The sequence below is a fragment of the Profundibacter sp. genome (assembly GCF_056498605.1).
Genome location: NZ_JBSMEZ010000085.1, coordinates 1 through 43515, shown reverse-complemented (window position 1 = coordinate 43515; position 43515 = coordinate 1). Strand labels below are relative to the sequence as shown.

The 43515-nt window shown below is 52.2% G+C and carries 45 protein-coding genes; 28 read left to right on the top strand and 17 right to left on the bottom strand.

Annotation, left to right across the window (positions count from 1 at the left end; all coding sequences use genetic code 11):
• Positions 1-176 precede the first annotated feature (176 nt).
• On the top strand, positions 177-1541 hold the full coding sequence (gene pbfA / locus ACWB12_RS08685) for a (R)-1-hydroxy-2-aminoethylphosphonate ammonia-lyase (RefSeq protein WP_479529680.1): 1365 nt from the start codon (positions 177-179) through the stop codon (positions 1539-1541).
• Here pbfA and ACWB12_RS08680 read toward each other — a convergent pair.
• Entirely contained in the window at positions 1531-1839 is a 309-nt protein-coding gene (locus ACWB12_RS08680) for a hypothetical protein (protein WP_479529679.1), read from the bottom strand. The two genes, pbfA and ACWB12_RS08680, sit on opposite strands and share 11 nt — an antisense overlap.
• Before the next feature lie 177 nt (positions 1840-2016).
• Here ACWB12_RS08680 and ACWB12_RS08675 point away from each other — a divergent pair, with 177 nt between their 5' ends.
• The gene (locus ACWB12_RS08675; RefSeq protein WP_479529678.1) at positions 2017-2610 is read left to right on the top strand and encodes an HD domain-containing protein; all 594 of its coding nucleotides are present in this window, start codon (positions 2017-2019) and stop codon (positions 2608-2610) included.
• On the opposite strand, the gene ACWB12_RS08670 is transcribed toward ACWB12_RS08675, so the two are convergent.
• Positions 2611-2766, bottom strand: a complete 156-nt coding sequence (locus ACWB12_RS08670; protein WP_479529677.1) for a hypothetical protein — start codon at positions 2764-2766, stop codon at positions 2611-2613.
• 105 nt (positions 2767-2871) lie between these two features.
• On the opposite strand from ACWB12_RS08670, the gene ACWB12_RS08665 reads away from it, so the two are divergent.
• Positions 2872-3741, top strand: a complete 870-nt coding sequence (locus ACWB12_RS08665) for a LysR family transcriptional regulator (RefSeq protein ID WP_479529676.1) — start codon at positions 2872-2874, stop codon at positions 3739-3741.
• A 5-nt stretch (positions 3742-3746) separates the two neighbouring features.
• A complete protein-coding gene (locus tag ACWB12_RS08660; RefSeq protein ID WP_479529675.1) occupies positions 3747-4235 on the top strand; it encodes an N-acetyltransferase family protein in 489 nt (162 codons plus the stop codon).
• Here the strand turns inward: ACWB12_RS08660 and ACWB12_RS08655 are convergent.
• The 3 genes from ACWB12_RS08655 to ACWB12_RS08645 form a co-directional block, all read right to left on the bottom strand.
• Positions 4232-4594 (bottom strand): hypothetical protein, encoded by a 363-nt coding sequence (locus ACWB12_RS08655; protein ID WP_479529674.1) that lies wholly within the window; start codon positions 4592-4594, stop codon positions 4232-4234. The genes ACWB12_RS08660 and ACWB12_RS08655 overlap by 4 nt on opposite strands.
• Positions 4591-5145 (bottom strand): ActR/PrrA/RegA family redox response regulator transcription factor, encoded by a 555-nt coding sequence (locus ACWB12_RS08650; RefSeq protein ID WP_456388516.1) that lies wholly within the window; start codon positions 5143-5145, stop codon positions 4591-4593. The genes ACWB12_RS08655 and ACWB12_RS08650 overlap by 4 nt, the downstream gene beginning before the upstream one ends.
• A gap of 107 nt (positions 5146-5252) precedes the next feature.
• Positions 5253-5876 (bottom strand): SCO family protein, encoded by a 624-nt coding sequence (locus ACWB12_RS08645; RefSeq protein ID WP_479529673.1) that lies wholly within the window; start codon positions 5874-5876, stop codon positions 5253-5255.
• Between the two features lie 99 nt (positions 5877-5975).
• Here ACWB12_RS08645 and regB point away from each other — a divergent pair, with 99 nt between their 5' ends.
• From regB to ACWB12_RS08580, 13 genes are all read left to right on the top strand, one after another.
• Positions 5976-7373: a sensor histidine kinase RegB gene (gene regB, locus ACWB12_RS08640; protein WP_479529672.1), complete on the top strand. Its 1398-nt coding sequence runs from the start codon at positions 5976-5978 to the stop codon at positions 7371-7373.
• 82 nt (positions 7374-7455) lie between these two features.
• Positions 7456-9048: a PAS-domain containing protein gene (locus ACWB12_RS08635; RefSeq protein WP_479529671.1), complete on the top strand. Its 1593-nt coding sequence runs from the start codon at positions 7456-7458 to the stop codon at positions 9046-9048.
• A gap of 40 nt (positions 9049-9088) precedes the next feature.
• Positions 9089-9562: a tRNA (adenosine(37)-N6)-threonylcarbamoyltransferase complex ATPase subunit type 1 TsaE gene (gene tsaE, locus ACWB12_RS08630; protein ID WP_479529670.1), complete on the top strand. Its 474-nt coding sequence runs from the start codon at positions 9089-9091 to the stop codon at positions 9560-9562.
• Positions 9555-10568: an aminoglycoside phosphotransferase family protein gene (locus ACWB12_RS08625; RefSeq protein WP_479529669.1), complete on the top strand. Its 1014-nt coding sequence runs from the start codon at positions 9555-9557 to the stop codon at positions 10566-10568. The genes tsaE and ACWB12_RS08625 overlap by 8 nt, the downstream gene beginning before the upstream one ends.
• Entirely contained in the window at positions 10544-11233 is a 690-nt protein-coding gene (locus ACWB12_RS08620; protein ID WP_479529668.1) for a nucleotidyltransferase family protein, read from the top strand. The genes ACWB12_RS08625 and ACWB12_RS08620 overlap by 25 nt, the downstream gene beginning before the upstream one ends.
• Positions 11226-14171: a double-strand break repair protein AddB gene (gene addB, locus ACWB12_RS08615; RefSeq protein WP_479529667.1), complete on the top strand. Its 2946-nt coding sequence runs from the start codon at positions 11226-11228 to the stop codon at positions 14169-14171. The genes ACWB12_RS08620 and addB overlap by 8 nt, the downstream gene beginning before the upstream one ends.
• On the top strand, positions 14168-17554 hold the full coding sequence (gene addA / locus ACWB12_RS08610) for a double-strand break repair helicase AddA (RefSeq protein WP_479529666.1): 3387 nt from the start codon (positions 14168-14170) through the stop codon (positions 17552-17554). Before addB ends, addA begins: the two co-directional genes overlap by 4 nt.
• Before the next feature lie 57 nt (positions 17555-17611).
• Positions 17612-17932 carry a thioredoxin gene (trxA, locus tag ACWB12_RS08605; protein WP_479529665.1) on the top strand — a complete coding sequence of 107 codons (321 nt, stop codon included), beginning with the start codon at positions 17612-17614 and terminating at the stop codon, positions 17930-17932.
• A 112-nt stretch (positions 17933-18044) separates the two neighbouring features.
• Positions 18045-18602 (top strand): ATP-dependent protease subunit HslV, encoded by a 558-nt coding sequence (gene hslV / locus ACWB12_RS08600; RefSeq protein ID WP_479529664.1) that lies wholly within the window; start codon positions 18045-18047, stop codon positions 18600-18602.
• A gap of 6 nt (positions 18603-18608) precedes the next feature.
• Positions 18609-19685: a hypothetical protein gene (locus tag ACWB12_RS08595; RefSeq protein WP_479529663.1), complete on the top strand. Its 1077-nt coding sequence runs from the start codon at positions 18609-18611 to the stop codon at positions 19683-19685.
• The gene (hslU, locus tag ACWB12_RS08590; protein WP_479529662.1) at positions 19678-20985 is read left to right on the top strand and encodes an ATP-dependent protease ATPase subunit HslU; all 1308 of its coding nucleotides are present in this window, start codon (positions 19678-19680) and stop codon (positions 20983-20985) included. Before ACWB12_RS08595 ends, hslU begins: the two co-directional genes overlap by 8 nt.
• Before the next feature lie 3 nt (positions 20986-20988).
• Positions 20989-22098 carry an alpha/beta hydrolase gene (locus ACWB12_RS08585; RefSeq protein WP_479529661.1) on the top strand — a complete coding sequence of 370 codons (1110 nt, stop codon included), beginning with the start codon at positions 20989-20991 and terminating at the stop codon, positions 22096-22098.
• 4 nt (positions 22099-22102) lie between these two features.
• Positions 22103-23326, top strand: a complete 1224-nt coding sequence (locus ACWB12_RS08580; RefSeq protein WP_479529660.1) for an MFS transporter — start codon at positions 22103-22105, stop codon at positions 23324-23326.
• Here ACWB12_RS08580 and ACWB12_RS08575 read toward each other — a convergent pair.
• From ACWB12_RS08575 to ACWB12_RS08565, 3 genes are read right to left on the bottom strand one after another with little or no spacing between them, the layout of a single operon-like run.
• Complete coding sequence (locus tag ACWB12_RS08575; RefSeq protein WP_479529659.1) at positions 23309-23896, bottom strand: Smr/MutS family protein; 588 nt, start codon at positions 23894-23896, stop codon at positions 23309-23311. The genes ACWB12_RS08580 and ACWB12_RS08575 overlap by 18 nt on opposite strands.
• The gene (gene mltA, locus ACWB12_RS08570; RefSeq protein ID WP_479529658.1) at positions 23893-24933 is read right to left on the bottom strand and encodes a murein transglycosylase A; all 1041 of its coding nucleotides are present in this window, start codon (positions 24931-24933) and stop codon (positions 23893-23895) included. The genes ACWB12_RS08575 and mltA overlap by 4 nt, the downstream gene beginning before the upstream one ends.
• The gene (locus ACWB12_RS08565) at positions 24930-25595 is read right to left on the bottom strand and encodes a Tim44/TimA family putative adaptor protein (RefSeq protein WP_479529657.1); all 666 of its coding nucleotides are present in this window, start codon (positions 25593-25595) and stop codon (positions 24930-24932) included. The genes mltA and ACWB12_RS08565 overlap by 4 nt, the downstream gene beginning before the upstream one ends.
• 108 nt (positions 25596-25703) lie before the next feature.
• Here ACWB12_RS08565 and ACWB12_RS08560 point away from each other — a divergent pair, with 108 nt between their 5' ends.
• Together ACWB12_RS08560 and secB are read left to right on the top strand one after the other, a co-directional pair.
• Positions 25704-26183, top strand: a complete 480-nt coding sequence (locus tag ACWB12_RS08560) for an FxsA family protein (RefSeq protein WP_479529656.1) — start codon at positions 25704-25706, stop codon at positions 26181-26183.
• A gap of 57 nt (positions 26184-26240) precedes the next feature.
• Entirely contained in the window at positions 26241-26723 is a 483-nt protein-coding gene (gene secB / locus ACWB12_RS08555) for a protein-export chaperone SecB (RefSeq protein ID WP_479529655.1), read from the top strand.
• Here secB and dnaQ read toward each other — a convergent pair.
• From dnaQ to ACWB12_RS08535, 4 genes are read right to left on the bottom strand one after another with little or no spacing between them, the layout of a single operon-like run.
• Positions 26720-27406 (bottom strand): DNA polymerase III subunit epsilon, encoded by a 687-nt coding sequence (dnaQ, locus tag ACWB12_RS08550; protein ID WP_479529654.1) that lies wholly within the window; start codon positions 27404-27406, stop codon positions 26720-26722. The two genes, secB and dnaQ, sit on opposite strands and share 4 nt — an antisense overlap.
• A complete protein-coding gene (gene coaE, locus ACWB12_RS08545) occupies positions 27399-27998 on the bottom strand; it encodes a dephospho-CoA kinase (RefSeq protein ID WP_479529653.1) in 600 nt (199 codons plus the stop codon). The genes dnaQ and coaE overlap by 8 nt, the downstream gene beginning before the upstream one ends.
• Complete coding sequence (locus ACWB12_RS08540) at positions 27995-28831, bottom strand: shikimate dehydrogenase (protein WP_479529652.1); 837 nt, start codon at positions 28829-28831, stop codon at positions 27995-27997. Before ACWB12_RS08540 ends, coaE begins: the two co-directional genes overlap by 4 nt.
• Positions 28828-29427 carry a Maf family protein gene (locus tag ACWB12_RS08535; protein ID WP_479529651.1) on the bottom strand — a complete coding sequence of 200 codons (600 nt, stop codon included), beginning with the start codon at positions 29425-29427 and terminating at the stop codon, positions 28828-28830. The genes ACWB12_RS08540 and ACWB12_RS08535 overlap by 4 nt, the downstream gene beginning before the upstream one ends.
• A 385-nt stretch (positions 29428-29812) precedes the next feature.
• Between ACWB12_RS08535 and hemJ the strand changes: the two genes are divergently transcribed.
• The 7 genes from hemJ (at position 29813) to ACWB12_RS08500 (ending at position 37227) form a co-directional block, all read left to right on the top strand.
• Positions 29813-30274, top strand: coding sequence for a protoporphyrinogen oxidase HemJ (gene hemJ / locus ACWB12_RS08530; protein WP_479529650.1), 462 nt, complete (start codon positions 29813-29815; stop codon positions 30272-30274).
• A 121-nt stretch (positions 30275-30395) separates the two neighbouring features.
• Positions 30396-31667, top strand: a complete 1272-nt coding sequence (gene rho / locus ACWB12_RS08525) for a transcription termination factor Rho (protein ID WP_479529649.1) — start codon at positions 30396-30398, stop codon at positions 31665-31667.
• 33 nt (positions 31668-31700) lie between these two features.
• On the top strand, positions 31701-32990 hold the full coding sequence (gene mnmE, locus ACWB12_RS08520) for a tRNA uridine-5-carboxymethylaminomethyl(34) synthesis GTPase MnmE (RefSeq protein ID WP_479529648.1): 1290 nt from the start codon (positions 31701-31703) through the stop codon (positions 32988-32990).
• Between the two features lie 12 nt (positions 32991-33002).
• Positions 33003-34871 (top strand): tRNA uridine-5-carboxymethylaminomethyl(34) synthesis enzyme MnmG, encoded by a 1869-nt coding sequence (gene mnmG, locus ACWB12_RS08515; protein ID WP_479529647.1) that lies wholly within the window; start codon positions 33003-33005, stop codon positions 34869-34871.
• Positions 34871-35500 carry a 16S rRNA (guanine(527)-N(7))-methyltransferase RsmG gene (gene rsmG, locus ACWB12_RS08510; protein ID WP_479529646.1) on the top strand — a complete coding sequence of 210 codons (630 nt, stop codon included), beginning with the start codon at positions 34871-34873 and terminating at the stop codon, positions 35498-35500. Before mnmG ends, rsmG begins: the two co-directional genes overlap by 1 nt.
• Positions 35493-36314 (top strand): ParA family protein, encoded by an 822-nt coding sequence (locus ACWB12_RS08505; RefSeq protein ID WP_479529645.1) that lies wholly within the window; start codon positions 35493-35495, stop codon positions 36312-36314. The genes rsmG and ACWB12_RS08505 overlap by 8 nt, the downstream gene beginning before the upstream one ends.
• A gap of 1 nt (position 36315) precedes the next feature.
• The gene (locus ACWB12_RS08500) at positions 36316-37227 is read left to right on the top strand and encodes a ParB/RepB/Spo0J family partition protein (protein WP_479529644.1); all 912 of its coding nucleotides are present in this window, start codon (positions 36316-36318) and stop codon (positions 37225-37227) included.
• Here ACWB12_RS08500 and ACWB12_RS08495 read toward each other — a convergent pair.
• From ACWB12_RS08495 to rph, 4 genes are read right to left on the bottom strand one after another with little or no spacing between them, the layout of a single operon-like run.
• On the bottom strand, positions 37202-37555 hold the full coding sequence (locus tag ACWB12_RS08495; RefSeq protein WP_479529643.1) for a YbaN family protein: 354 nt from the start codon (positions 37553-37555) through the stop codon (positions 37202-37204). The two genes, ACWB12_RS08500 and ACWB12_RS08495, sit on opposite strands and share 26 nt — an antisense overlap.
• 3 nt (positions 37556-37558) lie before the next feature.
• Entirely contained in the window at positions 37559-38749 is a 1191-nt protein-coding gene (gene hemW, locus ACWB12_RS08490; RefSeq protein ID WP_479529642.1) for a radical SAM family heme chaperone HemW, read from the bottom strand.
• Positions 38712-39320 (bottom strand): RdgB/HAM1 family non-canonical purine NTP pyrophosphatase, encoded by a 609-nt coding sequence (rdgB, locus tag ACWB12_RS08485; RefSeq protein ID WP_479529641.1) that lies wholly within the window; start codon positions 39318-39320, stop codon positions 38712-38714. The genes hemW and rdgB overlap by 38 nt, the downstream gene beginning before the upstream one ends.
• Positions 39320-40030, bottom strand: coding sequence for a ribonuclease PH (gene rph, locus ACWB12_RS08480; RefSeq protein ID WP_479529640.1), 711 nt, complete (start codon positions 40028-40030; stop codon positions 39320-39322). Before rph ends, rdgB begins: the two co-directional genes overlap by 1 nt.
• A gap of 72 nt (positions 40031-40102) precedes the next feature.
• On the opposite strand from rph, the gene hrcA reads away from it, so the two are divergent.
• Together hrcA and ACWB12_RS08470 are read left to right on the top strand one after the other, a co-directional pair.
• A complete protein-coding gene (gene hrcA / locus ACWB12_RS08475) occupies positions 40103-41167 on the top strand; it encodes a heat-inducible transcriptional repressor HrcA (RefSeq protein ID WP_479529639.1) in 1065 nt (354 codons plus the stop codon).
• Between the two features lie 10 nt (positions 41168-41177).
• A complete protein-coding gene (locus tag ACWB12_RS08470; protein ID WP_479529638.1) occupies positions 41178-41741 on the top strand; it encodes a nucleotide exchange factor GrpE in 564 nt (187 codons plus the stop codon).
• Here the strand turns inward: ACWB12_RS08470 and mutS are convergent.
• The coding region (mutS, locus tag ACWB12_RS08465; protein ID WP_479529637.1) for a DNA mismatch repair protein MutS at positions 41738-43515 on the bottom strand (1778 nt) is incomplete at its 5' end. The genes ACWB12_RS08470 and mutS overlap by 4 nt on opposite strands.

Below are 43515 nucleotides of genomic sequence, written 5' to 3'. Positions count from 1 at the left end.
GCTTCCTTGCGCTACTCGTCGTTGTTAGGGGGCAGATATCACTCGTTAACCGTAACGGCAACACCAAGAGATTCGTGATTTTTCCCATGGTTTATCTACCTTCCGAAAATTAACAATTCCCCTTTTCAATTCTTGGGCTAAGCTGGTGCATATACACGGGCGAAAGGCTGGCATGAATGGGACGTAAAATTACCCACACCGAAGGCGAATCGAACACATCCGACGCACGGCAACACTGGGCGGAAGCCTCGATCGGGCCAAAGGCAGCGCCGTTGCTAAAACGCGATGCGGACGTGTTTTTACATCAATCCCTGTCCAGCCCCTGTGTCAGCACTATTGCTGCGGCAAGCGGGATATGGATCACTGATAAGGATGGCCGCCGGTACATGGATTTTCATGGCAATTCGGTGCATCATATCGGCTATGGCCACCCGAAACTGGTCGCTGCAATCAAGGCGCAACTGGATGACCTGCCATTTGCCCCACGCCGGTTCACCTGTGATCCTGCGGTTGAATTGGCCGAAAAGCTGTCCGAAATTGCTCCCGCCGATCTGGGCAAGGTTCTGTTTACCACCGGCGGGTCCGATGCAAACGAGGTAGCGTTGAAAATCGCCCGCGCCGCCACTGGCCGATTCAAAACCATCTCATTTTGGGATTCGTTTCATGGGGCTGGCATGGGGGCGGCCAGCGTTGGCGGCGAGGCCACGTTTCGCTCTCATATCGCGGGGCCATTAATGACGGGTTGCGAACATGTGGCGCCCTTTGCCTGTTATCGCTGCCCGTATAACCACACCAGCCCCGATACCTGCGGGCTGGCCTGTGCCAAAATGGTTGACTATGTGCTGGAGCGCGAAGGCGATGTCGCCGCTGTTATTGCCGAACCGATGCGTGCCGTGCCCTATGTGCCGCCACCCGGTTTCTGGAAAATGGTGCGCGAGGCCTGCAACCGCCACGGGGCGCTGTTGATTATGGATGAAATCCCAACCGGCCTAGGGAAAACCGGCCGCATGTTCGCCTTTGAGCATGATGATATTGTCCCCGATATCGTGACCCTTGGCAAAGCGTTGGGTGGTGGCATCCTGCCTATCGCCGCCTGTATCGCCCGCAATGATCTGGATGTTTGCGGCGATTTTGCCATCGGCCACTACACCCATGAAAAGAACCCAGTCACCTGCCGCGCCGCCCTGACCACAATCGAGATTATCGAGGAGGAAGGGTTGATTGATCGCGCTGCCGAGTTGGGCGATTATGCAATGGCGCGGTTACACACAAACCTGACCGATTGCCCCATCGTCGGTGACATTCGCGGCCGTGGTTTGATGTTCGGGGTCGAAATCGTTACTGACCGCACTGAGAAAACCGCAGGCAATGCGCTGGCCGAACAGATATATTACGCTTGTCTCGCTGCGGGGCTAAGCTTCAAGATCAGCCATGGTTGCGTTCTAACCTTGTCGCCACCAATGACCATATCACGTGATGACCTAGATATGGCACTCACAATTGTCGAGACCGCAATTCTGGGCGCGACCGCTATCCGGTAATACCGGCGATTTCTGCTTTGGTCATATCAAACTGCCAGTTCATACCTGTCGCAATCACACAGCTTGTTCCATCGGCTTGTGACAGCAAGATCGTCCAGCTGCCGGTTTCATCCGAACTCCAGATCTCAATCAGGCTTGTCGTGCTTTGCAGGCCGGCACCCTGATAGGATTCATGAAATCCGCTTTTGAGCCGCTCGGTGATAACACCCCTATCGGCACATACGCTTTGTGCATAGGTTGGGGGCGCAAGCGCCAATGTGCCAAAGACAAGGGCTGCGGTGACAATACGTTTATACATAACAAGTCTCCTTATTTATGGACTTGGTCAGTTTACGCTGCTCGACCAAGGCCGATTGCTGGCGGATCAACTTCCGCCTGAAATATAAATAGGGGTGTTTGGTGAAATTTGCGAATGACTGTCAGACACAAATGCGTCACTGTCCGCGAGTGAACATTAGATCAAGGAGCAACCAAAATGGCCGCACAACCCCGCGCATGGCAACGCATGCTTTCTGGTCGCCGCCTTGACCTGCTGGACCCGACCCCGATTGATATTGAAATCGAGGACATCGCGCATGGCCTTGCGTTTGTGGCGCGCTGGAACGGGCAGACCATCGGGGATTACGCCTATTCGGTGGCGGAACATTCATTGCTGGTTGAACAGATTTATTCTCTAATCCAACCCAAAGCGCCAATAAAATGGCAATTGGCAGCACTATTGCACGATGCGCCGGAATATGTGATCGGGGATATGATTTCACCGGTTAAGGCCGCTGTTGGCCCAGGGTATGGGGAATTGGACGAGCGCCTGACCGCCGCTATTCACATCCGCTTTGGCCTACCTGCGACCATCCCCGTCGCGGTCAAAAAGCAGATCAAAACTGCCGATAAAATCAGCGCATGGCTCGAGGCGACCCAGATTGCGGGCTTTACCGTGACAGAGGCGGACAAACTGTTCGGCAAGCCCGCCCCTGATATTATCAAAGGTCTGCGCATTCATCTGCGCCCACCTTTGGCCGTGCGTCAGGATTTCACCGCACGCCATAATGAACTACTACGCAGTCTTTAATCACCAGCGGCTGCCTGATGCATTCAACCACCGCCGATAATATTCTTCGTCCCTGCGCCGGTTTTCCTGTTTTGCCTCATAACGCCGTTTGGCAGCATCATGTTTGGATTCTGTCCGGCTGGCTACATGCATTGCATCTGAAATAATAGATAACATATCGTTTCCTTTCGTTTCTTTGATGCACCATATTTAGCGCTATTGCTTTGACATATCGAATCTGAAAGAATTCCAATATGTAAGTTGAACTATCATGGTGATGTTATGGACTGGCGAAACATACCCTCGCTCGCAGGCCTGCGGGCATTCGAGGCAACAGCGCGATTGAACAGCTTTAGCGCTGCGGGACGCGAATTAAACGTCACCCATGCAGCAATTGCCCAGCATGTGCGCGGGCTTGAAGATTTCTTTTCCCAAAGCCTGTTGTTTCGTCAGGGCCGCAAGATGGAGTTGACCCCGAGCGGTCAACGCCTTGCCACAGCATTATCCGACGGGTTCCTGACCATTCAGGCGGGGGTAAACGATCTGAGGGCAGAAACCGAAGATCGCCCGCTTAACATCGCCCTTACCCCGTCTTTTGCCGAAAGCTGGCTGATGCCGCGCCTTGGTGAATTCTGGGCCGATCACCCAGAAATTGAACTGGCGCTGTTGCCTGGTATTGGGTTGACCGACCTGCGCCGCGAAGGTGTGGATTTGGCCATCCGCTATGGCAAAGGGGTGTGGCCGGGGTATCAAAGTGAATTGCTGGCGTCGGCGCAATTTGTTGTTGTTGCAACGAAGGAATATATCGGCAATCGCAAGGTCAACAGCCTGTCCGATCTTACAGATGTAAAATGGTTGATCGAATCTGACCGACGCGACCAAAAATTATGGGCCGATGAGCAGGGCCTTGATCTGGCAGACATCGAAATAACCAGCTTCCCGACAGCGACACTCGTGCATTTGGCGGCTCGCGCTGGTTACGGCGTTGCTATTTTAACGCAAGCCGTTGTGGAGCATGATCTGGAAAATGGGGCCTTAGTCAGCCTATTCACAGCAGAATCCGGCACATTAGGGTACTATCTAGTGACCCGAAAAGAAGCAGCATCAAAGAAACTGGCGGTGTTTATCAAATGGTTGAAGTGTTGTAAGTAGCCCTGATGATTATTCGCCCTGCACACCCCGATGACGCCGCTGATATGGCCACGCTTTTGAACGAAATAATTCGTATTGGCGGGACGACAGCCTTTCAAAAAGAAATCACAGCCAAGGCTGCTGCGGACTTTATTCACAAACTGCAAACAGCGGGCTGTATTTATATTGCCCGTGACCGCACGACAGATGAATTTCTGGGCTATCAATCGCTTGAGGCCTATCCCGATTTACCCAACACCCTTGGGATAATCGCCACCTTTGCCAAGGTGGGCAGTGTTAAACGCGGTATCGGCACTGCACTGTTTGCAGCGACCCGCAAGGCCGCGCCCGCTCTGGGCTTTACCGAAATCGACGCCACTATCCGCGCCGACAATTCCGGCGGGTTGGCCTATTATTCCAAAATGGGATTTCTGGATCATTCGGTCGCCAAGGGTGTGCCATTGGACGATGGCACCCCAGTTGACCGGATCAGCAAACGATTAAAGCTGACCTAGCCCCATATACATGTGTTTCCGGCGGATTGTGTCGGTGCAGGCCATAATGGAGGGCCAGCGATCCAGCCGACAAACTTGCCGTTATCAAAAATCAAGGACAGCCCGCTACCGCTCCAACTACGCAGCTCACATCCCTGACCATCATCCACCCCGTCAATAATCGTTGGGCCAACCAATCGGTCAATCGCCTTTTCCACGCCATCTTGCGTGCGGCCAAAACTGATTTCTTTGCCGCCACTGTCGGTAATCTGCAATCCGTTTGAAACAGGAATAATCCGTTGTGGCAAAGGGGCCAATGCGGGTTGCGGTGTAACACATCCCGACAGCGCCAATGCGGCCAGCACTATACCCCACTTCATCGTGGGCTGCGCTTGGCCAAAATCCGTTGCAAGGTGCGGCGGTGCATGTTCAAACGTCGTGCTGTTTCGCTGACATTACGGTCACACAGCTCATAGACCCGCTGGATATGCTCCCAACGCACGCGATCCGCCGACATCGGGTTTTCTGGCGGCGGGGGCAGTTCATCGGGTTTGGCCAATAGCGCCGCCGTTACATCGTTGGCATCCGCAGGTTTCGAGAGGTAATCCACCGCGCCGATTTTCACCGCCGCCACAGCCGTAGCAATCGCACCGTATCCGGTCAAAACCACAACACGGCAATCAGGGCGCTTTTCACGCAGCACTTCGACCACGTCCAGCCCGTTACCATCCTCTAGCCGAAGATCAACTACCGCATAGGCCGGTGGGCGCGCTGTCGCAATCGCACGTCCTGCAGCGACAGACCCCGCCATTTCAGGTGCAAAGCCACGTTTTTCCATGGCGCGGGCCAGGCGTTTCAAAAACGGCTCGTCATCATCAACAAGAAGCAGCGTTTTATCTTCGCCGATTTCTCTTAGATCACCTTCGGCCATGTGTTTCCCCTTTGGATCAAACTGTTCTGCCCCCCCACCCTATGTGTTTGGGCAAGGCGGGTCAATTTGACTAATGCGAGTCTTGATCAATCAATTCGAGACGCGCACTAAGACGCAGCATCCACAAAACATGCCACACGTTTTGCCATCGCTTCTGCCGATTCATCACGACGGAAAAATTCGACAAACCCGTATTCGGGGAACATCAGATAGGTTTGGGTCGAATGGTCCACCAGATAGTATTCCGGATCGCCGTCTTCCTCTTTTTTGAAATAGGTATGATAGGCCTTTGATGCCGCTTTGGTTTGTTCAGGCGTGCCCGTCAAACCCAACATCCGCGGGTGCAGAAAATCGGTAAATTCTGCCATTGCTTCTGGTGTATCACGCTCTGGATCAATCGAGATAAAGACAGGTTTTACAATCTTGCCCATCCTTTCCAGCAACTCAACGGCCTCGGCATTGCGGGCATTGTCCAGCGGGCATACATCTGGGCAGAATGTGTAGCCGAAATAGACCAAGGTCGGTCCGGTGATCACATCCTTGTCCGTCACGGTTTTGCCGGTTTCATCCACCAATGTGAATGGTCCGCCAATTGACCCTGCGCCGCCCATAATGTTGCTGGCACGGCATTGTGCAAATAGGTCATCTGCATCCTTGTTCGCCGTCAGATACCACAGGGTGCCCAATAATGCGGCAACCACTGCAATTGCAACCATCGAAAACACACGCATTGTTCTAATTCTCCTGATCTGGGATTACAGTGCATTGATCGTCTTATCGGACCCGACTAACAATAACACAGATTGCCGCACACCAAACTGGGGAAACAAATGTCTGAATTGCCCACCAATCCCTACGTTCGACACAATCGAAGCGACTGGATTCGTCTTAGCACATTCATTGTGTTGCGGTGGATTGCCATATTCGGACAGATCGCGGCCATCACAATTGCGGTTCGATATTATAACCTACAGCTAAATCTGGGGCTTTGCTTTTTGGTGATAGGAGTATCGACCATCGCCAACCTAGTTGCGATGTTCATATTCCCCGACAGCAAGCGCATGAGCCAAACCCAATTGATGCTGATGTTCCTGTTCGACATCTTGCAGCTGGCCGTGTTGCTGTATTTGACTGGTGGTCTGCACAATCCGTTTTCTTTGCTGATCCTTGTGCCTGTGGCAATTGCAGCAACCGTTTTACAATCCCGCACGACGATCTTTTTGGGGCTGGTTACCATCGCTGTGACCACTCTTGTCGGGCTATATAACATCCCGCTTCGCACCAGCGACGGGTTTATCCTGAAAATGCCGGATATGTTTGTGTTCGGATTCTGGGTTGCCATCTTGATCGGTACCGTTTTTTTAGGCCTATATGAACGGCGCGTCACCGCTGAAATTGATTCCATGTCCGAGGCATTGCTGGCCACACAAATGGCCCTGTCGCGGGAACAAAAACTAACTGATCTGGGTGGCGTCGTTGCAGCTGCCGCGCATGAGTTGGGCACGCCGCTAGCAACGATCAAACTGGTCAGCACGGAATTGATTGATGATCTGGAATCAATGCCGCAGCAAAAAGAAGATGTTGAACTGATCCGCGATCAAGTAGACCGATGCAGGGATATTCTGCATTCAATGGGACAGGCCGGTAAGGATGATTTGCATCTTCGTTATGCACCATTGTCGGCTGTGGTTGACGAGGCTGCCGAGCCCCATATCAACCGCGGCAAGCCTGTCACGATTACCTTGTATCCAGACGATAGCACCCTATCTGTCCAACCCGATGTGCGCCGCCAGCCTGAAATTATCCACGGGCTGCGAAATCTAATCCAGAACGCGGTGGATTTTGCCGGCACGCATGTTTGGGTCGACATTAAATGGACCGACACAATAATTACGGTAAAGATCATTGATGATGGTAATGGCTTCCCGCCTCATTTGATCAAACGCATTGGCGATCCATTTATGCGCACACACCGAGCGGTACCGGAACAGGGTAAAAGGCCCGGATACGAAGGTATGGGGCTAGGCCTATTCATTGCGAAAACCCTGCTGGAACGGTCCGGAGCCGAGCTTAGCTTTGCAAATGGGTGTGATCCCTTTTTAAGCGGAAGCGAGCGCCCCGAGCGGTGCGGTGCTATCGTTTTGGTTTCATGGCCAAGGGGAGCCATCAGCCGCAGCAAATCAGAAGCAAAGCTGGCGGTTGGAGAAAACCAGCCTATGCGGGTGTAATTCTACCACCCTTAACGCGGCGTTAACCATTTTACCGCCACAGTTTCCTACGACGTTTATTTTGTTGAACAGGCTTAGGGTGATGCAGGGAATTGATCTGAATACAGTATTGTTAATCACCACAACTTCGTTCCTTGTGGCTATGCTTGCCCTTTGGCTTGTCTCGCGCGGGATGAAGGTGACAGGAAGCTCAGCACACAACCTGATGTTAGAGGGCGACGCTGAAACCGCCTTTCTGTTCGAAAATGATACCCTTGTGGACGCGACGCCCAGCGCCCGTAAAATGCTTGGCTCTAAATCAGAAAATAAAACAGATTGGCAACGGTTAATCACGGCCTTTAAGCCACAATTTTCCACACTTGCTGATGACCTACAGGCGCTTGGTGATGCCGGATCACTCACCATTTTGCCAGATAATCCAAATGACACCAGCCGCATTATGGCAGAATGGTGGGATGGTCTGGCGCGTCTGGTTCTGGTCAATACTGACACCACAGAAAAACCCCTGATCGACAGCATCAGCCTTGCCGCGCTGGAAACTGAACTGGATACCCTGCGCCGAACGGCAAAGCTCGCCCCATACCTTGTCTGGCAGGTAGGCCGAAACGGGCAAATCAATTGGGCAAACTCCGCGTATCTGGCTTTGGTCAAATCTATCAAGCCCGATAACCAGAATGATAGCTGGCCCCCCGCACGTCTATTCGATCACACGGTAGATGCGGATAGTGCGCCCAACCCGCAAATTGTGCGTGTATCTATTAATGACGATACCTCAGGTGATCTGCTCTGGTTCGACCTATCTTGCAAAAAAGTCAATGAATCCATGCTTTGTTTCGCCATGCAGGCAGATACAATCGTGCAGGCAGAAACTTCGCTAAAGGGATTTGTCCAGACGCTGACAAAAACCTTTGCCCATCTTTCCATCGGTCTGGCGATCTTTGATAAAGACCGTCAACTGGCACTGTTCAATCCGGCCCTGACCGATCTGACAAAACTGCCGTTTGATTTTCTTAGCGCAAGACCAACACTTTTTTCCCTGCTGGACCGGCTTCGTGAAAATCAAATGATGCCGGAACCGAAAGATTACAAAAGTTGGCGCCATCAAATGACAGCCCTTGAAGAAGCGGCGACTGACGGCACCTATGAGGAAACATGGACCTTGCCAACCGGTCAGACATATCGTGTAACTGGGCGGCCTCATGCTGACGGGGCTGTGGCGCTATTGTTTGAAGATATCAGCGCCGAAATTTCCCTGACACGCAATTTTCGAGAAGAGCTCGAGGTTGGTCAGGCTGTTCTGGATGCGCTGCATGACCCTGTTGTGGTTTTTTCATCATCCGGCCTGATCACCATGTCAAATGCAGCCTATATCAGTCTATGGGGTGTTGACCCCAGCACCACTTTTGGCGAGATGGGCATTATTGACGCCACGCGCCACTGGCAAGAGGTCTGTGATCCAACCCCGCTGTGGGGGGATTTGCGGGAATTTGTCGGCAACCAGAACGAGCGTGTTGAGTGGTTTGGCGACGCAACCCTTGATAATGGCCGCACGCTTGACTGCCAGTTTACACCGCTCGCCGGTGGCGCGACCTTGGTAAAATTCCATGTTGGCAAAATACCGAAAAACCCGTCCCGCAAACGCAGCACGACACGAAAAAAACCTGTGGGTGCATGAACGGGTTTGCGCCGCGCAATAGTCGCGTTAAAGTCACGTTATGTGTTCGTGTTCAATATCCCTCACCCTTACGTCCCCGAAAGATACCGCAAGGCTAGCGCAGGCGTTGGCCCCCCGCCTGAATGCGGGGGATGTGATCTTGCTTGAGGGGCCAATCGGAGCAGGCAAAAGCTTCTTTACCCGCGCCTTGATCTTGTCTCTTCTGACAACCCCCGAGGATATTCCTTCGCCAACCTTCACTCTGGTGCAAACGTATGCTGCGCCAAAATTCGATATTTGGCACTGTGATTTATACCGCCTGACAACACCTTACGAGGCACAAGAGCTGGGGTTGGAAGATGCCTTTGAAACCGCCCTATGTCTTGTTGAGTGGCCTGATCGGCTGGGTGATTTAACACCGGCAAATGCGTTGGCGATTTCACTGCAAATTACTGATACCCCACAGGAACGCCATGTAACATTACGCGCAACAGACCCTCGGTGGCGCTCTGTACTGGAGGGTCTGGATGTCTGATCGAAAAACCCTAGCCAACCAGTTTTTAACCCAAAGCGGCTGGGGTAACGCCACCCAAGTCCACCTTGCTGGGGACGCATCAAACCGCAGTTACCTTCGGTTGACTCGCAGCGATACGGGTGAAACCGCCGTGCTAATGCACGCCCCGCCAACAAGCGGCGAAAACATCCAGCCATTTGTTGCAATCACCGCCCACTTAATAAGACTAGGCCTAAGCCCCCCCCGCATTCTGGCGCAAAATGCACAGCACGGGTTTTTGTTGATCGAAGATTTGGGTGATGCCCTGTTTGCACGTCTGATCAATGACAACCCTGATATGGAACAAACATTATACCGTGCGGCGGTTGATGTGCTGGTCCTGCTTCATCAACACCCTGTGCCCGACGGTTTGCTGGATTACACCCCAGCCGTGATGGCCGAATATATCGGCCCCGTATTTGAATGGTATCACCCCGTCACACCTGATGAAGTGGCGGCAATCACCACCGAGATGGAAACCGTTCTGACGAAATATTACGCCGGCCCTCCTGTGATCGCGTTGCGCGATTACCACGCTGAAAACCTGTTATGGCTACCTAACCGGATCGGCACAAAATGCGTTGGCCTACTGGATTATCAGGATGCAGTCATTGCGCATCCATCCTATGATCTGGTCTCGTTGCTAGAGGACGCACGCCGTGATGTTCCTGCCAAAATCCAAACCGAGATGATCAACCGATATGCCAGCGCAACAGGGTATGATCCGCAAATATTCCACGCCGCCTATTGCGCAAACGGAGCACAACGAAACCTGCGCATTCTGGGCGTATTCGCCCGCCTTTGCGTGGTCGCCGGAAAACCCGATTACATCGACCTGATCCCCCGCGTCTGGGGCCATCTGAAGCAGGATTTGTCCCACCCCGCCCTAGCCAGCCTAAACAGGCTGGTCTTTGCTGCCTTGTCGGAACCCACCCCCGACGTCTTACAAAGGTTAAAAAGTAAATGCAAAAACCCCCAGACACCCTGATGCTGTTTGCTGCCGGTTTTGGAACCCGCATGGGGGCGCTAACCGCTGCCTGTCCAAAACCGTTGATCAAGGTTGCGGATAAGCCGTTGATTGACCATGCGCTGGAAATTGTTGATGCTGCGGGGATCAGCACAATCATCGCCAACACCCATTATCTGCCTCAAATGCTAGAAGCGCATCTTGCCAGCCGCAATGTGGCCCTATCATACGAAACTGAAATTCTTGAAACCGGCGGCGGATTGAAAAACGCATTGCCCTTGTTGGGGGCCGACCCTGTATTCACCCTCAACACCGATGCAATCTGGACCGATCAAAACCCCCTGACTACGCTTGCTGCCGCTTGGGATCCGGAACGAATGGACGCGCTGTTACTGCTTATCCCACCCACAAACGCAATTGGCCACGCTGGTGTCGGGGATTTTTTACTGGCGGAGAATGGCACAATAAAACGCGGGCCCGGGATGATCTATTCAGGGGCACAAATTATTAAAACCGATGGGTTGACCAACATCACTGAAACCAAATTCTCGCTGCATTCTTTATGGGATCAAATGTATGACAGCGGTCGTATTTTCGGCACGACCCACAGTGGGGACTGGTGTGATGTAGGAACCCCCGCAGGCATAAAGCTTGCCGAAACCATGCTGGGAAACCACGATGTTTGAGCCAACGCCGACACCCCGCGTATTCGGTCTGCCCGCAGGTGTAGATTTCCCAAATGCGCTGGTGAAAGGGCTGCTTGAAAGATGTGCAGATCAGCCGCCAGAATACCTGTCCACCGTCGAGGTTTTTGTAAACACTCGCCGCATGCAGCGCCGTATCCGCGATATTTTCGATGCGGGCCCAGCCCTGTTGTTGCCCCGCATTCGCCTAATCACCGATCTGGGTCAAACCGCTGCGATTGCAGACCTTCCGCCTGCTGTTCCGAAACTTCAGCGCCGGTTAGAGCTATCGCAATTGGTCGCCGAACTGCTGCGTATGCAACCTGATCTAGCACCGCGCACCGCCCTTTTTGATCTTACCGATAGCCTTGCCGACCTGATGGACGAAATGCAAAGCGAAGGCGTTTCGCCTGACGCAATCGAGAACCTCGATGTTTCGGACCAATCCGGCCATTGGAAACGGGCGCTGGAATTCGTGAAGCTGATCCAGCATTATTTCGGGGAAGCCGCCAAAGACCACCCCGATGCCGAAGCCCGCCAGCATTTGGTGGTGCAGAAATTGACCCTTGAATGGGCCAGCAACCCGCCGCTACATCCCGTGATTATTGCGGGGTCAACCGGATCACGCGGGGCCACGCATATGCTGATGGCCGCTGTTGCAAAACTACCCCAAGGTGCTATCGTTCTACCTGGTTATGATTTTGATTTGCCCCATCAAGTCTGGACCGCAATGGATGATGCTATGACCGCCGCTGATCATCCGCAATTTCGCTTTCGCGCGTTGCAAAATACATTGGGCATATCACGTGATGACATTGGGGAATGGGATAAAACCACCCCGCCCAGCACTGCGCGTAATAGTCTTGTGTCACTTGCCTTGCGCCCTGCCCCTGTGACCGACCAATGGATGTCCGAGGGCAAACACCTAACCGACCTTGCCCAAGCCACAGAAAATATGGCGCTGCTCGAGGCCTCGTCATCTAGACTTGAGGCGATCGCCATTGCCCTAAAGCTGCGTGAATGTGCCGAAAGCGGCAAAATCGCTGCTCTGATTACGCCTGACCGGATGCTGACCCGACAAGTGACAGCGGCACTGGATCAATGGGGGATCGAGCCGGATGATAGCGCTGGCTTACCCTTGCCTATGTCTGCGCCTGGCCGCTTCTTGTTGCAAGTCTCGGCCTTGTTCGGTCAGGTTCTTACCTCGGAATCTTTGCTAGCGTTGCTGAAGCATCCGCTCACTCATTCTGGCGCCGCAGGTCGCGGCGATCACCTGCGTTGGACCCGTGATTTGGAATTGGACATTCGTAAGAACGGCCCGCCCTTTCCGACCAAAGATACCCTGAACATCTGGGCTGCAACCCACAAGGATGATGGTCGCGGGGCATGGGCAAAGTGGCTTGGAAAGCTGCTAGACGAGTTGGATCATGTCAGCACCCGCAATCTGGCAAACCATGTGGATCAACATATTTCACTTGCCCATGCTCTTGCCGCTGGCCCTGCCGATGAGGGTAGCGGCGAATTGTGGGAAAAGCCCGCAGGGCGCAAGGCGCTGGAACAGGTCGAGGAACTACAGCGCAATGCCGCTTTTGGTGGTCCACTTACGCCGTTCGATTATAGTAACCTATTTCGCGGCATTCTTAATCTGGCCGAGGTGCATGACCCGACCCGTCCGCATCCGAACATCATGATCTGGGGCACGCTTGAAGCCCGCGTTCAGGGGGCTGATCTGGTTATCCTTGGCGGATTAAACGAAGGGATTTGGCCGCGCACACCCAACCCTGATCCGTGGATGAACCGGTCGATGCGCCAAAAGGTCGGGCTGTTGCTGCCAGAGCGCCAGATCGGATTGTCCGCACATGATTTCCAACAAGCGATTGCCGCGAAAGAGGTTTGGCTAACCCGCACTGTTCGTGATTCCGAGGCGCAAACCGTGCCATCCCGCTGGCTGAACCGGCTGACAAATCTGCTGGGGGGACTGCAGGATAATGGAGCCAAAGAAGCCTATGATGCGATGTGTGACCGTGGGCGTGAATTACTGGACATGGTCGAGGCATTAGAGGAAATAACAAATCCTGTTGAAAGCGCCCCGCGCCCTGCGCCAATCCCACCAACCACTGCACAGCCCAAATCCCTGTCAGTGACCGGAATAACAAAACTGATCCGCGACCCTTATGCGGTTTACGCTGCAAAGGTTCTACGCCTGTATCCACTAGATCCGATCCGCCAACAGCCCGACGCCCCGCTAAGCGGCACAATCGTTCATCGCATCCTTGAGGTATTTATCAAAACCTGCGGCGATGAAACCCGTGAAGCAGCCAAAGCCCGTCTGATGGAAATCGCCGACAAGGTTCTGGAATCCGACGCCCCTTGGCCTGCCGCGCGACGTATCTGGCGCGCCAAGGTCGAGCGTTTTGCAGATGCGTTCCTGAATGGTGAAGAGGACCGCAGAGCGGTTGCCACGGTCTTTGCATTGGAGCAACGGGGGGCGGCAAAAGTTGGCCGTCTGGATGTCACCTTAACCGCGAGAGCAGATCGGTTGGATCGGTCTGATGAAGGGGTGACCTATATCTACGACTATAAAACCGGCTCCCCGCCAACAAAAGACACCCAGAAATATTTTGACAAACAGCTGTTGCTAACCGCCGCGCTGATTGAGCACGCTGGGTTCAAGGATTTGGCAAACACTCGTGTTGCCGGTGCCTATTACATAGGTCTGGGTAGCAAACCTGCCGTCGTTGCCGCACCGCTAGACGAAACAAGTTCCGACGAAATCTGGCAGGATCTCGAGACGCTGATTTCGGCCTATACCAAGGGTGAAAAGGGCTATACCTCCCGCCGTGCAATGGAAAAAATGCAGTATTCTTACGACTACGATCACCTTGCCCGTTTCGGCGAATGGGATGAAAGTATGACCCCGATACACGAGGTGTTGAAATGATTCGCCGCGATGAAGCAACCGAACGGCAAGTTCAGGCCGCGACACCTGGGTTTTCAACCTGGTTATCTGCCAATGCCGGATCCGGTAAAACGCGGGTTCTAACCGACCGCGTGGCGCGTTTGCTGCTGGAAGGCGTGTTGCCGCAACACATCCTGTGCCTGACCTACACCAAAGCCGCCGCCAGCGAGATGCAAAACCGCCTGTTCAAACGGTTAGGTGTCTGGGCGATGCAGGACGAGGAAGAGCTTGCGGCCGAATTACGTGAATTAGGCGTAGATCGGAACATCGACAAAGACGAGCTGCGCAAGGCCCGCACCTTGTTCGCCCGCGCCGTTGAAGCCCCAGGCGGTTTGAAAATTCAGACGATCCACTCGTTCTGTGCCTCGCTTCTGCGGCGCTTTCCGCTAGAAGCCGGCGTTTCCCCGCAATTTACCGAAATGGATGATCGCACTGCGAACCTGTTGCGTGCCGAGATTGTCGAGGAAATGGCGGATGGGGTAGATGTGGCCGCTGTAGACGCATTGGCAACCCATTATAACGATACTGACTTTAGTAAATTGACTGCCGAGATTGCTAAACATCGGGATATCCTTGGGGGTGGGGTGGATACAGAAACCATCTGGGATATGTTTGATCTAAAACCTGAAACGAACAAGGCAGGTATTCTTTCCAGCGTGATCCTTGGAGGTGAGCAAGACTTATTCAGCATTCTATTATCTGCTTTGAAAAATGGCTCGGCCAATGATCAGAAAGCTGCTGCGAAACTTGCTGCCCTTGATACGGACAACATCCAGTATTCTGGTTTGGAGATTCTGGAATCTGCTTTCTTGACCGGTAGTGGCGCGAAAGAGCCTTTTACTGCAAAAATTGGAAGCTTCCCAACCAAAGCCACACAAGCCGTACTTGGCATTCATCTAGATCAACTAAACGACCTAATGGGGCGCGTTGAAGCGGCACGTAAAGTTAGAATCAGTCTCTATGCTGCCCAAAAAACCCTAGATTTGCATCAATTCTCTCACACATTCCTGCCGCTATACGAGGCCAGAAAACAGCAAAAGGGATGGCTAGATTTTGATGATCTGATCGATCTAACCGCCAAATTGCTTAACAACTCCTATGTCGCTCAATGGGTGCTTTACCGGCTGGATGGTGGCATTGATCACATCCTTGTGGACGAAGCCCAAGACACCAGCCCGCGGCAATGGGATGTGATTATACGCCTGGCGCAAGAGTTCACCACAGGCGAAGGCGCACAAGCTGATAAATTACGCACAATTTTCGCTGTGGGTGACAAAAAGCAGTCGATTTATTCGTTTCAAGGTGCTGACCCTGGCGAATTTGATCGGATGAAGAATCATTTCAGCGAAAAAATGGCGCAGGTGGATGCTCCTTTTCAGGCTATGCAGCTTGAGCATTCATTTCGGTCGGCAGAGCCGATTATGCGGTTGGTTGATTTAACCTTTCAAGACCGCGCCGATAACGGGCTGGGTGGCGAGGTAATGCACCGCACTTTCAAATCCAACATGCCGGGGCGCGTTGACCATTGGTCTATCGTTGAAAAAGCAGAGCCAGCGGAAAAAAGGGTGTGGAGTGACCCGATAGACAAGCCCGCCGATAACAACGAAACAGTTGTTCTGGCGAATACGCTTGCCGAACATATTTGCCAGATGTGTCGTTCAGGCGCTCTGATACCCGAAGAAATAGAAAACACAGATACCTACCGAATGCGCCCTGTTACAGAGGGTGATTTTCTAATTTTGGTCCGGCGGCGGTCCCGTTTGTTCCACGAAATAATCCGCGCTTGCAAGCAAGCAGGCCTTGCTATTGCCGGTGCGGACCGGTTGAAAATCGGGGCTGAAATGGCGGTAAAAGACCTAACCGCGCTGCTGTCTTTTCTGGCGACACCCGAAGATGATTTATCGCTGGCCTGCGCCCTTCGATCCCCGCTATTCGGCTGGCCTGAACAAGATCTGTTTGATCTGACCCACAAGCGCCCTGAAAAATCATTCCTCTGGACTGAATTGCGCAATCGCAAGGGTGATTTTCCCCGGACGCTGGAGATAATTGATGCTTTGCGCAAAGACGCCGATTTTTTACGGCCCTTCGAGTTGCTGGAGCGGATACTAACGCGCTTTAACGGACGCAAAAATCTGCTGGCCCGACTGGGTGGAGAGGCCGAGGACGGAATCGATGCCCTACTATCGCAAGCCATGAGTTTCGAGCGCATGGATGTGCCCAGCCTGACAGGTTTTATCACTTGGCTTCAGGCCGAGGAGGTGGAAATCAAACGGCAGCTGGATGGCACCAGCGACAGAATTCGGGTGATGACCGTGCATGGGGCCAAAGGACTGGAATCGCCGATTGTTATTTTGCCGGACACTGCCGATTGGGATTTGAAGATACGCGATCAAATCTATCCAGCCGAAAATGGTGGGGTGATGTGGCAAATCAACAAGGATAATTGCCCCGATCAGATAACCGCTGCACGCGATAAATTGCGCCATGCCGCCGAGCAGGAACGGATGCGCCTTTTGTATGTGGCAATGACCCGTGCTGAAAAATGGCTTATCGTTTGCGGGGCAGGAAAACTAAAAGATGACGGTAGTTCCTGGCACGCGATGATAGAGGCAGGCATGAAAACTGCCCATGCAGAACCTTTCGAGTTTAACGCAAAGATGGGGCTGCGACTCCAGTCTGGAAATTGGGGAAAAACATCTGATGCCCAAAAGGAAAGAGCGATTAAATCAGTCTCTATTCTGCCAGAATGGGCCACCTTAGCCGCTGATACTCCTGGCCGCGCCACCAAAACCCTTTCACCATCTGATCTGGGCGGTGCAAAGGCGTTGGCGGGCGAAGCGGACGGATTAAACGAGCACGATGCAATGCAAAGGGGGAGCAATATCCACCTTCTACTTGAACATCTTCCGAACCATCCAAAGCCGGATAGGAATAGGTTGGCAAAAGGGCTGTTACCGAACGTTAGCCAAACAGAATTTTACAGCATATATCAAGAGGTCACTGCTGTTCTAGACAATCCCGATCTGGCCTTTCTGTTTAACGATGGCACATTGGCAGAAGCGCCAATCTCTGCCAACCTACCTGAACTGGGCCACGCCCGCATTCACGGTGAAATCGATCGGTTACTTATTTTTCCTACGCGAATTTTGGCTGTTGATTTCAAATCAAACACCGTTGTTCCGACCACAAACGGAGCTGTCCCCGACGGGCTGTTACGCCAACTTGGGGCATATTGTGCCGCATTAGAGCAGGTATTTCCAAACCGCACCGTAGAAACAGCCATCCTTTGGACCCGCACTGCCTCGCTTATGACCTTGGAACACGAGGCCGTGACTGCGGCATTGCGTTCCACCACACTCCCTTGACGGTGGGCAGGCAGCTACTTAGGTTCCCCTCAAACACATATGCCAAGGAGGCACATCATGTCCACAGTAGCAGTAACAGACGCAACATTTGACGCAGAAGTCCTGAAATCCGACGTTCCTGTCGTGGTGGATTTCTGGGCAGAATGGTGCGGCCCGTGCAAACAAATCGGTCCAGCATTAGAAGAGCTGGCCGCGGAATTGGGCGACAAAGTGAAAATTGTCAAAGTAAATGTTGACGAAAACCCCAACACCCCGGCCCAAATGGGTGTGCGCGGCATTCCTGCGCTGTTCCTGTTGAAAGACGGGCAAGTTGTAGCAAACAAGGTTGGCGCTGCACCCAAAGCCGCCATTCAGGGCTGGATCGAAGAATCAATCTAAACCAACACATCAATAATCGGATCAGGGGTGCAATTTTGCGCCCCTTTTTCGTGGGAAACTTGTGTTGCCCGCCGCCCATTGCCATATAGGACAGAATGAACAGGAGGGCGCGATGGCTGACGATCAATTTCCAGGATGGCACGGCACCACGATTATCGGTGTGAAAAAAGGCGGCAAGGTCGTAATCGCCGGTGACGGACAGGTCAGCATTGGCCAGACCGTTATGAAAGGGACTGCCAAAAAAGTGCGCCGCCTATCCCCCGGCGGGTTTGATGTGGTGGCCGGATTTGCCGGATCAACGGCGGACGCGTTTACGCTGCTTGAACGGCTAGAGGTGAAGCTGGAATCAACGCCCGGGCAATTGGCCCGTGCCAGTGTTGAGTTGGCCAAGGATTGGCGCACCGACAAGTATCTGCAAAAACTGGAAGCTATGCTGATCGTGACTGATGGCAAGGATATTTTTGTCATCACGGGTGCGGGCGACGTGTTGGAGCCAGAACATGATGTCACCGCGATCGGGTCGGGCGGGAATTACGCACTGGCCGCAGCGCGCGCCTTGATGGACACCAAATTAAGCGCCGAAGATGTGGCTCGCAAAGCAATGGCGATTGCGGCCGATATTTGCGTCTACACCAACGGCAATCTGACCGTGGAAACGATTAAAGGGTAATTGGGTTTGAGCGATTTTTCCAAAGACGATATTCGGGCTGCTGTAGCATCTGGCGTGTTGAGCGAAGGGCAGGCCGCAAGTCTGTTGGCTTTGGCACAGGAACGGCTGGGTGTGCGGGATGGTCTGATCAACGATGACGAACCGTTTGAATTTTTCAAAGGCTTCAGTGAAATCTTTGTCACTGTGGGTTTGTGGCTGCTGTTTTCTGGCATCCTTGCTTTTGGTGCTATCGTCGGTGGTGGTATCGGCATTGCCGCGACGGGGATGATCCTGACATGGGTGTTCGCGCTTTACTTCACTAAAAAGCGCCGGATGAGCCTGCCGAGCATTTCGCTTGCTGCCGGATTTGGGATTTTTCTGGCCGCTGCTGTTTTATTCCTGCTGGATGCCATCGGTAGCACCATTGATGCAGTTCATCTGATGACCGTTGGTGGCGTCGGTATGGTTGGAATGCTGGTTTATTTCTATGTGTTCAAGCTGCCGTTTTCGATGTTTGTTTTCGGCATCTTTGGCTTGATGGCCATCTATGCTTTTATGGGAACTCAAGGCACGGGAATACCGCTCTATAATTTTCCCAAAGGCCTGTTTGATCTTAGCGAAAGTTCCGGCCTTGCTATCGGGTCACTTATCTTCGGGTTCCTCGCCTTTGCGCTTGGTATTTATTTCGACACCAAAGACCCACATCGTATCAGCCGCTATTCCGCCACGGGGTTTTGGCTACATCTTCTGGCCGCCCCCGCGATTGTAAACACCATGGCTTTAACCTTGTATAACAGCGGTGGAACATCAGGATATTTGCTAACAGCCCTGTTGCTGTTCGTCGTCACCATCATCTCGTTGATCATTGATCGGCGCTCGTTCTTAACGGCTGGCATTGGTTATCTGGGCGCAATTATTGTCTGGGCTATGAGCAGCAATCTGGGCGATGGTGCCAGTATGGTTTATACGCTTCTTATCCTTGGGGCATTCATCACAGCCCTTGGCACATGGTGGGTGCAAATCCGTGCATGGCTGATGCGTTTACTGCCGGATTTCCCTTACAAAGACCGTTTTCCACCTTACATCCGAGGCAATAATGACTGATCTAACCCCCCGCGAAATCGTATCTGAACTGGACCGTTTTATCATTGGCCAAAACGACGCTAAACGCGCTGTAGCCGTGGCCCTGCGTAACCGTTGGCGGCGCAAACAGCTGGGTGATGATCTGCGCGAAGAGGTCTACCCTAAGAACATTCTAATGATCGGGCCAACCGGTGTTGGCAAAACCGAAATCAGCCGCCGGCTGGCAAAGCTGGCCCATGCCCCGTTCATCAAGATTGAAGCAACCAAGTTCACCGAGGTCGGATATGTTGGCCGCGATGTTGAACAAATCATCCGTGATCTGGTCGATAGCGCCATTACCCTGACCCGCGAACAGATGCGCCAGGATGTTAAGGCCAAAGCGCGTGAAGCCGCCGAAGAACGCGTGATCGAGGCCATCGCCGGAACTGATGCCCGCGATGGAACCCGCGAGATGTTTCGCAAGAAACTGAAGTCGGGCGAATTGGACGACACCGTGATCGAACTGGACATGGCCGACAATTCCAATCCGATGTCGATGTTCGAAGTCCCCGGCCAGCCCGGCCAAAACATGGGCATGATGAATATCGGTGATATATTCGGCAAGGCAATGGGCGGACGCACCACGCGGCGCAAAATGTCTGTGGCAGAAAGTTATGAAATTCTGATCGGCGAAGAGGCCGATAAACTGCTGGATGATGAAACCGTAACACGTGCTGCCCTTGAAGAAGTCGAGCAAAACGGCATCGTATTTCTGGATGAAATCGACAAGGTGTGTGCGCGCAAAAACGCCAGTGGTGCCGATGTTTCCCGCGAAGGTGTGCAGCGCGATTTGTTACCGTTGATCGAGGGAACAACAGTTTCGACCAAACACGGGCCGGTCAAAACCGACCATATCCTGTTTATTGCATCAGGCGCGTTTCATGTTGCCAAACCCTCTGACCTGTTGCCTGAACTACAGGGCCGTTTGCCGATCCGTGTTGAGCTGCGCGCCCTTACGGAAGAGGATTTCGTGCGCATCCTGACCGAAACCGACAACGCGTTAACACGGCAATACACCGCGCTGATGGCCACCGAAGAAGTTACGGTTGAATTCACCGATGATGGCATCGCGGCACTGGCAAAGATCGCGGCCGAAGTAAACCATTCGGTCGAAAACATCGGCGCACGCCGGCTGTATACCGTGATCGAACGGGTGTTCGAAGAGCTGTCCTTTAATGCGCCGGACAGGGGTGGTGACATGGTCAAAGTTGATGCGGATTTTGTTGAGAAAAATCTAGGTGAGCTATCGCGTTCAACCGATGTCAGTCGTTATGTGCTGTAACCGATGACCTTGTTCCTGCGCGTTCTGATCATCACAAGCTTCGGTCTTGTTGTGGCCTGCACCCCGCGCGGGGTCATTACACTGTTCCCCGATGCAGCGCTTGTCGGGCAGGTGCATAACGTATTTGTTGGCACCACACGGGGTATAGACGCTGACGGGAGTTTTAATAACAAACGCACGGCGGATGTCTCATTCCACCGCTACGATATTTCCGTCCCGCCACAGCACGAGGTCGGTGAAATTGACTGGCCCCGCGGCAAACCAAATCCTGCACAGGCTTTTCTAACCACAAAAATTGACCACTTTAATACAGCCAATGGGTTCACTTCCGATCTGGCCAAATCCTTGCGCACCCGTCCCAAAGGGCAACGCGAAGTGGTGGTGTTTATCCACGGGTTCAACAACAATTTTGCCGAAGGGGTGTACCGCCTTGCACAATTATCCCACGATATGGACTTGCCAAATCCGACCGTCCATTATTCATGGCCCAGCGCCGCCAACCCGCTGGGATACGGATATGACCGTGACAGCCTGTTGTTTGCGCGGGATGGGTTAGAAGACCTGTTGCGCGTGGTAAAATCGGCAGGTGCTGATCGAATACTGCTGGTAGGTCATTCAATGGGCGCGTTGCTAACGATGGAAACCCTGCGCCAGATGGCAATATCTGATCCTCGCACCCTAAGCAGCGCTATCGGGGGCGTTTTCCTGATCTCGCCTGATATTGACGTTGATTTATTCCGCCAACAGGCCGCACGGATCGGGCCACTACCCCAGCCCTTTGTCATCTTTACCTCGAAAAAGGATCGCGCCTTGCGACTGTCGGCGCGGCTTGCAGGTAAACACGAGCGCCTTGGTAATGTTCAGGATGTGAATGAACTGTCGGAATTGCGCGTTACCCTTATCGATGTCACCAGTTTTTCTGACGGTTTGGCAGGCCATTTTAATGCCGCAACGTCACCGGCCTTGATACAAATCCTGAAGCGTTTGAACGGCATTGATGCTGCATTTCGCAATGATCGTTCTGGCAGGGTCGGATTGCTGCCGGGTACAGTTTTAACCGTTCAGCAAGCCACACAAGTGATCCTGTTACCTGTCACCGCCTTGGCACAATAGGACCATGACCTTTCACAGATTCCTACAACAAAATGCACGGTGGCTGATTGCGGGCAGCCTGCTCACATTCATGTCGAGCTTTGGCCAGACATTTTTCATATCAGTGTTCTCTGGTGCGATCCGTAACGAATTCTCGCTAACGCATGGGGCATGGGGCGGCATCTATTCGCTGGGCACCGTTGCTTCGGCCATTGTCATGATCTGGGCGGGTGGATTGACTGACAGTTTTCGGGTGCGCGCATTGGGTGTTATTTTTCTAACCCTATTGGCGGCAGCATGTCTGGCGATGGCTGCCATCCCGTCGGTCTGGGCATTGCCGTTTGTTATCTTTGCGCTGCGGTTATCCGGCCAAGGCATGGTCAGCCACATTGCGACCGTTGCGATGGCGCGCTGGTTTGTTGCGATGCGAGGACGTGCGATGGCGATGGCCTCGATGGGGGTTGCAGTGGGCGAAGCGCTATTGCCGCTTACTTTTGTGGCAATGTTAACAATCCTGCCGTGGCGTAATCTGTGGGTCATCGCGGCGATGTTGGTGCTGCTCTCGATTCCGCTATTGCTGTGGTTATTGAAAACCGAACGAACCCCGAAATCTGTATCAGAAGAATCCCACGCGTATGGTATGTCTGATCGCCACTGGCTGCGCCGCGAAGTTCTTGGTCACAGGTTGTTCTGGTTTATGGTGCCCGTCCTGCTGGGTCCTTCTGCATTTATCACCGCATTCTTTTTCCAGCAGGTGCACTTGGCTGAGATCAAGGGGTGGAGCCATACCGGCCTTGTTGCCCTGTTCCCGCTTTTGACAATTGTCGGCGTTGTCGCAACCCTTGTGTCGGGGTGGGCGGTTGATAGGTTTGGCACCGCACGGCTGACACCGGTCTACCAATTGCCCTTAGTCGCTGCTTTCCTCGTGTTGTCTTTTGCGCAGACCCTGTTCGGGGCGGCGGTGGCAATGGTAATTATGTCGCTGACAATCGGCGCAAATTCCACCGTGCCCAGCGCCTTTTGGGCCGAGTTTTACGGCACCCGCCATTTGGGCAGCATCAAGGCTATGACCACCGCGGTCATGGTTCTGGGTTCGGCCATCGGGCCCGGGTTAACGGGGGTTTTGATTGATTACGGGATTGGGTTTGATGACCAGATGGTTGGTATCGCGGTCTATTTCATCTTTGCATCCGGCATGGCGTGGTTGGGAATCCGGCGGGCAAAACATCTGCTACCTGCGCCGTCTTAGGTAAACGTAATACGCGCCATCACCACCATGTTTCAAATGCGCAGGTGTCACCTGCATCACAAACGCGCCCAGCGGCGGGGCAAGCAACCAATGCGGAACCTGATGGCGTAACACACCGCGCCTTTCGGGAATTGGGCCGGTTCCTGTGCCTACCTTGCCCTTACCAGTCACCACCAGAACCAGCCGTTTACCCTGCCCGTATGCGCTCTGGATAAAACCTGTCAACGCAGGATGCGCCCGCGCCAAGGTCATGCCGTGAAGGTCTATCTTGCCCTCTGGCCCCAGCTTACCGCGTTTCATTTTACCATAGGCCTTGTGGTCCATTTGCACATGACTGTTCATCAGATGGTCTGAAATATGCGGGGCCAGATTGTGAGGTGTTTCCACCTTGCGGGCTGTCTGACCAATCCGAAAACCCTGAACTCGCGGGTTCGGCGGTTTTGCATTCAACGGCTCAACCGCCTGCTTTACCGGATGTGGGCGTTCGGGGTGTATCGGCACCGATTGTTCGGCGACCCGTTGCCACAACTCGCGCTCTTCCGGTCGTAAACCACGCGGCTTGCGACTCATTCTTCAAACTCCGGCACCAAGGAAAATGCAGTCTGGATCGGCATTAAAACCACCATGCGTCCGGGGTCACGAATAGCGCCGGCTTCACGCCCTGCCTGATCACCGGACCCAAAAAAAATATCAGCCCGCTGCGCTCCTTTGATCGCTGATCCGGTATCCTGCGCCACCATCAAACGGCGCATTGTATTGCGCCCGTCTTTTTCCAGCCAAACGGGGGCGCCCAATGGCGTGAACCGTGGATCAACAGCCAAGGTGCGCCCCGATGTGACCGATCTGTTCATCGCACCGATCGGGCCTTTGGATGCAGGCACTTTGGTAACTTTACGAAAGAACACAAATGACGGGTTGTAGCGCAACAATTCAGCGCCCTCATACGGGTTGCGCCGCACCCAGTTCTGGATAACCTGCGCCGACACCTGATGTTTTGAATAAATCCCGCGCCGGATCAGCTCCTGACCGACAGACCGGTAATTACGCCCGTTCGCCCCGCCATAGCCCACGCGCATCACCTTACCGTTTTGCAAGCGGATTCGACCAGAGCCCTGAATTTGCAAAAAGAAAACCTCGACTGGATCATCAACCCAGACCAACTCCAGGCCGCGGCCGCGCAGTGTGCCTGTCTCCTCAATTTGGCGACGCGTCAACCACGGCGTGCCAGCCTGAACTTCGGGGGGTTTGCGATATAGCGGATAGCGATAGCGTGGTGTCTGGGTAAGTGACCCGTTCAGCTCTGGCTCGAAATATCCGGTGAACAGCGCGGGCTTTCCATCCTCTATCAGCACGGGGCGAAAGAACATCTCGAAATATGTTTTTGCACTAGGTTGTGATTTGGCCAACCCGCATAACGCGGCCCATTCGCTATCTTTGTTGATTGAACAGGTTTCCAGAAACGCGTTTAGGGCTGCGGTGTGGTCGTCTTCTTCCCACCCTGCCAAGTCATCAAATTTCAATAGTGAATAATTTGCCGCATCGCTTTGGGTCGGGTGGGTCATGGCCATCACCATCAATACCGCTGCCGCCCGAAAGGCATGTTTCATTCCCCTGTTGCCACTAGTTTCCAGTTTGGGTCGTTTGAACCCATATTCCGGGCAAAGGTCCAGACATCTTTCTGACTCTTCTTTTCATTGACCTTGCCCTCAAGAATATCGCCTGCCTTGTCCCGCACAACCGATGTCAGCTCGCCAACAAATTTGACCGTCACTTCGCCGCGACTTTTGGTTTTCAGGAACTTCGCTTTGGTTAGCGTTATTTCCCGCACTCCGATAAACTGGGCGTCGATTGTCAGGCCCTGTTTTTCACGGGCCGCTACAACATCAGCGAATGTATCAAACACCTCTTCAGACAAAAACGGCTTGATTGAATCCAGATCGCCACGCTCGAACCCCATCAGGATCATTTCATATGCACCGCGCGCCCCTTGCAGGAATTCTCCAACAGCAAAGCTCGGCTCGGCAGCCTTCATCGCAGCCAGTGCCTTGGCCGCAGCGCTTCCTTCTTTCACGTGGTCGGTAATATCACGATCCGGCCCGCCTTCAATGACCTCAAAGGCCTGACGTTTTCCTCCTGCACTTTCTGATTCTGGTGCCTGTGCCGGAGGTTTTTCAAATCCTTCACGCGTGCCTAAAACACTTTTAAGCTTAATGATCAGGAATACGGCAATCCCTGCCAAAACAAGAAGTTGGATCATAGGGGCGTTCATCTGGACCTCATTTCAAAGACTAAAGCATGGTAACATGCGGTGTTCGCCCCTATGTAAGGGCTGGGTGCAATCAAGTCTACGCACCCATAACGTCTATATGAGGGTTCTATGGGGTTATTTCTATTATTTGTTGCAGTTCCACTGATTGAAATTGCACTTTTTATCAAGATTGGTGGTTTTCTGGGCTTGTGGACTACGCTTGCAATCGTGGTTGCCACTGCATTTCTGGGCACATGGCTGGTTCGCACCCAAGGAGTGGCTGCAATGAATCAGGTTCGCGGATCATTTTCAGAAATGCGCGATCCCAGTGAACCGCTGGCCAATGGCGCAATGATCCTGTTTGCGGGTGCTTTGCTGCTGACCCCGGGGTTTTTCACTGACGCTGTCGGGTTTTTACTGTTGTTCCCACCTTTTCGTGCCGCTGCGTTTAAATACGTCAAAAGCCGCATAAAGGTGCAGACTTTTACAGCGGGCACACCCCCACCACACCGTCAAAACCCGTCCTCAAACGTGATTGATGGCGAATATACCGAAATTACGCCAGATAAACCCCCTTCGGACAAGCCATCTGGCTGGACAAAGGATTGAGGCCTGTCACCGGACCTGCTAACCACTTTGCAACATAATTCCATCAGGAGAGACAAGATGGCCGAAAACGGTACTGAAGCCCCACAAATTAAAATGCAGGTTCTTGCGCAGTTCATCAAGGATATGTCCTTTGAAAATGCTGTTGCGCAAAAAGGCGTCGAGGGAGAGGTTCAGCCAGACATTCAGGTTCAGGTTAATCTGGACGCTAAAAAACGCCCCGTTGATAACCAGTACGAGGTTGTGGCAAAATTCAACATCACCTCGAAAAACAAAAACGGTGGCGAGCCGCTGTTTTTGCTAGAGCTTGAATACGGCGGCATTTTCCTGATTGAAAACGTGCCAGAGGATCAACTGCACCCGTTCTTACTGATCGAATGCCCGCGGATGCTGTTCCCGTATATTCGTCGCATCGTTGCTGACATCACCAGCGATGGTGGTTTCCCAGCGCTTAACCTGGAAAACATTGATTTCCTTGCGCTGTATCGATCCGAGCTGGCTCGCCGTGCGGAATCAGAAGATAAACCAAAAGCAGATGCCTAAGGTTTAGACCAAATTGCGCCGTCGCCCATGTCTTTTACAAATTTGTCATGGGCGGCGGTTTCTTCTTTGGTCAATTTAGAGGCCAGCGCCGTTTGGCGTGGACGCGCACGCCATCCATCATCAACATCCGACCCCACGGATGATGCATCCGTCGCCAGCGCAAAGCCGGATTGACGCCCGCCCAGCAATTCCAGATATACCTCGGCTAGGATTTCCGAATCCAGCAACGCGCCGTGCAGGGTGCGGGATGAGTTATCAATACCAAACCGGCGGCACAACCCATCCAGTGACGCATTGGCGCCAGGGAATTTTTTGCGGGCGATGGCCAGTGTATCCAGTGATTGGCTCATTGGAAGTACAGGCCGGTTGACCCATTTCAGTTCCGCATTCAGGAACTTCATATCGAACGATGCGTTGTGGATCACCAGTTGTGAATCACCGATAAAATCGATAAATGCCTGCGCGATATCTTTGAACAACGGCTTGTTCGACAGAAATTCATCGCCCAGCCCGTGCACCTCGAAGGCGGATGTTGGCATGGCGCGTTCGGGATTGATATATTGGTGATAGGTCTGGCCGGTTGGCATGTGGTTGAACAGTTCAACCGCGCCTATTTCAACGATCCTGTCGCCTTGGCTCGGCTCAAATCCGGTGGTTTCCGTATCCAATACTATTTCACGCATCAATTTGCCTTTTTATCTGTTCCAAGATCGTTTGAACCTGCGCCTTGGCTTGCTCTAACGAAGTTGTTTCAATCACATAATCCGCCCGTTTTCGTTTTTCGGCATCCGGCATTTGTTTTGCAACAATAGCCTCAAACTGCGCCTGCGTCATACCTTCTCGTGCCAGCACCCGATCCCGCTGAACCGCTGGTGGGGCCGTAACCACAACCACCGCATCCACCATTTCACTGGTCCCCGTTTCAAACAGCAAGGGTATATCCAGCAGCACAATATCTGCCTGCGCCTGCCCGATAAAATCGGCCCGATCCGCTGCGACCAAAGGATGCACGACCTGTTCAATCTGGCCCAGTGCTGATGCGTCATTGGCTATCCACTGTTTCAGCACCTGACGACGAACCGCACCATCAATGACCGCATCCGGATAAATCGCGCGCATTGGTTCAACCGCTGCGCCGCCAGTATCATATAGCCGGTGAACTGCATTATCTGCACCCCAGATCGGCACTCCAAGATCGGCAAACATTGTCGCTGTTGTGGATTTTCCCATGCCGATGGATCCGGTCAGACCAATAAGAAACGGAATATCCCTCATGTAGATAAAACCTCCGCACGCAAAGCATCGTCCACCACGGGCCGCTTGCCGAACCACCGTTCAAATGCGGGAACGGCCTGATACAGCAGCATGCCCAATCCATCCACCGTCGTGCAGCCCATTTGACGGGCCTTAATCAGAAATTGCGTATCCAGCGGTGCGTAAACCAGATCTGTCACCACCGCGCTGGATGAAAGCCCATCTAGTGGAACGCGAAACTCTGGCTTACCGACCATTCCCAACGACGTTGTGTTCACGACGGTCAATGCCCCGTCCATCATGTTGCCAGCCTTGACCCAGTCATACACCCTAATTTTTGTGCCAAACTCCTTTTGCAGCACATCCGCGCGGTTACGCGTCCGGTTGCTCAGGCGAATTTCTGTCACGCCAACCTCGATCAATGACGCAATTACCGCGCGCGCAGCACCGCCCGCCCCGAGCACCACTGCCGGTCCTGCCTTGGGGTTCCAGCCGGGCGCACCGTGGTGCAGATTTTCGATAAATCCGTATCCATCGGTATTATCCGCATGAATAATCCCGTCCTTGCGAAAAATTAGCGTGTTCGCAGCGCCGATCAATGCCGCACGATCCGTCACCAGATCGGCAAGGCCCAGAACCGCCTCCTTGTGGGGAATTGTAATGTTCACACCAACGAACCCCATCTGGGGCAATGATCTTATCACATCTGCCAAATCAACGCGGCTAACGTCCATGGGGATGTAATACCCTTTGATGCCGTTGGTATTTAACCAATGCCGATGCAGCGCCGGTGATTTGCTATGCGCAATAGGCGAGCCAATAACGCCGGCCAGCGGGATTTTTATATCGCTCATGTTTCCAGTATCCCCCGTTCTGACAGATACGACAACAACTCTAGCAAAGGTAGCCCCAGAACTACAAAATAATCTCCGCTTATGCGTGAAAATAGGCGGGAACCCTCCTCTTCCAGTTTATATGCGCCGACAGAATGACGAATGCTGTGCCAATTTCGTTCTAGATAGCTGTCCAGATACGCATCCGAAAAATCACGCATTTGCAGTTGTGTTTTTCCGATATGCCGCCAAACAGGCCTGCCCTTGTCATATATGACCGCCGCCGAATACAGCGCGTGTTGTTTCCCGCGAAATGCTTGCAGCTGTTCCCGCGCCTCGCTGATTGATGCGGGCTTGGACATAACCTTGCCGTCAAAATCAAGCGTCTGGTCACAACCAATCACCAATGTGTCCGGCTCTTTCATTGCAACTTTCTGTGCTTTGAATTCAGCCAAGGCGTCGGCAATATCGCGTGGGCTGGTTTTTTCTGCTTCAAGTGATCTTCGAATTGCGTCTTCGTCAATTCTGGCAATTGCGGTTTCAAAATCTACACCTGCATTACGCAGTAAAATCTGTCTGATTTCCGAACCGGATGCCAGAATGATGCGATCTGTCATGTTCATATCCCTGTGGAAGACTCAATGGATTGTTGGTGGGCGAATCTATGGATAACAACGCATTGCTATAGCTATGTTGGTAACTGGCCCAGTTGCTAAGCAGTTCACCATAGTTCCCCACGGTGGAAAAGGATAATGTTACGCTGTGAGTAATGTATGTGCATCAGGTTTACCCACAAAATCCAAAATCGTAGAACTATCCAGTTTCTTAGGGTTTTAACTGCTCAAGCATCTTTTCCACCATGTTATCTACATCATTTCCCATTTGGGATAATGCGGTGGATAAAGAAATAATCCACAGAAATTGACAACACTACATAATCATCATCTTTTCTTTTCTATATATTTATTATTAGTAAGGCCAAGAGAAGTGTAAGGAAAAACCATGTGGGATATGATAACCGATCTATTGTCCGACTATTATCTCTGGATTAAAACGCTACATATCATATCAGTAATTACATGGATGGCCGGTATTTTCTATCTGCCACGTTTGTTTGTCTATCATACTGAATCGGTTCAATCTGGATCAGAGACCGATCTTTTGTTTCAAACTATGGAACAAAAACTTTTTTACATGATCATGCGGCCTTCAATGTATTCCACTTGGATATTCGGACTGTTGCTTGTGGCTATTCCGGGGGTTGTTGACTGGTCTTTTGTCTGGTCGTGGACCAAAGCAGTTTCGGTTGTCATCATGACGTGGTTTCATTTTTGGCTCGCTGCACGACGGCTAGAACTGGCAACCGGAAAAAACACCAGATCAGGTAAGCACTACCGGATGATGAACGAAGTTCCGACCATATTAATGTTCGTTATCGTATTTTCTGTTGTGTTGAAATTCTAGGAATTGTTGACTCCCTGTGTCTGCACCCCTATTTAACCCATAACCCCGCCGTCCGGTGGGTGGTTTTTCACATCGCAAAAATGATTGCACGCTAGATTTGGTGTGCCAAGGACCTGTTCCCATGACCCAAGAAACGCTCGCTCTTGCTGACTTGAAAGCAAAGACACCCAAAGACCTGCTGATTTACGCCGAAGAGTTGGAAATCGAAAACGCATCAACCATGCGTAAAGGCGAAATCATGTTTTCCGTTCTTAAGGAACGGGCCGAAGACGGCTGGGAAATTTCCGGCGATGGTGTGTTAGAGGTATTGCAGGATGGCTTTGGTTTCTTGCGCTCAACCGAGGCTAACTACCTACCCGGCCCAGATGATATTTATGTTTCGCCTGAAATGATCCGTCAACGCTCCCTGCGCACAGGTGACACAATCGAGGGTGTTATCCGCGCGCCTGATGAGAATGAGCGTTATTTCGCAATGACAAAGATTACTCTGATCAATTTTCAGGATCCGGAAAAAAACAAACACAAGATCAACTTTGATAATCTGACACCACTATATCCGGACGAACGGTTCAATCTGGAATTGGATGATCCAACGATCAAGGATAAATCAGCACGGATCATTGATCTGGTTGCACCGATTGGTAAGGGTCAACGTTGTCTGATTGTCGCGCCGCCCCGCACTGGTAAAACGGTATTGCTGCAAAATATCGCGACATCCATCGCTACCAATCATCCTGAATGCTATTTGATCGTGCTTTTGATTGATGAACGGCCAGAAGAAGTGACGGACATGCAGCGTAGCGTTAAGGGGGAGGTCGTGTCGTCAACCTTTGATGAGCCAGCCACCCGTCACGTTGCCGTTGCAGAAATGGTGATCGAAAAAGCCAAACGTCTGGTCGAACATAAACGCGACGTGGTGATCCTGCTGGATTCTATTACCCGTTTGGGTCGCGCCTTTAACACGGTTGTGCCATCGTCAGGTAAGGTCCTGACCGGTGGTGTTGATGCAAACGCCCTACAGCGCCCTAAACGCTTTTTCGGCGCCGCACGGAACATCGAGGAAGGTGGCTCGCTTACCATTATTTCAACCGCGCTGATTGATACCGGCAGCCGGATGGACGAAGTGATTTTTGAAGAATTCAAAGGCACGGGTAACTCGGAAATCGTGCTGGATCGCAAGGTGGCAGATAAACGCGTCTACCCGGCGATGGACATCCTCAAATCCGGCACCCGGAAAGAGGAGCTGTTGGTCAACAAAATCGACTTGCAAAAAACCTATGTTCTGCGTCGTATCCTGAACCCGATGGGCACGACAGATGCCATCGAGTTCCTGATGTCGAAATTGAAGCAAACCAAATCTAACGCTGAATTCTTTGATTCAATGAACACGTAACTTATTGTTTATAAACAATTGGTTAGATGAAAAATGAGCACAATATTCGCCTTAGCGACAGCGCTTGGAAAATCAGGCGTGGCTGTCATTCGCCTGTCGGGTCCGTTGGCATTGGCGGCCGCAAAATCGCTTGCCGGATCGCTGCCTGAATACCGCACAACAGCGTTGCGTTCGCTAAGGGATGCCGATGGTGTGTTGCTGGATCAGGCGCTGGTTTTAACCTTTGGCCAAGGCCACAGTTTTACCGGTGAAGATGTAGCAGAGCTTCACCTGCATGGTGGCCCTGCGACTGTAAAAGCTGTGCTAAAAACTCTTGGTGATATGGATGGTCTGCGGCTTGCTGATCCAGGCGAATTTACCCGACGTGCGCTGGAAAACGGCTGTCTTGATCTGGCCCAGATCGAAGGCCTGAGCGACCTGCTCGAGGCGGAAACTGAGGCGCAGCGTAAACAGGCGCTGCGTGTGTTTTCAGGCGCGCTGGGCGATCAAGCCGAAAGCTGGCGCACTGATTTGATCCGCGCTGCTGCATTGCTGGAAGCGACCATAGATTTTGCTGACGAAGATGTTCCGGTTGATGTCACGCCCGAAGTTACTGCATTGCTGGATAATGTCATGTCAGCCCTTACCAAAGAGGCAGACGGGGTGCGTATATCCGAGCGGATTCGTGATGGTTTCGAGGTGGCGATTGTCGGACCTCCAAACGTAGGCAAATCGTCGCTATTGAACCGGTTGGCTGGTCGTGATGCCGCGATCACCTCGGAAATTGCCGGCACCACTCGCGATGTGATTGAGCTGCGGATGGATCTGAACGGCCTGCCCGTGACGATATTGGACACAGCCGGCCTGCGTGAAACCGATGATGCGATTGAGGAGATCGGGATTGAGCGGGCGCTAACACGGGCGAAACAGGCCGATTTGCGGGTATTCCTATATGATCAAGAGCCGCTTGATCTGCTGCTGCAGTCAGAAAAAGATGATATAGTGGTGCGCAGCAAGGGTGATACCTATGATGGGGATGATTTCTCAGTCTCTGGATTAACGGGAAAAGGTCTTGAAAAACTAACCACTCGTATCGCTACGGTTCTGGAAAATAGGGCGCTGGGGGCTGGAACCGCGATCCGCGAGCGGCATAGAATTGCAATTTTGCGGGCACTGACCGCTTTGGAAACCGCGAAATCCGAGCTATGCTATGGTATTGAGCGTTCTGAGCTTGCCGCAGAAGAACTGCATACGGCGATTCGCGCCCTTGATAGTTTGGTTGGTCGTGTTGATGTAGAGCAGATACTGGATGAAATATTCGCCAGTTTTTGCCTTGGGAAATAAGGATTGTTTCACGTGAAACATCAAGATTTTGACGTAATCGTCGTTGGAGGTGGCCACGCAGGTGCTGAAGCAGCCCATGCTGCAGCTCGCATGGGTGTGCGTACAGCACTGATTACCCTGTCAAAACCCGGTATTGGCGTTATGTCTTGCAACCCTGCGATTGGAGGGCTGGGTAAAGGCCACCTTGTACGGGAAATTGATGCGCTGGACGGGGTGATGGGTCGCGTGGCAGATAAGGCCGGCATCCAGTTTCGTTTACTGAACCGCCGTAAAGGTCCAGCGGTTCAAGGCCCGCGTGCCCAAGCGGACCGTAAAATCTATCGCCAAACTATGCAGAGCGAGATTTCATCTTGTGAAAATTTGCAAGTGATTGAGGGCGAAGTTACCGACCTTCTGATGAAAAATAACGCAATTTCAGGGGTTTCTCTTGCAGATGGCACTGATATCGGTGCACCGTCAATTGTTCTGACGACAGGAACATTTCTGCGCGGCATTATTCATATTGGTGACGTGTCGAAGCCCGGTGGCCGTATGGGCGATCAGCCTTCAATCAAACTGGCAGAGCGGCTTGATAGCTTTGATTTGGCGCTTAATCGTCTGAAAACAGGTACCCCGCCACGGCTGGATGGGAGAACGATCAACTGGAATATTCTTGAATCCCAACCAGGTGATGTTGATCCGGTTATGTTTTCGTTCCTGTCAAAAACCCCGTTTACGCGGCAGGTTTCTTGTGGAATTACCCATACAAACAAGGCTACACACGATATAATTCGTGAAAACCTTGAACGTTCTTCGATGTATGGTGGGCATATTGATGGAGTTGGCCCGCGGTACTGCCCTTCGATTGAGGATAAAATCGTTCGGTTTGCTGATAAAACCTCGCATCAAATATTTCTTGAGCCCGAGGGGCTGGATGATCACACGATTTATCCAAACGGGATTTCAACGTCGTTGCCGGAATCTGTGCAGGAAGATTACGTTCATTCCATCGTTGGCCTAGAAAATACAAAAATCCTGCAACCTGGCTATGCGATTGAGTACGATTACGTTGATCCCCGCGCCCTAGCTGCGACTCTGGAGGTTAAAAATGTGTCTGGCTTATATTTTGCAGGCCAAATCAATGGCACGACCGGCTATGAAGAGGCGGCCGCGCAGGGGCTTATTGCTGGCCTGAACGCTGCCCGCCACGCAAGCGGGGGCGAGTCGATCACCTTTAGCCGTTCTGAATCCTATATCGGTGTGATGATCGATGATCTGGTAACGCGGGGTGTAACCGAGCCATACCGGATGTTTACATCCCGCGCTGAATTCCGTTTATCTTTGCGTGCTGATAACGCGGACCAGCGGCTTACACCGCTTGGAATTGAAATTGGGTGTGTTGGCGAAGGGCGAAAAATTACTTTTGAAAACAAGATGAAAGCCATCAACAGCACATTGTTGGATCTGCGTAATATGACGCTGACACCAAAAGAGATTGCTGCTCAGGGGATTAAAATAAACCAAGACGGAAAGCGTAGGGACGGGTTTTCCTTGCTTTCGTTTCAGGGTGTTGATTTTAATAGTCTTATTGCAATGCGCCCTGAATTGGGCGGTGTATCCAGCGAAACCCAACAGCAGATCGAACGTGATGCACTATATGCCAATTATGTGGACCGCCAACGCAAAGATGTTGCCGCAATGAAGCGTGATGAAGCGCATAAAATCCCAGATGGCTTTGATTATAGGGCGATTGTAGGTCTTTCAAACGAGCTGCAGTCAAAATTGCAAGCCGTCCAGCCAGCAACGTTGGACCAAGCAGGGCGTATAGACGGGATGACGCCAGCCGCGTTGACGTTGGTGTTGGCTAAAATAAAACAGGCACAGAGAAAGAAACGTGCCTGATGGGTGTCGATTACCGCGAAGAGTTCAAAACTGAGTTCAATGTTTCACGTGAAACATTAGGCGGGTTGGATCAATATGCTGCCTTGCTGGAAAAGTGGAATCCAGCGATTAACCTCGTCTCCAAAACAACTATTGGGACACTTTGGCAGCGGCATTTCCATGATTCTGCACAGATTTTTCAGTTTTCCCCACAAAATACCTGCCACTGGGTAGATTTGGGGAGCGGAGGTGGTTTTCCTGCCTTGGTACTGGCTGTGTTTGCGAAGGAATACAGGCCAAGTGACCGATTTACACTGGTTGAGAGCGACGTGCGCAAGGTTGCCTTCTTGCAAACTGTGATCCGCGAAATCGGGCTAAATGCGACAGTAATTGCTGAAAGAATTGAGAAAACTCCACCGCTTGAGGCAGATGTTCTGACAGCCCGCGCGCTTTCCTCGCTTGATAAGCTGCTGGAATACGCAAGCCAGCATCTTAAGCTAAGCGGTATAGCGATTTTCCCAAAGGGCGAAACATATAAAAAAGAAATTGATGGTGCTTTTGGCCTCTGGAACTTTGATGTAGAAGAATTTACAAGCAAAACAAACCCGAACGGCGCAATATTAAAAATTGGAGGCATCTCGCGTGTCTGACCCGACCCGGCCAAAGGGGCCACGAATTATTGCAGTTGCGAACCAAAAAGGTGGTGTTGGGAAAACAACAACAACGATCAATTTGGGTGCGGCGTTAGCGGCAGATGGATTTAATGTGCTTCTTGTTGATCTTGATCCACAGGGTAATGCATCAACCGGGTTAGGTGTTGAGGCTTCTCAGCGGGAATATAATACTTATGACCTGTTGTTGGGAGATGTACCGCTTGAGGATATCGTGCAGGATTCTGATGTTGAAGGGCTGCTGATCGTTCCTGCTACTACGGACCTTAGCTCTGCAGACATAGAATTGATATCAAACGAAAAACGCAGCTTTTTATTATATGATGCCCTACGGCAGTCCGCCATTGATCAATATAATCTTGATATTATACTGATAGATTGCCCGCCGTCGCTTAATTTGCTGACCGTAAATGCTATGGTGTCGGCAAATTCCATTCTTGTGCCACTTCAAAGTGAGTTTTTTGCATTAGAAGGGTTGTCACAACTGATGCTGACAATTCGCGAAGTTCGCCAAACTGCAAACGCAAACCTTCGGATTGAGGGTGTTGTGTTAACAATGTATGACAGTCGCAATAGGTTATCCCAACAGGTCGAGGCAGACGCACGCGATAATCTGGGTGATTTGGTCTTCAAAACGATTATCCCGCGAAATGTTCGCGTAAGCGAGGCACCGTCTTTTGCTATGCCGGTGATCGAGTATGATCCAACGTCAAAGGGCGCGCGGGCATATCGTCAGTTGGCAAAAGAGCTGGTGGCTAATAATTCTATGAAGATTAACGCAAAGGAACGTTGATATGGTCAATAAAAAACACGAGCGGCGTGGTTTGGGGCGTGGGCTGTCTGCGCTGATGTCTGATGTGGCAACTGACAATGCACCTCAGCAGGGTCGGGCCGATCTAAAGCAAGGCGACCAATCAATTCCGATCGAAAAAATTGCGCCGAATCCGGACCAACCACGACGCGATTTTCCTAAACAAGATTTGGAAGATCTAGCTGCGTCGATCCGTGAAAAAGGAGTTATTCAGCCTCTAATAATTAGAAAATTATCAGGAAAATCAATCTCTTATGAGATAGTAGCGGGCGAACGCCGTTGGCGCGCAGCACAGATGGCACAGCTGCATGAGGTACCTGCAATCGTTCGGGACTATTCGGATACCGAGGTTCTGGAAATTGCGATCATCGAGAATATTCAACGCGCAGATTTGAATCCAGTGGAAGAGGCAACTGGCTATCAGCAATTGATGGGTCGCTTTGGACATACACAAGAAAAACTGGCGTCTGTGCTGGGGAAAAGCCGGAGCCATATCGCAAATCTAATGCGGTTATTGCAGTTGCCGGATGAAGTTTTAGGGTTGCTGCGTGATGGCAAGCTAACCTCAGGCCATGCGCGGGCGTTAATTACGACGGAAAACCCTGTCGAGTTGGCTCGATTGGTCGTAAAAAAGGGCCTATCCGTTCGTGAAGCAGAACGATTGGCAAAGACACCAAAGGTAAAAACAGCAAAAAGAGCGTTAAAACTTTCCCCAAAAGATGCGGATACCCGTGTTCTTGAGGACGATTTATCAGCGAATCTGGGTATGAAAGTGGTTGTGGACCACACGACAGGCAAAGAGGCTGGAAAAATTACGATCAACTATAAAACCCTAGAGCAATTGGATGATTTGTGTCGGGTATTGTCTGTTACGCCGCTGGGCGTGTCCAAATAAATATTAGGACAAGGACAAGGATAGTTGCTTGAACAATCAGGAGCATCAACTTTAGTCCTAATAAGAGAGATATGCCAAAAGCAGCAAAGATAGAGACTGTGGCATAGCCCTTTATGCGCCTACTGATTGATCCGGTTGTTTGCCAATCCTCGATGGATGGTCCGAAAACCGGGTGAGTGACAAGCCAATGATGCAGCCGTTCGGAGGATTTGGAGAAACAGAATGCAGCAAGCAGCATAAATGGCACAGTTGGCAGAATCGGCAGAAAAACCCCAATTCCTCCTAGGGCCATCGAGGTGAGCCCACATATTAGCCAAATCATGCGCATGGGTTACTCCGTTAACAGCTCCCGGATGATAGCATTTAACAAGGGGCGACCGCGAGGGGTTGCAAAGAGTTTGTCATTCGCCAAACTGATAACCCCAATATCTATTAACTGATTGATTATATTCATGTTTATAGAAAAATTTGAAATTTTTTCATAGCGTTCCAGTTCAATCCCACCTGTAATACGCAAGCCCATCATCAGATATTCATCGGCACGTTCATGCGGAGCTTGTGCCTTGCGGGGTAATTCCCCTGAGCCGGTTTGTAAAACGTTATTCAGCCAGCCCTGCGGATTTTTTGGCGATTCCGTTTCATATCGCACACCACCCAAAGTCAGCCGTCCATGTGCCCCCGGACCGATTCCGGCGTAATCTCCGCATTGCCAGTAAATCAGGTTGTGGCGTGACTCAGCACCGGTTTTGGCATGATTAGAGACTTCATAGGCGTTAAGCCCCGCTGCTGAAGTTAAGTCTTGCGTTAGCTGATACATATCAGCCGCCAAATCCTCATCCGGTAAACCTTTCAGGCCTCCCGTAGCTAACCGGTCACCAAAAGCAGTTCCGCCCTCAACGGTAAGTTGGTAAAGCGATAGGTGATCGGCTGCCATCGCTAGCGCCTCCCGCAACTCAGATTCCCATGCCTCAAGTGTTTGATCCTGACGTGCGTAAATCAAATCAAAACTGATCCGGTCAAACACCCCCGCCGCCACCTCGAACGCCGCTTGTGCTTCGCTAACTGTATGGAGGCGCCCGAGCCGGCGCAGATCATCGTCATTCAACGCCTGAATGCCGATTGAAACGCGGTTTACGCCCGCATCTTTATAACCAGCGAACCTTCCAGCTTCGACGGAAGTTGGGTTGGCTTCTAGGGTGATCTCTACATTATTACTGAGCGACCATGTTTCACGAACCTTGCGTAGAATTGTATCCACCGTTTCAGGATCCATCAGACTGGGTGTGCCGCCGCCAAAAAATATGGACTTTAGAGGTCTGCTTCCGGTTTCTGCGCCTACCCGTTCAATTTCATGGCAATAAGCCTTTGCCCACTGCTTTTGATCAACAGACTTAGACACATGGGAATTGAAATCGCAGTAAGGGCATTTTGATTGGCAAAACGGCCAATGGATATAAAGGCCAAAGCCGCCGTGCTGCCAATCTTCAGGCAAAACAACCCGCAACCAGTTTTGCAAAAGCATCCGCGCGGTGGCTGATTTCCTTTTTGCGAGCAGGGTCCATTTCGCCAAAGGTCAGGGATTCACCGTTTGGTAGAAAGACCGGATCAAACCCGAATCCACGGTTGCCCCGCATTGGCCAAACAAGGCGCCCGTCGACGCGCCCCTCGAACACCTCGTCGTGACCGTCAGGCCAAGCAAGGCACAGAGTGCAGTTAAACGCAGCTGTTCGCGGTTCGGCTGCATTTTTGTCTTCCAGTAAATCCCAAACCTTTGTCATCGCCATTGGAAAATCACGGCCCGTAGGGGTTTCTGCCCAATCTGCCGTATAAACGCCGGGCGCGCCATCCAATGCATCCACAGTAATGCCGCTATCGTCTGACAACGCGGGCAGTCCGCTTGCTTTTGCAGCGAAATGCGCCTTGATCCGCGCGTTTCCGGCAAAGTTATCTTCAGTCTCGACCGGTTCTTCCAAATCCAACTCACCTGCTGAAGTTACCTCGATACCGAACGGGGCCAATAGTGCCGAAATTTCAACCAGTTTTCCCGCGTTGTGCGTGGCGATCACTAATTTATCCCCGTTAAACCGCCGCATTAGCTAACCGCAATCTTCTGCGCTGCCATCAATTCGGTCACGCCTTTTTCTGCTAGATCCAGCAGGCCATCCATCTGCTCGCGGGAATATGTTGATCCTTCGGCAGACATTTGAACCTCGATCATCTGACCATTGCCCAGCAGCACGAAATTGCCGTCAACACCAGCCTCGCTATCCTCGGGATAATCTAGATCCAGTACGTTTTGACCCGCATAAACCCCGCAACTAACTGCCGCCACAGGATCAACCAGCGGATCGGAAATGACATCCCCCGCTTTCACCAGCTTGTTAACTGCCAACCGCAGCGCAACCCAGCCGCCGGTAATCGATGCGCAGCGCGTGCCACCATCGGCCTGAATCACATCGCAGTCCACGGTGATTTGACGTTCGCCCAATGCGACCCGATCAACCCCTGCCCGCAAGGAACGCCCGATCAAACGCTGAATTTCCTGTGTGCGGCCGGATTGGCCATTCTTGGCCTCGCGGCGCATCCGTGTATTGGTGGCGCGCGGTAACATCCCGTATTCCGCCGTGACCCAACCCAAGCCCGAACCTTTCAAAAACCGCGGTACGCCAGGGTCAATCGTGGCGGTGCACAGCACATGCGTATCGCCACATTTAATCAAGCAAGAGCCCTCGGCGTGTTTCGTGATCCCTGTTTCAATTGAAATCGGGCGCATTTCGTCTACATTTCTACCAGAGGGGCGCATGGTGTGTCCTTTATGAATGGGTTAATACGAGATACCTGCGCTGATGCGTCAAAAGCAACCTGAAAGTGCGAGATGAGTGATGGTGGTAAAATTTTCGACGAGATGAACTCGCGTTCCCGCGAGGTGTTTCGGCTTGTGGTCGAAAGCTATCTTGAAACGGGCGGCCCTATCGGGTCGCGTACCCTGACCCGTGCGCTGAACGAAAAGGTTAGTGCTGCAACCATTCGTAATGTGATGCAGGATCTTGAACATTTGGGGCTGCTCGATTCTCCCCATGTTTCAGCGGGCCGCGTTCCAACGCAACAAGGCTTGCGGTTGTTTGTTGATGGGTTGCTAGAGGTTGGTGACCCGCAACAAGATGATCGCCAAAAAATCGATGCGACTCTTAGTGGCGAGCAAAATGACGTTTCCACAATGCTAGACCGCGTTGGTTCGGCCCTGTCTGGCATGACCCACGGTGCGAGCCTTGTTCTAACACCCAAACACGAAGCGCCGATCAAGCATTTAGAATTTGTCAGCCTTGCACCGGACCGTGCGCTTGTTGTTTTGGTATTCGCAGATGGTCATGTTGAAAATCGTGTCTTTACCCCGCCCATTGGCCAAACACCGTCGTCACTACGTGAAGCGGCGAATTTTCTGAACGCCTTGGCCGAAGGCCGAACCCTAAGTGAGCTTCGGGGAAGAATTGGACATGAAATTAAAACCAGACGTCAGGAAATTGATTCACTTGCCCGTGAGCTGGTCGAAAGCGGCTTTGCGTTGTGGGATGACGAGGGCGGCAGTTACGAGCGCCTGATTGTCCGTGGCCGTGCGAATCTGCTGGACGATGATGCCGAAGCGGCCGATCTGAACCGTATTCGCACCCTGTTTGATGACCTTGAGCGCAAGCGTGACATTGCCGAATTCCTTGAATTAACCGAGGAAGGTGAGGGTGTACGCATTTTTATTGGCTCCGAGAACAAACTATTCTCACTTTCGGGTTCCTCTTTGGTGGTTTCTCCCTATATGAACTCTGATCGAAAGATTATTGGTGCGGTCGGTGTTATTGGCCCAACCCGCCTGAATTATGGACGGATCGTGCCGATTGTGGATTATACGGCGCAACTGGTTGGAAAGCTGATTTCAGATCAGGGCTAGGGAAAAGAAAATGGCAGACGCAAACAAAGAAGAATTTCTGGATGACATCGAATCGCTTGAGGCGGAGTTGGACCGCATCGAGGAAGACGATGCGGCGCAGGAAGTTGATGAGCTGGAACAAATGCGGGCCGAGCGTGACGAGTTCAAAGACCGCTTTATGCGTGCTTTGGCGGATGCTGAAAACTCCCGCAAGCGGAGCGACCGTGACCGTCGCGAGGCCGAGCAATACGGGGGATCAAAACTGGCCCGCGATATGCTGCCGGTTTACGACAATATGAAGCGCGCACTTGAATCTGCAACGGACGAGCAACGCGCTGCATCCGCCGCGCTGATCGAAGGTGTCGAGCTGACCATGCGTGAATTGCTGAATGTGTTTTCCAAACACGGGATGACGATTATTGCACCCCAGATTGGCGACCGATTTGACCCGAATATCCACGAATCCATGTTCGAGGCGCCCCTGCCCGACACCAAGGCGGGCGATATCATTCAGGTTTCTGCCGAAGGATTCATGCTGCATGACCGCTTGCTGAGACCGGCGCAGGTTGGTGTGTCGTCCACGCCGAAATCCTAAGGTTCAAGCCCTTTCAATTCATAGAGCAATGTCAGCGCTTCTTTCGGGGTTAAATCATCCGGCAGGATGTCCTTTAGGCGGGCTTCAATCTCTGAGTCTTTGATCTGCACTGGTATAGGTGCAGGTGTAGTGGAAAATAATGGCAAATCGTCGATCAACGCTTTTTGGCCAATTTTGCCCTCGCGTTCGCCCTTTTCCAGCATTTCCAAAACCACCTTTGCCCGCGCGACCACGCTGTCGGGCAACCCGGCCAGTCGCGCCACTTGAACCCCGTAAGATCTGTCAGCAGCACCTTTCTTGACCTCGTGCAGGAAGATCACATCGCCGTCCCACTCCTTGACCGTCACTGTGGCGTTTTCTACGCCGTCCAGTTTATCCGATAGTGCAGTCATTTCGTGGTAATGCGTGGCAAATAATGCGCGGCATTGGTTCACATCGTGCAAATGCTCTAACGTGGCCCATGCAATCGACAACCCGTCATAAGTTGCCGTTCCACGTCCGATTTCATCCAGAATAACTAATGCGCGGTCATCCGCTTGATTCAGAATTGCGGCCGTTTCCACCATTTCCACCATAAATGTCGACCGACCCCTTGCGAGATCGTCCGATGCGCCTACGCGGCTGAACAATTGTGAAACCAGACCGATATGCGCTTTAGTGGCTGGTACATACGATCCAATCTGTGCCAGCAGCGCAATCAGCGCGTTTTGCCGTAAGAACGTTGATTTACCCGACATATTTGGGCCTGTTAGTAACCAAATAGCAGCCCCGTCACCGCCACCGGCCAAACCACAATCATTGGCAACAAACGGCGCACCGCCCTGCTTACGCAATGCTCGCTCTACCACCGGATGCCGCCCACCTTCGATTTCAAACGTGCGGCTATTATCGACAACGGGCCTGCACCAGCCTTCACCAGTTGCCAAATCGCCAAACGCGCACGCTAAATCAATCTCGGCCAGCGATTTCGCAGCCAGCCCTATTGGGCCAGATTGCGCTAGTATTGCGGCTTTTAGGCCATCATAGAGCCGCTTTTCAATTTCAAGCGCCCTATTCCCCGCATTCAGAATCTTGGTTTCCATTTCGGACAATGGCACAGTCGTAAATCGGACAGCATTGGCAGTGGTTTGGCGGTGGATAAAGGTTTCAGATAGCGGTGCCGACAGCATCTTTTCGGCATGGGTCGCCGTGGTCTCGATGAAATACCCCAGCACATTGTTGTGCTTGATTTTCAGCGCGGCAATTCCGGTCTGCTCAATGAAATCCTTTTGCATCCCAGCAATCACGCTGCGCCCTTCATCCCGCAGGGTCCGCGCCTCGTCCAATTTGGCGTGATACCCAGGCGCTATAAACCCGCCATCCCGTGCCAAGATCGGAGGATCAGCCACCAATGCCTGCCCTAACAGGGCGAGCAAATCATTATGACCCCCCAATGCGGTCACAGCATTCGATAATATTTCCGGTAATTCCTGATCTTTTGTGCGTTCAGCAATCGACCCTGCTTGCGCCAACCCATCACGGACCGCCGTCAGGTCCCTTGGCCCACCCCGATCTAACCCTAAACGTGAAATTGCGCGGTCCATATCAGGGCATTTACGCAAATCATCGCGCAGGTTTTCTGCCAGCGCTTTATGCTCAATCATAAATGAAACACCATCCTGACGCCCATGGATTGCGTCCAGATTTCGTGACGGGCTGGATACGCGTCGTTCCAGCAACCGCCCACCGCCCGCTGTGATTGTGCGATCAATCACCGAGATTAGCGACCCGTCCC

Excerpts from the sequence above, each read along its gene's own strand:
- ACWB12_RS08620 (WP_479529668.1), top strand. The coding sequence starts at position 10,544 with ATGCAAAAACCCCCAGACACCCTGATGCTGTTTGCTGCCGGTTTTGGA.
- ACWB12_RS08495 (WP_479529643.1), bottom strand. The coding sequence starts at position 37,555 with ATGCGCATGATTTGGCTAATATGTGGGCTCACCTCGATGGCCCTAGGA.
- ACWB12_RS08675 (WP_479529678.1), top strand. The coding sequence starts at position 2,017 with ATGGCCGCACAACCCCGCGCATGGCAACGCATGCTTTCTGGTCGCCGC.
- rsmG (WP_479529646.1), top strand. The coding sequence starts at position 34,871 with ATGGGTGTCGATTACCGCGAAGAGTTCAAAACTGAGTTCAATGTTTCA.
- ACWB12_RS08680 (WP_479529679.1), bottom strand. The coding sequence starts at position 1,839 with ATGTATAAACGTATTGTCACCGCAGCCCTTGTCTTTGGCACATTGGCG.
- tsaE (WP_479529670.1), top strand. The coding sequence starts at position 9,089 with ATGTGTTCGTGTTCAATATCCCTCACCCTTACGTCCCCGAAAGATACC.
- ACWB12_RS08660 (WP_479529675.1), top strand. The coding sequence starts at position 3,747 with ATGATTATTCGCCCTGCACACCCCGATGACGCCGCTGATATGGCCACG.
- ACWB12_RS08535 (WP_479529651.1), bottom strand. The coding sequence starts at position 29,427 with ATGACAGATCGCATCATTCTGGCATCCGGTTCGGAAATCAGACAGATT.
- coaE (WP_479529653.1), bottom strand. The coding sequence starts at position 27,998 with ATGAGGGATATTCCGTTTCTTATTGGTCTGACCGGATCCATCGGCATG.
- hemJ (WP_479529650.1), top strand. The coding sequence starts at position 29,813 with ATGTGGGATATGATAACCGATCTATTGTCCGACTATTATCTCTGGATT.
- trxA (WP_479529665.1), top strand. The coding sequence starts at position 17,612 with ATGTCCACAGTAGCAGTAACAGACGCAACATTTGACGCAGAAGTCCTG.
- ACWB12_RS08580 (WP_479529660.1), top strand. The coding sequence starts at position 22,103 with ATGACCTTTCACAGATTCCTACAACAAAATGCACGGTGGCTGATTGCG.
- ACWB12_RS08670 (WP_479529677.1), bottom strand. The coding sequence starts at position 2,766 with ATGTTATCTATTATTTCAGATGCAATGCATGTAGCCAGCCGGACAGAA.
- addB (WP_479529667.1), top strand. The coding sequence starts at position 11,226 with ATGTTTGAGCCAACGCCGACACCCCGCGTATTCGGTCTGCCCGCAGGT.
- pbfA (WP_479529680.1), top strand. The coding sequence starts at position 177 with ATGGGACGTAAAATTACCCACACCGAAGGCGAATCGAACACATCCGAC.
- secB (WP_479529655.1), top strand. The coding sequence starts at position 26,241 with ATGGCCGAAAACGGTACTGAAGCCCCACAAATTAAAATGCAGGTTCTT.
- mnmE (WP_479529648.1), top strand. The coding sequence starts at position 31,701 with ATGAGCACAATATTCGCCTTAGCGACAGCGCTTGGAAAATCAGGCGTG.
- hslU (WP_479529662.1), top strand. The coding sequence starts at position 19,678 with ATGACTGATCTAACCCCCCGCGAAATCGTATCTGAACTGGACCGTTTT.
- ACWB12_RS08645 (WP_479529673.1), bottom strand. The coding sequence starts at position 5,876 with ATGCGTGTGTTTTCGATGGTTGCAATTGCAGTGGTTGCCGCATTATTG.
- regB (WP_479529672.1), top strand. The coding sequence starts at position 5,976 with ATGTCTGAATTGCCCACCAATCCCTACGTTCGACACAATCGAAGCGAC.
- ACWB12_RS08585 (WP_479529661.1), top strand. The coding sequence starts at position 20,989 with ATGACCTTGTTCCTGCGCGTTCTGATCATCACAAGCTTCGGTCTTGTT.
- ACWB12_RS08560 (WP_479529656.1), top strand. The coding sequence starts at position 25,704 with ATGGGGTTATTTCTATTATTTGTTGCAGTTCCACTGATTGAAATTGCA.
- mltA (WP_479529658.1), bottom strand. The coding sequence starts at position 24,933 with ATGAAACATGCCTTTCGGGCGGCAGCGGTATTGATGGTGATGGCCATG.
- dnaQ (WP_479529654.1), bottom strand. The coding sequence starts at position 27,406 with ATGCGTGAAATAGTATTGGATACGGAAACCACCGGATTTGAGCCGAGC.
- ACWB12_RS08665 (WP_479529676.1), top strand. The coding sequence starts at position 2,872 with ATGGACTGGCGAAACATACCCTCGCTCGCAGGCCTGCGGGCATTCGAG.
- hrcA (WP_479529639.1), top strand. The coding sequence starts at position 40,103 with ATGAGTGATGGTGGTAAAATTTTCGACGAGATGAACTCGCGTTCCCGC.
- ACWB12_RS08575 (WP_479529659.1), bottom strand. The coding sequence starts at position 23,896 with ATGAGTCGCAAGCCGCGTGGTTTACGACCGGAAGAGCGCGAGTTGTGG.
- ACWB12_RS08540 (WP_479529652.1), bottom strand. The coding sequence starts at position 28,831 with ATGAGCGATATAAAAATCCCGCTGGCCGGCGTTATTGGCTCGCCTATT.
- ACWB12_RS08625 (WP_479529669.1), top strand. The coding sequence starts at position 9,555 with ATGTCTGATCGAAAAACCCTAGCCAACCAGTTTTTAACCCAAAGCGGC.
- ACWB12_RS08655 (WP_479529674.1), bottom strand. The coding sequence starts at position 4,594 with ATGAAGTGGGGTATAGTGCTGGCCGCATTGGCGCTGTCGGGATGTGTT.
- rho (WP_479529649.1), top strand. The coding sequence starts at position 30,396 with ATGACCCAAGAAACGCTCGCTCTTGCTGACTTGAAAGCAAAGACACCC.
- ACWB12_RS08565 (WP_479529657.1), bottom strand. The coding sequence starts at position 25,595 with ATGAACGCCCCTATGATCCAACTTCTTGTTTTGGCAGGGATTGCCGTA.
- rph (WP_479529640.1), bottom strand. The coding sequence starts at position 40,030 with ATGCGCCCCTCTGGTAGAAATGTAGACGAAATGCGCCCGATTTCAATT.
- ACWB12_RS08650 (WP_456388516.1), bottom strand. The coding sequence starts at position 5,145 with ATGGCCGAAGGTGATCTAAGAGAAATCGGCGAAGATAAAACGCTGCTT.
- ACWB12_RS08635 (WP_479529671.1), top strand. The coding sequence starts at position 7,456 with ATGCAGGGAATTGATCTGAATACAGTATTGTTAATCACCACAACTTCG.
- hslV (WP_479529664.1), top strand. The coding sequence starts at position 18,045 with ATGGCTGACGATCAATTTCCAGGATGGCACGGCACCACGATTATCGGT.
- ACWB12_RS08470 (WP_479529638.1), top strand. The coding sequence starts at position 41,178 with ATGGCAGACGCAAACAAAGAAGAATTTCTGGATGACATCGAATCGCTT.
- hemW (WP_479529642.1), bottom strand. The coding sequence starts at position 38,749 with ATGCTTTTGCAAAACTGGTTGCGGGTTGTTTTGCCTGAAGATTGGCAG.
- ACWB12_RS08500 (WP_479529644.1), top strand. The coding sequence starts at position 36,316 with ATGGTCAATAAAAAACACGAGCGGCGTGGTTTGGGGCGTGGGCTGTCT.
- rdgB (WP_479529641.1), bottom strand. The coding sequence starts at position 39,320 with ATGCGGCGGTTTAACGGGGATAAATTAGTGATCGCCACGCACAACGCG.
- addA (WP_479529666.1), top strand. The coding sequence starts at position 14,168 with ATGATTCGCCGCGATGAAGCAACCGAACGGCAAGTTCAGGCCGCGACA.